The 55334-nt window shown below is 63.3% G+C and carries 55 protein-coding genes and 5 pseudogenes (1 of these 60 only partly in view); 19 read left to right on the top strand and 41 right to left on the bottom strand.

Annotated features, from left to right (window positions below):
* Positions 1–230, top strand: a pseudogene (locus J2X98_RS15920) (L-arabinose isomerase); the annotation flags it as partial.
* A 241-nt stretch (positions 231–471) separates the two neighbouring features.
* Here the strand turns inward: J2X98_RS15920 and J2X98_RS15915 are convergent.
* The gene (locus tag J2X98_RS15915) at positions 472–798 is read right to left on the bottom strand and encodes an ArsR/SmtB family transcription factor (protein WP_307310045.1); all 327 of its coding nucleotides are present in this window, start codon (positions 796–798) and stop codon (positions 472–474) included.
* A gap of 199 nt (positions 799–997) precedes the next feature.
* Between J2X98_RS15915 and J2X98_RS15910 the strand changes: the two genes are divergently transcribed.
* The 4 genes and pseudogenes from J2X98_RS15910 (at position 998) to J2X98_RS15895 (ending at position 3460) form a co-directional block, all read left to right on the top strand.
* Positions 998–1450 (top strand): oxidoreductase, encoded by a 453-nt coding sequence (locus J2X98_RS15910; protein ID WP_307310041.1) that lies wholly within the window; start codon positions 998–1000, stop codon positions 1448–1450.
* Between the two features lie 4 nt (positions 1451–1454).
* Positions 1455–2096 carry an oxidoreductase gene (locus J2X98_RS15905; protein ID WP_307310039.1) on the top strand — a complete coding sequence of 214 codons (642 nt, stop codon included), beginning with the start codon at positions 1455–1457 and terminating at the stop codon, positions 2094–2096.
* Between the two features lie 337 nt (positions 2097–2433).
* Positions 2434–3084 (top strand): annotated as a pseudogene (locus tag J2X98_RS15900) (amidohydrolase family protein); the annotation flags it as partial.
* A gap of 70 nt (positions 3085–3154) precedes the next feature.
* Entirely contained in the window at positions 3155–3460 is a 306-nt protein-coding gene (locus J2X98_RS15895; RefSeq protein ID WP_373460906.1) for an amidohydrolase family protein, read from the top strand.
* Positions 3461–3810: 350 nt separating this feature from the next.
* Here J2X98_RS15895 and J2X98_RS15890 read toward each other — a convergent pair whose 3' ends face one another.
* The 4 genes from J2X98_RS15890 to J2X98_RS15875 form a co-directional block, all read right to left on the bottom strand.
* Positions 3811–4914, bottom strand: a complete 1104-nt coding sequence (locus J2X98_RS15890; RefSeq protein ID WP_307310034.1) for a zinc-binding dehydrogenase — start codon at positions 4912–4914, stop codon at positions 3811–3813.
* 117 nt (positions 4915–5031) lie between these two features.
* Complete coding sequence (locus J2X98_RS15885) at positions 5032–5808, bottom strand: IclR family transcriptional regulator (protein ID WP_307310031.1); 777 nt, start codon at positions 5806–5808, stop codon at positions 5032–5034.
* Between the two features lie 166 nt (positions 5809–5974).
* Positions 5975–7135 carry a fumarylacetoacetate hydrolase family protein gene (locus J2X98_RS15880; RefSeq protein ID WP_307310028.1) on the bottom strand — a complete coding sequence of 387 codons (1161 nt, stop codon included), beginning with the start codon at positions 7133–7135 and terminating at the stop codon, positions 5975–5977.
* On the bottom strand, positions 7132–8604 hold the full coding sequence (locus tag J2X98_RS15875) for an aldehyde dehydrogenase (NADP(+)) (protein WP_307310027.1): 1473 nt from the start codon (positions 8602–8604) through the stop codon (positions 7132–7134). The genes J2X98_RS15880 and J2X98_RS15875 overlap by 4 nt, the downstream gene beginning before the upstream one ends.
* A 132-nt stretch (positions 8605–8736) precedes the next feature.
* Here J2X98_RS15875 and J2X98_RS15870 point away from each other — a divergent pair, with 132 nt between their 5' ends.
* Positions 8737–9492: an IclR family transcriptional regulator gene (locus J2X98_RS15870; RefSeq protein WP_307310024.1), complete on the top strand. Its 756-nt coding sequence runs from the start codon at positions 8737–8739 to the stop codon at positions 9490–9492.
* A 31-nt stretch (positions 9493–9523) separates the two neighbouring features.
* Here J2X98_RS15870 and J2X98_RS15865 read toward each other — a convergent pair whose 3' ends face one another.
* Positions 9524–10756 carry an alpha-hydroxy acid oxidase gene (locus tag J2X98_RS15865; protein WP_307310022.1) on the bottom strand — a complete coding sequence of 411 codons (1233 nt, stop codon included), beginning with the start codon at positions 10754–10756 and terminating at the stop codon, positions 9524–9526.
* A gap of 290 nt (positions 10757–11046) precedes the next feature.
* On the opposite strand from J2X98_RS15865, the gene J2X98_RS15860 reads away from it, so the two are divergent.
* The 3 genes from J2X98_RS15860 to J2X98_RS15850 are packed head-to-tail and all read left to right on the top strand — an operon-like array spanning position 11047 to position 14517.
* Positions 11047–12528 carry an MFS transporter gene (locus J2X98_RS15860; protein ID WP_307310020.1) on the top strand — a complete coding sequence of 494 codons (1482 nt, stop codon included), beginning with the start codon at positions 11047–11049 and terminating at the stop codon, positions 12526–12528.
* A gap of 44 nt (positions 12529–12572) precedes the next feature.
* Complete coding sequence (locus J2X98_RS15855; protein WP_307310018.1) at positions 12573–13484, top strand: dihydrodipicolinate synthase family protein; 912 nt, start codon at positions 12573–12575, stop codon at positions 13482–13484.
* Positions 13485–13536: 52 nt separating this feature from the next.
* Positions 13537–14517 carry a C-terminal binding protein gene (locus tag J2X98_RS15850; RefSeq protein ID WP_307310015.1) on the top strand — a complete coding sequence of 327 codons (981 nt, stop codon included), beginning with the start codon at positions 13537–13539 and terminating at the stop codon, positions 14515–14517.
* 47 nt (positions 14518–14564) lie between these two features.
* On the opposite strand, the pseudogene J2X98_RS22275 reads toward J2X98_RS15850, so the two are convergent.
* From J2X98_RS22275 to J2X98_RS15835, 4 genes and pseudogenes are all read right to left on the bottom strand, one after another.
* Positions 14565–14677: pseudogene (locus J2X98_RS22275) on the bottom strand (sugar phosphate isomerase/epimerase); the annotation flags it as partial.
* 3 nt (positions 14678–14680) lie between these two features.
* Complete coding sequence (locus J2X98_RS15845) at positions 14681–15976, bottom strand: Nramp family divalent metal transporter (RefSeq protein ID WP_307310013.1); 1296 nt, start codon at positions 15974–15976, stop codon at positions 14681–14683.
* A 441-nt stretch (positions 15977–16417) separates the two neighbouring features.
* The gene (locus J2X98_RS15840) at positions 16418–16999 is read right to left on the bottom strand and encodes a hypothetical protein (RefSeq protein WP_307310011.1); all 582 of its coding nucleotides are present in this window, start codon (positions 16997–16999) and stop codon (positions 16418–16420) included.
* Positions 17000–17013: 14 nt separating this feature from the next.
* A pseudogene (locus tag J2X98_RS15835) lies at positions 17014–17577 on the bottom strand (zinc-binding dehydrogenase); the annotation flags it as partial.
* A gap of 382 nt (positions 17578–17959) precedes the next feature.
* Here J2X98_RS15835 and J2X98_RS15830 point away from each other — a divergent pair.
* From J2X98_RS15830 to J2X98_RS22325, 6 genes are all read left to right on the top strand, one after another.
* Positions 17960–18886: an ABC transporter ATP-binding protein gene (locus J2X98_RS15830; RefSeq protein WP_307310008.1), complete on the top strand. Its 927-nt coding sequence runs from the start codon at positions 17960–17962 to the stop codon at positions 18884–18886.
* Positions 18887–18888: 2 nt separating this feature from the next.
* A complete protein-coding gene (locus J2X98_RS15825; protein ID WP_307310006.1) occupies positions 18889–20127 on the top strand; it encodes an ABC transporter permease in 1239 nt (412 codons plus the stop codon).
* A 100-nt stretch (positions 20128–20227) separates the two neighbouring features.
* Complete coding sequence (locus tag J2X98_RS15820; RefSeq protein WP_307310004.1) at positions 20228–20458, top strand: hypothetical protein; 231 nt, start codon at positions 20228–20230, stop codon at positions 20456–20458.
* A 786-nt stretch (positions 20459–21244) separates the two neighbouring features.
* Positions 21245–21451, top strand: a complete 207-nt coding sequence (locus J2X98_RS15815; protein WP_307310000.1) for a hypothetical protein — start codon at positions 21245–21247, stop codon at positions 21449–21451.
* Positions 21452–21565: 114 nt separating this feature from the next.
* Entirely contained in the window at positions 21566–22369 is an 804-nt protein-coding gene (locus J2X98_RS15810) for a hypothetical protein (RefSeq protein WP_307309998.1), read from the top strand.
* Positions 22370–23074: 705 nt separating this feature from the next.
* On the top strand, positions 23075–23536 hold the full coding sequence (locus tag J2X98_RS22325; RefSeq protein WP_307309996.1) for a hypothetical protein: 462 nt from the start codon (positions 23075–23077) through the stop codon (positions 23534–23536).
* 110 nt (positions 23537–23646) lie between these two features.
* On the opposite strand, the gene J2X98_RS15800 is transcribed toward J2X98_RS22325, so the two are convergent.
* The 5 genes from J2X98_RS15800 to J2X98_RS15780 all read right to left on the bottom strand — a co-directional run bounded on the left by J2X98_RS15800 (position 23647) and on the right by J2X98_RS15780 (position 29291).
* Positions 23647–24042, bottom strand: a complete 396-nt coding sequence (locus J2X98_RS15800; protein WP_307309993.1) for a hypothetical protein — start codon at positions 24040–24042, stop codon at positions 23647–23649.
* A 265-nt stretch (positions 24043–24307) separates the two neighbouring features.
* The gene (comJ, locus tag J2X98_RS15795; RefSeq protein ID WP_307309991.1) at positions 24308–24733 is read right to left on the bottom strand and encodes a competence protein ComJ; all 426 of its coding nucleotides are present in this window, start codon (positions 24731–24733) and stop codon (positions 24308–24310) included.
* A gap of 359 nt (positions 24734–25092) precedes the next feature.
* Complete coding sequence (locus tag J2X98_RS15790; RefSeq protein WP_307309988.1) at positions 25093–25383, bottom strand: helicase associated domain-containing protein; 291 nt, start codon at positions 25381–25383, stop codon at positions 25093–25095.
* A gap of 1837 nt (positions 25384–27220) precedes the next feature.
* Entirely contained in the window at positions 27221–27613 is a 393-nt protein-coding gene (locus J2X98_RS15785; protein ID WP_307309985.1) for a hypothetical protein, read from the bottom strand.
* A gap of 271 nt (positions 27614–27884) precedes the next feature.
* Entirely contained in the window at positions 27885–29291 is a 1407-nt protein-coding gene (locus tag J2X98_RS15780) for an MFS transporter (RefSeq protein WP_307309982.1), read from the bottom strand.
* A 118-nt stretch (positions 29292–29409) separates the two neighbouring features.
* On the opposite strand from J2X98_RS15780, the gene J2X98_RS15775 reads away from it, so the two are divergent.
* Entirely contained in the window at positions 29410–29967 is a 558-nt protein-coding gene (locus tag J2X98_RS15775) for a TetR/AcrR family transcriptional regulator (protein ID WP_307309979.1), read from the top strand.
* Positions 29968–30167: 200 nt separating this feature from the next.
* Here the strand turns inward: J2X98_RS15775 and J2X98_RS15770 are convergent.
* From J2X98_RS15770 to J2X98_RS15750, 5 genes and pseudogenes are all read right to left on the bottom strand, one after another.
* Positions 30168–30392: pseudogene (locus J2X98_RS15770) on the bottom strand (transposase); the annotation flags it as partial.
* A gap of 329 nt (positions 30393–30721) precedes the next feature.
* Positions 30722–31435, bottom strand: coding sequence for a YoaK family protein (locus tag J2X98_RS15765; protein WP_307309976.1), 714 nt, complete (start codon positions 31433–31435; stop codon positions 30722–30724).
* Positions 31436–31689: 254 nt separating this feature from the next.
* A complete protein-coding gene (locus tag J2X98_RS15760; protein ID WP_307309973.1) occupies positions 31690–32256 on the bottom strand; it encodes a flavin reductase family protein in 567 nt (188 codons plus the stop codon).
* A 2-nt stretch (positions 32257–32258) separates the two neighbouring features.
* Complete coding sequence (locus J2X98_RS15755; protein WP_307309971.1) at positions 32259–33305, bottom strand: methionine synthase; 1047 nt, start codon at positions 33303–33305, stop codon at positions 32259–32261.
* A 20-nt stretch (positions 33306–33325) separates the two neighbouring features.
* Positions 33326–34318, bottom strand: a complete 993-nt coding sequence (locus J2X98_RS15750; RefSeq protein ID WP_307309968.1) for a DUF1852 domain-containing protein — start codon at positions 34316–34318, stop codon at positions 33326–33328.
* 120 nt (positions 34319–34438) lie between these two features.
* Between J2X98_RS15750 and J2X98_RS15745 the strand changes: the two genes are divergently transcribed.
* Positions 34439–35380, top strand: a complete 942-nt coding sequence (locus J2X98_RS15745; protein WP_307309967.1) for a LysR family transcriptional regulator — start codon at positions 34439–34441, stop codon at positions 35378–35380.
* Positions 35381–35409: 29 nt separating this feature from the next.
* Here J2X98_RS15745 and J2X98_RS15740 read toward each other — a convergent pair whose 3' ends face one another.
* Positions 35410–35694 carry a 4a-hydroxytetrahydrobiopterin dehydratase gene (locus tag J2X98_RS15740; RefSeq protein ID WP_307310052.1) on the bottom strand — a complete coding sequence of 95 codons (285 nt, stop codon included), beginning with the start codon at positions 35692–35694 and terminating at the stop codon, positions 35410–35412.
* Between the two features lie 1285 nt (positions 35695–36979).
* On the opposite strand from J2X98_RS15740, the gene J2X98_RS15735 reads away from it, so the two are divergent.
* Positions 36980–37429, top strand: coding sequence for a universal stress protein (locus J2X98_RS15735; RefSeq protein ID WP_307309964.1), 450 nt, complete (start codon positions 36980–36982; stop codon positions 37427–37429).
* A gap of 193 nt (positions 37430–37622) precedes the next feature.
* Here J2X98_RS15735 and J2X98_RS15730 read toward each other — a convergent pair whose 3' ends face one another.
* From J2X98_RS15730 to J2X98_RS15645, 20 genes are all read right to left on the bottom strand, one after another.
* Positions 37623–38081 carry a universal stress protein gene (locus J2X98_RS15730; RefSeq protein WP_307309963.1) on the bottom strand — a complete coding sequence of 153 codons (459 nt, stop codon included), beginning with the start codon at positions 38079–38081 and terminating at the stop codon, positions 37623–37625.
* Positions 38082–38146: 65 nt separating this feature from the next.
* Entirely contained in the window at positions 38147–38587 is a 441-nt protein-coding gene (locus tag J2X98_RS15725) for a universal stress protein (protein WP_307309960.1), read from the bottom strand.
* Positions 38584–39222: a V-type ATP synthase subunit D gene (locus J2X98_RS15720; protein WP_307309956.1), complete on the bottom strand. Its 639-nt coding sequence runs from the start codon at positions 39220–39222 to the stop codon at positions 38584–38586. The genes J2X98_RS15725 and J2X98_RS15720 overlap by 4 nt, the downstream gene beginning before the upstream one ends.
* Positions 39219–40664, bottom strand: coding sequence for a V-type ATP synthase subunit B (locus J2X98_RS15715; RefSeq protein WP_307309953.1), 1446 nt, complete (start codon positions 40662–40664; stop codon positions 39219–39221). Before J2X98_RS15715 ends, J2X98_RS15720 begins: the two co-directional genes overlap by 4 nt.
* On the bottom strand, positions 40661–42376 hold the full coding sequence (locus tag J2X98_RS15710; RefSeq protein WP_307309950.1) for a V-type ATP synthase subunit A: 1716 nt from the start codon (positions 42374–42376) through the stop codon (positions 40661–40663). Before J2X98_RS15710 ends, J2X98_RS15715 begins: the two co-directional genes overlap by 4 nt.
* 20 nt (positions 42377–42396) lie before the next feature.
* Complete coding sequence (locus tag J2X98_RS15705; RefSeq protein ID WP_307309946.1) at positions 42397–42918, bottom strand: hypothetical protein; 522 nt, start codon at positions 42916–42918, stop codon at positions 42397–42399.
* Positions 42915–43139, bottom strand: coding sequence for a hypothetical protein (locus J2X98_RS15700; protein ID WP_307309943.1), 225 nt, complete (start codon positions 43137–43139; stop codon positions 42915–42917). The genes J2X98_RS15705 and J2X98_RS15700 overlap by 4 nt, the downstream gene beginning before the upstream one ends.
* Before the next feature lie 18 nt (positions 43140–43157).
* Entirely contained in the window at positions 43158–43601 is a 444-nt protein-coding gene (locus tag J2X98_RS15695) for an ATP synthase subunit C (protein WP_307309940.1), read from the bottom strand.
* On the bottom strand, positions 43598–44848 hold the full coding sequence (locus tag J2X98_RS15690; protein WP_307309938.1) for a V-type ATPase 116kDa subunit family protein: 1251 nt from the start codon (positions 44846–44848) through the stop codon (positions 43598–43600). The genes J2X98_RS15695 and J2X98_RS15690 overlap by 4 nt, the downstream gene beginning before the upstream one ends.
* A 64-nt stretch (positions 44849–44912) precedes the next feature.
* On the bottom strand, positions 44913–45839 hold the full coding sequence (locus J2X98_RS15685) for a hypothetical protein (protein WP_307309936.1): 927 nt from the start codon (positions 45837–45839) through the stop codon (positions 44913–44915).
* The gene (locus J2X98_RS15680) at positions 45836–46267 is read right to left on the bottom strand and encodes a hypothetical protein (protein ID WP_307309934.1); all 432 of its coding nucleotides are present in this window, start codon (positions 46265–46267) and stop codon (positions 45836–45838) included. The genes J2X98_RS15685 and J2X98_RS15680 overlap by 4 nt, the downstream gene beginning before the upstream one ends.
* Before the next feature lie 657 nt (positions 46268–46924).
* The gene (locus J2X98_RS22265; protein ID WP_373460903.1) at positions 46925–47050 is read right to left on the bottom strand and encodes a hypothetical protein; all 126 of its coding nucleotides are present in this window, start codon (positions 47048–47050) and stop codon (positions 46925–46927) included.
* A 243-nt stretch (positions 47051–47293) separates the two neighbouring features.
* Positions 47294–48160: a MurR/RpiR family transcriptional regulator gene (locus tag J2X98_RS15675; protein WP_307309932.1), complete on the bottom strand. Its 867-nt coding sequence runs from the start codon at positions 48158–48160 to the stop codon at positions 47294–47296.
* A gap of 88 nt (positions 48161–48248) precedes the next feature.
* Positions 48249–49493, bottom strand: a complete 1245-nt coding sequence (locus tag J2X98_RS15670) for a pyridoxal phosphate-dependent aminotransferase (RefSeq protein ID WP_307309929.1) — start codon at positions 49491–49493, stop codon at positions 48249–48251.
* A gap of 104 nt (positions 49494–49597) precedes the next feature.
* A complete protein-coding gene (locus J2X98_RS15665) occupies positions 49598–51031 on the bottom strand; it encodes an amino acid permease (protein WP_307309926.1) in 1434 nt (477 codons plus the stop codon).
* Between the two features lie 38 nt (positions 51032–51069).
* Positions 51070–51528 (bottom strand): nuclease-related domain-containing protein, encoded by a 459-nt coding sequence (locus tag J2X98_RS22260; RefSeq protein ID WP_373460907.1) that lies wholly within the window; start codon positions 51526–51528, stop codon positions 51070–51072.
* A gap of 176 nt (positions 51529–51704) precedes the next feature.
* The gene (locus J2X98_RS15660; protein WP_307309924.1) at positions 51705–51905 is read right to left on the bottom strand and encodes a hypothetical protein; all 201 of its coding nucleotides are present in this window, start codon (positions 51903–51905) and stop codon (positions 51705–51707) included.
* 685 nt (positions 51906–52590) lie between these two features.
* Positions 52591–53085, bottom strand: coding sequence for a VanZ family protein (locus J2X98_RS15655; RefSeq protein ID WP_307309922.1), 495 nt, complete (start codon positions 53083–53085; stop codon positions 52591–52593).
* Between the two features lie 227 nt (positions 53086–53312).
* Positions 53313–53819 carry a hypothetical protein gene (locus J2X98_RS15650; protein ID WP_307309920.1) on the bottom strand — a complete coding sequence of 169 codons (507 nt, stop codon included), beginning with the start codon at positions 53817–53819 and terminating at the stop codon, positions 53313–53315.
* 27 nt (positions 53820–53846) lie between these two features.
* Positions 53847–54047, bottom strand: coding sequence for a hypothetical protein (locus tag J2X98_RS15645; RefSeq protein WP_307309918.1), 201 nt, complete (start codon positions 54045–54047; stop codon positions 53847–53849).
* A 677-nt stretch (positions 54048–54724) separates the two neighbouring features.
* On the opposite strand from J2X98_RS15645, the gene J2X98_RS15640 reads away from it, so the two are divergent.
* A protein-coding gene (locus J2X98_RS15640) for a PEP/pyruvate-binding domain-containing protein (protein ID WP_307309916.1) crosses the window boundary here: on the top strand, positions 54725–55334 show its start. Its footprint extends 1886 nt past the window's final position; the window shows 610 of its 2496 coding nt (coding positions 1–610); it begins with the start codon at positions 54725–54727; the stop codon falls past the right edge of the window.

Below are 55334 nucleotides of genomic sequence, written 5' to 3'. Positions count from 1 at the left end.
CCCTGTGGGAACCGAAGCCGGACTTCGCCACCTCCGCCGCGGCGTGGCTCACCGCCGGCGCGGCCCACCACACCGTGCTTTCCACCCAGGTGGGCATGGACGTGTTCGAGGACTTCGCCGACATCGCCAAAACGGAACTGCTCACCATCGATGAAGGCACCACCATCCGCCAGTTCAAGAAGGACCTGAACTGGAACGCCGCCTACTACAAACTCGCCGGCGGGATCTGACCCAGAGTAGGGCCGCGACCTAAAAGAAGCTCTGGGCGGGGAATACCGCCACCACGGCTGCGCTGGGGGAATCGCACCTCGAGGAACGGGACCTGATCGTTCCGTTTCCCCGGGGGCGGCCACGTCTGCGCCGGCTCGCCCCGCGTATCGTCAAGAGCCCGTTATGACGATTCCGTCATGCGAGGGTGGTGAGCGGGTCGGTGGGCCTATGCGCCTCTCCAAGTCGACCCGAGCGTCCGGGCTAGCCTATAGGTAAATGCCTCGGATTAGTGGGTTGAAGGACAGCCTGGAGGAGGCCCGGGAACTGTGCTTCGAGGTCTTCTGTCCGCAGTGAGTTGAGGATCGCGGTCCCCTGGTAGTCCTGGCGAATCAGGCCTGCTTCGCGCAGAACCCTGAAGTGATGCGTTGATGTGGACTTGGTGACCGGCAGATTGAAGGCACCGCAAGCATGTGTTCCGGGGGATGCGGCGAGGTAGCCGACTATCTGCCGCCGAATTGGATCCGCCAAGGCAGACAGTACGGCGTCCAACTGCAGCTCACCCTTTTTGGGATGGGCAAGTGATCGCACGGGAAAGGTCTCCTGCCGTTGGCTGGTCGGGTCTTTCTTTATTGTACGATGTATTTCGTACTACGATGCTTGTCGTACTAGGTTGGCCGAGCTTGCCTTGCAGGCCAATTCTTTCCCGCGCCCAGCTCCCATGACCTCAACACCCGCTCAAGACTCAATCGTTTGGGCCGGACGTTCATCAACGATCTAAGGACATCCGATGAACTCCACGCCGCTTTGGAACCCGCTGCAGATCGGTTCTACCCACCTGTCAAACCGTGTGGCACTGGCCCCGATGACGCGTATCAGCGCGACGGAAGAGGGGCTGGTTACCGGGAAAATGATCTCTTACTATGAGGCATTTGCCCGCGGTGGGTTTGCCTTGTTGATCACGGAGGGCATCTATCCTGACGCCTTTTACAGCCAGGGCTATCTCTACCAGCCAGGTCTTGCAACGGAGGAACAGGGCAGGTCCTGGACCGGGGTGGTTGACGCGGTGCACGCAGCCGGCTCCAAAATTTTCGCGCAACTGATGCACGCCGGGGGCCAAGCGCAGGGAAACCGTTTCAAGGACGGAAGCATTGCCCCGTCCGCCGTTGCTCCAAGGGGAGAGCAGTTGGACTTTTACCGCGGCGAGGGCCCGTACCGAGTCCCTGCCGAAATTCAGCCGTGAACAGATGCACGAAGTTCGTGAGGGGTTTGTTGCTGCCGCGCTGCGTGCCAAGGAAGCAGGATTCGACGGCGTAGAGATCCACGCGGCCAACGGATATTTGTTGGACCAGTTCCTCACCGACTACCTGAACCTGCGAACGGATGAATATGGCGGTTCGGCACATAACCGCGTCCGCTTCCCGGTCGAAATCGCAAAGGCCGTCCGCGAAGCCGTAGGCCCGGAAATGACCGTGGGTATTCGCGTCTCCCAATCCAAGGTCAGCGACCACGACCACCGCTGGGCCGGAGGGGCCGATGAGGCCGAAGTTATCTTCTCAACTCTCGCCGCCACCGGTGTCGACTTCATCCACACCACCGAATACCGTGCCTACGCTCCAGCGTTCGGTGACCAGGGACCATCGTTGGCCGCCTTGGCCAAACAGCACACAGGCCTGCCCGTCATAGCCAACGGTCACCTTGATGACCCTGAAACGGCCGTATCAATGCTCACGGGTGGCGCCGACCTCGTGGCCTTGGGTAAGGCCGCACTCGGCAACCGGGACTGGCCCAACCGGGTCAGGAACGGCAGGCCACTCGACGAATTGGACGCGAGCCTGTTCGCCCCCGTGGCCGACGTAAAAGACTGGGAACTCGAACTGCTTTCCTGAGTCGCCGCACATGGACAACGGACCCGTTGCCCCTCCTGACGGTAACGCCCCTCTCCGAACAACGGACACGCCGGGCGGACGTTTCGTCAGCCTCGGCCCCACAGGTGGAGTTCCTGGCGGGACCGAAATTTAGGGCTCTGCAAAGCTGCTGCCGGGGCGCCCCAAGGCGGCAATGGGCCCGCATCTGTGCTGCCAGGGGGCATGGGTCTTCCCACTTATGTCTGCTTTATGACTTCAGGCCCCGGCTAACTCGACCGGAACCACAGGGCGGCGTTCCCGCTGGCCCTTTTCACTGAGATGGGCACCGTGGAACACGCGAACCTTACACAGCGGTGACATGCGTTGGCAGGGCATGCATATTCTTAGCAAGGCAAAGGTCCGCCACCCCTGCGCAGGAGTTTTCTTGCTCTGGCGAGCTCCAGCGGGGGTTGACGACGCGCGGGCGCTTATGGAATTGGAACGCAGGAGGTTCGGCTTGGCTCTAGCATTTGTACCGCGGTCTGACGCCGAGGTCCCTCCGTACCTCGACTCATTGGGCTTGCCTGGAATTATTGATCTGCATGTGCATTTTATGCCTTTCCAGGTGCTGGAAAAGGTGTGGGCGTTCTTTGACCGCGTGGCGGACAACGGCGCTCCCGCATGGCCCATCACTTATCGGGCGCCCGAAGGGCAACGGGTGCGGACACTGAGGGATATGGGAGTGAAGGCATTCACCACCCTGAACTATGCCCACCGTCCCGGCATGGCGCAGTGGCTCAATGACTACTCGGCGGCATTCGCCTCAAGCCACGCCGACGCCATCCACTCCGCGACGTTCTACCCAGAGCCAGGCGTGGAAACCATCGTCGCGCAGAGCTTGAAGCAAGGCGCCCGAATCTTCAAGGTACACATCCAGGTGGGAGGATTTTCTCCCTTGGACCCTCAGCTTGCACCGGCCTGGGAGCTTATCCAGGACGCCGCTACGCCGGTCGTCATCCACTGCGGTAACGGCCCGCGTGCCGGCGAACACACCGGACCGGAACCTATCCGCGAACTCATTAAAAAGTTATCCCGCACTGGTGCTAATCATTGCCCACGCAGGCCTGCCGGAGTACTGGGAGTTCGCGGAGCTTGCCGCCAACAATCCTCACGTCTACCTCGACACCACCATGGTCGGCACCTCCTACATGGAACAGGTCGCCCCGATCCCGCCCGGCTATGTGGACACCGTTGCTGGGCTGTCCCACAAAGTCGTCTTCGGGACGGATTTTCCCTCGATTCCCTACTCCTACAGACCAGATACAGGCACTCGAAAGCTGGGGACTCGGAAACCAATGGGTGAAGAATGTCCTCTGGCATACGCCCAAGGCACTCCTGCGGCTTGACCGGCTGACCTAGCTCCCTTTCTGTATTTGCTTCCAACCCTGGGGCACGCCGTGAACAAGTTCGCCTCCGCAAAAGTGCCGCAGGGGATCGGCTTACGGGCGTACCGGTACCTTGTTCGCAGTAGCAGGGTTCTTCTTTCAGTTATGTCCACCGCTGCGGGAAGAACAAGGGACCGAATACCAGCCCGGACATGATGCCATACAGGAAGTAGTCGGACTACTCGATAGTGCTGCCGACTGCACGGCCCCGGAAGGCGCCTTTCCGGTCTCTGTCCGGGGCCACGACCTGTGGAGCGGCGACAGTTGCGGGTTTTCTCCTGGGTGAAGACCTTCGGCGGTGAAGGTATGGATTAGTTGCTGCCCATCAGAACCACCGAACGACCGATGTTTCCGTGGGTCAGGGATTCGAAGGCTTCGTTGATTCGGTCCAGGCTGAACTTCTCCCCGATGAGGGCATCGAGCGGCAAGCGGCCTGCCAGGTACATGTCGAGGATTTGGGGGATCTGCACTGAGAGGTTGGAAGAGCCGTACAGGCTTCCGCGTACCGATTTTTCCTGCTGGACCACCTGGTTCAGGGGCACGTTGATCTCCGCTTCGGCGTTGGAGAGTCCCACCACGAACGCCGTGCCGCGGGGCCGAAGTGCGATCACTGCTTGGCGAATGGTCTCGGGCCGGCCGATGGCCTCGACAGCCCAATGGGCGCCTCCGCCGGTGAGCTCGTGCACGCGCGCCGCGAGGTCGTGTTCGCTCGTGTTGATCGTGTGGGTCGCTCCGAGCTCGCGCGCCTTCGCGAGCTTTTCGTGGTCAATGTCTGCAACGATTACCGGGTAGGCCCCGACTGCTGCGGCGCCGATGACCGCCGATAGCCCCACTCCGCCGGCTCCGACGATGAGGACAGACTCCCCGGCAGGGGCCCCCATTCCGTTCAGCACCACGCCCATCCCAGTGATCACTGCACAACCCATGATGGCTGCGACATCGACGGGAACCTCTTGCGGGATCTTGATGACGGACTCGCCGGATACGACGCATTCCTCCGCGTAGCAGGACACCCCCATCAAGTGGTGGACGGGCTGCCCGTCGTGTGACAGCCGCGTTCCGCCGCGCAGCAGTTCGTTATGGGTGGCGTGCACCGCGCCAAGGCGGCAGAGCGCGGGCGAGCCGCTGGTGCAGTACTCGCACCTGCCGCAACTTGGCCGCCAGGTCAGAATGACCTTGTCGCCGGGCTGGACATGGGTGACCCCGGCTCCGATTTCCTGGACGATGCCCGCACCCTCATGGCCCAGCACGATGGGTGTCCGGCACGCCAGGTCCTGGACCATGTAGTGGTAATCGCTGTGGCAGATGCCCGCCGCGTCGACGCGCACGCGGACTTCGCCGGGGCCAGGTGCCTGAAGATCAAGATCGACGACTGCAAGCGGTGCGCCTGCTTGGTTCATGATTGCGGCCTTCACCGATCACTCCTTGTTGCTTAGCTCTCATAGTCCCGTGCTTCGGATCACGGGGGACCGGCATAAGCATGCGACCCGGGGCGCCGTCGTCAAAATCTTCCTCTCACTGAGTGAGACGTCCTATAATTTGGCCCAATGTGGCGCTGCCGCCATTTGGCGGTTCAATCCCAGTGTGGCTGCATGGACAGCTGGACCGACCAGCCTCATTTCCACCACCCCTACCGGAGCGGTGATGGAGATGGCGGCCACGGCCGTGCCGTCACCACGCAGGATGGGACTCGCCGCGCAGGCCAGGCCGGTATGGGATTCTTCCCGCTCGTAGGCGATACCCTCACGCCGGGCCAGGTCCAGTTCGGCGCGTAGCTCATGGGGGTCGGTGATGGTGCTTGGCCCGATCTTTTCCAGCTGGCCTTTCAGGAGGTCCTCGACCAAATGGCCAGGAGAGTGGGCAAGCAGGGCCTTGCCACCAGCGGTGGCGTAGGACGGTACGCGTCCACCAACGCGGGACGGGATGGTGAGGTCCCGATACTGGCCCCGCAAAATCTCGATATAGACGACGTCGTTACCCTCGAGGACGCCCAGTTGGACCGTCAGGCCAGTGGCCCGCCGGAGGTCGAACATTGTTGCCAGGGCCAGGTGCCGGAGATCCTTGGGTTGCTGTGCCATCTGCCCCAGTTCAAAACAACGGATGCCAATCTGGTATCCGGACGGAACCCGGTTGATGAAGTCGTGCCTGGCGAGTTCTGTAAGTATCCGGGCCGTGGTGGCCCGGGAAAGGCCCACCCTGCGTGCGATTTCCCCTCCCGTCAGCACCGGTTCTTCGGGTGTGAACACCTCGAGGATCAGGGAAACGCGTTCGATCATGCTGGCGGCGGGTGCCGGTTGGGTTGAAGTCACACCGAGAATTGTTGTCTCGGTGAGTGGGACGTGTAAAGCCGGGCTCCCACCGCACGAATGGTTGCGTGCCTTGGGCGAGAAGGCATAGCACCCGCCTGGTGAAGACGACGACACCTTCACCAGACGGGTGCCCGGGGGACTTTTAACGACTCCTGCCGGCCATTTCCTAGCTCAACCGGGAAAGGTAATTCGTGAAATCCCGGATTCCATAGGTCCACGGGGCCAGGTCCTCGGTTTTGCCCGTCGTGTTGACGAGAGCTCCCAGGTGCCCGCTGCGGATGGTCACCGTGTCACCTTCTTTATGGGTAAAGCCCAGGCCGGGGGCTTCGCGGTCCTGCGTGGGTGCGAAGAGGGTCCCGGTGAACAGGGCAAAGCCATCGGGATACTGGTGGTGGCCCCCGAAAGCCGCGCCGATGAGCTCTTCGAAGGACCGGCTGATGCGGGAGAGGCTGTTGTTCCCTTCAAGCCGGTAGCCGTCCGCTCCTTCCACCGTGAGGGTGATGTCCTCACCCCGCAGTGTTTCGAGTGAGAAGTCCTTGTGGAAGAGGCGTATGAACGGGCCAATGGAGCAGGAGGCATTGTTGTCCTTCGCCATGCCCAGGAGCAAGGCGCTGCGGCCTTCCACATCCCGCAGGTTGACATCATTGCCCAGGGTTGCACCGCGAGCCCGGCCACGTGCGTCGACAACGAGCACCAGTTCCGGCTCCGGGTTGTTCCAGTTCGAGAACGAGGGGATGCCGATGTGCGATCCGAACCCGACGCTGGAGAGGACGGGGGACTTGGTGAAGACCTCGGGGTCCGGACCCAGGCCGACCTCGAGGTACTGGGACCACATTCCCTGTGCCGTGAGGACGTCCTTTACCTGCTGGGCCTCCGGGGATCCGGGTCGGACGGAGGCGATGTCAGCGCCAAGAACCGAGAGGACGGATTCCCGCACGGTTGCGGCCTGCTGGATGTCGCCCCCGCAGCGTTCCTCGATCACGCGCTCGATCATGCTGTCAACGAAGGTCACACCGCAGGCTTTGATGACCTGGAGGTCAACTGGGGCCAGGAAATGGGCCTTGGCCTGCTCTCGGGCGAGCGACGCCTCAACGAGGGTCGCGAGGTCCCACTGGGGGGAGTTCTGCGCCGCTGTGATGAGTGCGGCAGGGTCCTCGAGGTCCATGAGTTCCGAGACGGTACGTACCTGAGGGGTGTGGTCAAAGACCCCCTGGCCCCGGATGGACACGATCCGGGGGCCGCCGGACTCTGGGTCCCAAATACGGCCTATGAGGAGTGCTTCATCGGCGTCCGCGGGCAGGATCTGATCTGCGGTAACAGGGGTCATCGTGCTTCTGCTTTCTGTCCGGCAGGTTCATGGATTCCGTCCACGCGCCGTGCAATGTTCCAGGGGTTGTCCTCACGCAGCGCAGGCGGAAGCTGTTCGGGCGCGAAGGAGTCATAGGCCACCGGGCGCATGAACCGTCCGATGGCTGCCGTGCCGACCGAGGTGGTGGAGGCGGCCGTGGTGGCGGGGTAGGGGCCGCCGTGCTGCTGCGCGTAAGTCACGCTTACTCCTGTTGGCCAGGCGTTCCACACCAGGCGTCCGCTCCGTTCGCGCAGCACGGTCAGCAGGTCATCGAGCTGTTCCTCCGGCTGGCCCTGGACGGTGGCCGTGAGCTGGCCCTCCAGCAGCCGGGCCAGTTCGGTGAGGTTGGTTCCGGGACGGTAGCGGATCAGGAGGGTGGCGGGGCCGAACATCTCCTGCTCCAGCAGCTCCGGTTGTGCCAGGACCGCCTCCGCTGTGGTGGCCAGGACCGTGGGTCGGGGTGCTTCGGCGCTGTCGCCCCGCACCAGCACGTCCACGCTGTGGGCGGACCGCACCTTTTCCAGCGCGGCGTCGAAGCCCTCGCGCAGCTTCGGGCTCAGGAGCGGTGCCACGCTCTTGCCATCGAGTTCCCGCTGAAGAAAGCCGGCCACACCGTCGGAATCCTGCGCGGGTGCGAACAACAACCCCGGTTTGGTGCAGAACTGGCCCATGCCTGCGGTGAAAGAGGCAGCGTAGCCGGAAAGAATGGCGTCCCTGCGCGTAGCCCAGGCCTGCTCCGTGACGAACACCGGGTTGATGCTGCCCAGTTCTCCATAGAAGGGAATGGGGGTGGGGCGGCGGCAGGCCCGGTCGAAAAGGGCGCGGCCGCCGGCCGTGGAACCCGTGAAGCCGATCGCCTTGGTCAGCGGGTGGTCCACGAGTGCTTCCGCTGCCTGCCGTCCCACCACGGCGGAAAAGATTCCCTGCGGCGCTCCGGCTGCGGCAAGGGCTTCCTCGACGATAGCCGCGGTCCGCAGGGCCAGCTGCAAATGTCCTTCATGGACCTTGTGCACCACGGCGCAGCCGGCGGCCAAAGCGGAGGCGGTGTCGCCTCCCATCACGCTGAAGGCAAAGGGGAAGTTGGAGGCACCGAAGACGCCCACGACGCCGAGGGGCACGTTGACCTTGCGCAGGTCCGGCCGGGGACCCATGCCCCAGTCCGGGTCGGCGTGGTCAATGACGGCGTCCAGGTGCTCGCCTGCAAGAATTTCGCTGCGAAAGAGGCGCAGTTGAAAGACCGAGCGCTTCAGTTCGAAGCGCAGCCGGCCCTCATCCAAATGCGTTTCCTGTGCTCCGAGGCCCACAAGCTCCTCAGCGTTTGCTTCCAACGCCGAGGCGATGGACTCGAGCCAGGAGCCGCGGACATCCGGGTCCACGTCGCGGGCTTTTTCGTAGGCCGCATGCGCGGCCAGAATCTGGTGTTCGACCTGCTCGGGAGTTGATTTCATCTGGTTTTCTCCTGAATCTGTTTCTTGTGCACCCACGTCATTCCTCCTTCTCGAACGACGTGCGATATTTCGAACGGTATGCGTAGACTGGAAGCTGCATGAAGCCGTGGCTCCCTACCGAAAGGACACAAAGTGCCCCGTTTGACCCCCGCCGTCGTCAGGAGCCTTGACGTGTTGGAGCTGTTCATGGATGCCCGTCACGGGCTCTCTGCGCCCGAAGTCGTGCAACGAACCGGGCTTCCACGGACCACTGTCCATGAACTGCTCACCACCCTGACGGAGCGCAAATACCTCCGCCGGGACGATTCCACTGCCACCTACCATCTTGGACTGAGCGTTTTCCGGTTGGGCAACGCGTTCGCCGAGCGGCTGGACCTGCACGCCGTCGGGCTGCGCATTGCCGAGTCCGTGGGCAGGGAGTGTGACGAGACCGTCCATGTGGGAATCCTCGACGGTGCCGACGTGGTGTACATCTGCAAGGTGGACAGCACGCAGTCCGTCCGCATGGTGTCGCGCATGGGCGGCCGCGTTCCGGCGAGCTGCACCGCCGTGGGCAAGGCCCTCCTGGCGTACCTGCCCGATGCCGAACGCAAACGTGTCTTCAAAAAGGGCCTTGCCAAACTGACCCCTAAAAGCATCACCGAACCCCACGCGCTGGCCAACGTACTGGACGAAATCCGCGCCTCCGGGCTCGCCTTCGAGTCCGGGGAATCCAACCCGGACGTTTCCTGCGTGGCTGCGCCGGTGCGGGACCACACCGGCGCGGTCGTGGCGGCACTGAGCATCTCCGTTCCGGACATGCGCTGGGAGCAGCGCCCGGTGGAGGAGTGGTCGGCGCTCGCGGCCGACGGCGCTGCCCGCTTGAGCGCAGAGCTCGGCTACCGCTGAGGGCCGGGACAGCCGGGTGCACCCCCGGCTGTCAGCCTGCCAGTGCCACATGATCGCCAGAGATGCCTGCAGTGGTCTTGACGCCCAGCAGCTGCATGGAGCGCACGTACTGGGAGCGGAGGATCTTCACGGCATGGGCGGCGCCGCGCTCGCCACCGGCCATCAGGCCGTAAAGGTAGGCCCGGCCCACCATTGCCGCGTCCGCACCGAGGCCCACGGCGGCCAGCACGTCACTGCCGGACATGATTCCGCTGTCGATCAGCACCGTGGGGTCGGATCCTAGGGCCTCCCGGACCTGCGGGAGGATGCGCAGGATGGTAGGCGAGCGGTCCAGCTGCCGCCCTCCGTGGTTGGACAGGACGACGCCGTCGCACCCCAACTCCACAACACGTTCGGCATCCCTGACGGTCTGGATGCCCTTGACCAGCAGCTTGTGCGGCCACACCCTCCGCAGCCAGGCGATGTCGTCGAACGTCAGGGCGGGATCGAAGACCTGGTCCGCAACCTCTGCGGAATTACCGCCGAAGCCCCGGAGTGAAGCGAACTCGATGGGCGGGGTGGTGAGCTTGTCGAACCACCAGGAAGGGTGCAGTGCCATGTCAGCGAAGGTCTTCGGCGACAACGTGGGCGGAATGGTCAGCCCGTCACGCAACTCCCTCACGCGGGCGCCACCCACTTGGGTGTCCACGGTGACCATCAGCACGTCGTAGCCGCTGGTGAGAACACGCTCCAGCAGGCCCTCGGTCTTGCTTCGGTCCTTGGCGATGTAGAGCTGAAACCAGTTGTTCCCCTCGGGCACCGCTTTGGCGAGGTCCTCCACGGTGGTGGTGCCCACCGTCGAGAGGGTGTACGGGATGTTGTTCCGGGCCGCTACCCGAGCCACTGCCTTTTCGCCGTCGTTGTGCATCATCCGTGTGTAGCCGGTAGGCGCCAGGACCAAGGGGAAGTCGATGGTCCGGCCAAAAAGCTTCGTGGATGGATCGGGATCCGAGACATCGCGAAGGACCGCCGGGGAGAACTCCACGTCCCGGTAAGCCTGCCGGCACCTGGCGAGGGTGATCTCTTCTTCGGCCGCGCCGTCCGTGTAATTGAAGACAGCCTTCGGAGTGGTCTTCTGGGCCATGGCGCGCAGGTCGGCGATGGTGAACGCCCGGGCAAGCCTTCGCTGCACGGGATCCATCTCAAAGCTGCGGAACTGGAGAAGTTCGCGGATCTCGGACCACTTGGGCAGTTGACGGTCCTCCATGTGGAGCACCCCTTTCATGTTCGAAATTTAGCACAAAGGTCGGCAAGTGGAAGCCGCTGAACTGGCCCGGCAATGCAATCAGTTAGGCCTTGGATAGCTCCTGCATCGCCTCTGTTACGGGTGTATACATCCATTTTCCGGTCCAGCGCTTGACGGTCCGGGGCGGTGTCCCTAGACTCCTTTGTGTTCCCGATCACCCTACCGCAGCAACTGCTTGATCGCCACTTCGACCAACGTTCGAAATATCGAACACTCTAGAATCGCAAAGACGAGACCCACAAAGCAGTGGGCTTTCGAAAGGACCCCCAATGTCAGCAGTCCCCAACGCCGCTGCCCCCAGCGGCGGACGGATCGTCCTGCGCTCCGCCCAGGACGTCACAGACCTCATCAACAGCGGTGCCCTCCAGAAGGGCAAATCCTTCGCCATTACCCTGATCGCCCTGGGCGGCATCTTCCTGGACGCCTACGATTTCACCTCGGTGGCGTTCGGCCTGCCCTACATCTCCAAAGACTTCCATCTGACACCTGAGATGCTGGCCGTGGTGTCCGCCTCGATCATGGTGGGCGCCCTCGTCGGATCAGTCTTCGGCGGGTACTTTGTGGACAAGCTGGGCCGGTTCAAGGTGTTCATGGCGGACATGGTGTTCTTCGTTGTCGCAGCCATCGCCTGCGCCCTGGCCCCGGACGTCTGGACCCTTATTGTTGCCCGCTTCATTATGGGCGTGGGCATCGGCGTCGACTTCCCGGTCGCCTTCAGCTTCCTGGCCGAATATGCCTCACGGAAGACGAAGGGGGGCACCGTTTCCCTCTGGCAGCCCATGTGGTACGCCGCTGTCGCATCCACTTTCGCGCTGTTGATTCCCGTGTACTTCCTCTTCCAGGGGCTGCAATGGTCCGAAAACCAGATGTGGCGCATCGTTGTGGGTTTCGGTGCCGTACCTGCCGTCCTGATCATGATCTTCCGCCAGAAGTACATGGCTGAGTCTCCCTCCTGGGCGGCACAAAACCTTGGTCTGCATGAAGCGGCCAAAATTCTAAAGCGGACCTACAACGTGGACGCGGAGGTGGCGGAGGACGCCGTCGACCCCCGTGCCGAGCGCAAGCAGTTCCAGATGACCCTGACCCAGGCCTGGGGCAAGCTCGTCGGCAAGAAGTACCGCGGCCGCACTGTCCTGTCCCTCGTCATCAATGCCGGCCAGTCGATGGAGTACTACGCTGTCGGCTTCTTCGTCGGGCAGATCGTGCTCGCCATGCTGCATACCCAGAACGTCATGACCAACATCGTTTCCTCGCTCATCCTCAACCTTTGCTTCGGTGTTACCGGCGGCTTCATCGGGGCCCGCCTTTCGGGCAAGATCGGCCCCCGCAAGCTGTCACTGATCGGGTTCTGCGGCACCTTTACCTGCATGATCATCGCGGGCACCCTCAGCAATGTCGAAGGCGCCTGGTCCTTCGTGGGTGCCGTGGTCATCGGCCTCCTGATCTTCTGCCACGCAGCAGGTCCCGGAGCTCAGGGCATGACCATGGCCACCATGTCCTACCCCACCTCCCTGCGCGGAGCCGGCACCGGCTTTACCCAGATCGGCATCCGCCTCGGAGCGATTGCCGGGCTTGTGTTCTGGCCCCTGGCCACGGCAGCCTGGGGAACCCGGGCGCTGCTGGTACTCGCCGTTGTTCCCGCCATAGCCATCGTGGTGATCCTGATCAACAAGTGGGACCCACACGGCCGCGACATCGACGCCGAAGACTACGTGGACCAAACCGCCCCGGTTCTGGCCGGTGACCGCTGAACCCAGCGGCTGCCCCTTCTCTCCAACCTATTAAGGACAAAACTATGAGTGCCATCACTGGCGTAATGCCGGTAGCGCCCACCATTTTCGCCGATGACGAGGAGCTGGACCTGGACGGCCAGCGCCGCGTGCTGGACTACCTGGTGGACGGCAAGTCGGACGCCGTCTGCATCCTGGCCAACTACTCCGAGCAGTTCTCTTTGACTGACGAGGAACGCGAGCAGGTGCTCCGGACCACCATGGAGCACCTGGACGGACGGCTGCCGGTTTGCGTCACCACCAGCCACTTCAGCCCGCGGATCGCCCGGGAACGCAGCCTCCGTGCCCAGGAGCTGGGGGCGGAGATGGTCATGCTCATGCCGCCGTTCTTCGGGGCCACCATGAAAGTGGACGACGAGGCCGTGTTGGAGTACTTCAAGCGGGTGGCCGACGGCTTGGACGTGGACATCATGATCCAGGATGCACCGATGAGCACCACGCCCCTGTCCGTAGGCCTGCTGACCCGCATTGCCAAGGAGGTGCCGAACGTGAACTACGCCAAGATCGAAATGCCCCAGGCGGCCGAGAAACTCCGTGCCCTAGGCACCTCCGCTGGATCGTCCCTGCCCGGACTATTCGACGGCGAAGAGGCCATCACCCTCATTCCCGATCTCGAAGCCGGTGCGCGGGGCACCATGAGCAGCTGCATGGTGCCCGACCAATTGGGCCAGATCGTTCGCGACTTCCTCGCCGGGGAGCGGGACAAAGCCATCACCGCCTGGGAAAACCTTCTTCCATTCATCCACTTCGAGAACCGGCAGTGCGGGCTGCGGGCAACCAAGGTACTGATGAAGGAAGGGAACATCATTGCCAGCGACAGGACACGGCAGCCGGTGGGGGAGCTGCAGCCCGACACGCGTGCACAGCTCGTGGAGATGGCCAAGCGCAAGGACCCGTTGATCCTCCGCTGGGCCTGAAAATCACATGATCCTGGGATGAAAGAAAGAAAGAAAGAAAGAAAGGACGGACATGCCACGCATACTGATCACTGACTACGAATTCGAATCGATCAGCCAAGAGCAGGCGGTCGCTGACGCCAATGGCGTGGAGCTGGTGCGGGCCGACTGCAGGACCGAGGATGACGTCCTGAAGGCTGCGGCCGATGCGGACGGGCTCATCGTTCAGTACGCACCCATCACAGAACGCGTCATCACGGGCCTGCCCAGGCTGAAAGCCGTCAGCCGGTACGGGGTGGGTGTGGACGGGGTTGACGTTCAGGCCGCAACGGAACGCGGTGTCGTTGTCTCCAACGTGCCCGATTACGGCGTGGAAGACGTCAGCGATCACGCCATTGCCCTTGCGCTGACATTGGCTCGCGGCATTCCGGACCTGGACAGGGGAGTCCGGTCCGGACAGAACCTGCTCGAGTCGGTCAAACCGCTGCGCCGTTTCTCCTCACAGACATTCGGCGTGATCGGACTCGGCCTGATCGGCGCGGCCACGGCGGCCAAGGCCAAGGCGCTCGGCTTCCGCGCCCTGGGCTACGATCCCCTCCACACCCCGGGGACCACCACTAAAGAAGGCATCCAGGTGGTTGGCTTCGACGAGCTGCTGGCCGAGTCCGACGTCGTATCCCTGCACGTGCCGTTGAACAGGCACACCCATCACTTGATCAACCCCCGCACGCTGGAGCAGTTCAAGGCGGGGGCCACCATCGTGAACACCTGCCGCGGCGGGGTGATCGACACCGAGGCTCTGGTTGATGCCCTGAAGAACGGCAGGGTTCGGGCAGCAGGGCTGGACGTCTTCGAAGAAGAACCCCTTCCCCTCAACAGTGGTTTGCTCGACCTTGACCGCGTGGTGCTTACACCGCATACCGCGTGGTACACGGAGGAATCTAGCGACGAACTGAAACGGCGGACCGCGGAGAACGTAGTGGACGCCTGCCTGGGCCGGCGGCCCCGCAATATCGTCAACCCCGAGGTCCTCGACCTGGGCCAGGACAAGTAGGAAAGCCTAGCCCTTGCTATCGAAGGCGGCGTCGAAGGAGGCTTTCATGGGACGTCGCCCCGCGCGGCAGAGACGACGTCCCGGCCGCGGCGCGGGTCGCCCCAGGGCAGCTGGAGCCCATGACGGTGTTCCCGCACCGTCCGTCAATTCGGGACGGCGTGGGTTATCCGCCCTTGTTTGTGAGTGTGGTGTAAATGCCGACGGCGCCGGCGGCGGTCATGATCGCCGCGCTGCTCCAGCCTATTGTGGAGGCGAGTTTGCCGTTGGTGTAGCGGCCCATGATTTTTCGGTCTCCGGAGATGAGCATGGTGACGATCAGGAAGGGTGCGGCAGCGATTCCATTGACTACGGCGCTGAGGACCAGCAGGCCGATCGGGTTGCCGACGAATGTAGCGATCATGACTCCGCCAACTACGCCGACGCCTAGGAGGATGTAGAAGAACCGCGCCGTGCGGGGGTTCCGGTCAAAGCCCCACCTGGTTCCCATCAGCCCGGCCAACCCCACCGAAGGGGACCCCGCCAAAACAGGGATACCAAGAAAACCAGAGCCGATGAACCCGATCGAGAAGAGCATTTTTGCGGCCGGTCCTGCAATCGGTTCAAGAGCCTTGGCAGCATCTGCCGCAGTCTTGATCTCGGTCCCGTTCTTGCCGAGGGTAGCGGCGGTCGCTGCGATGATCGCGAACATAACCAGCACGGAGAAGAACATGCCGATAAACACGTCGGCCCGGGCATGCCGAAGTTTCCGGCCTGCGGCGTCGCCGTCCCGGTCCGGTAATGCCACCGCATGCTTGCCGCCCAGGTCCTCGGCGCGCATTTCCTCAACCCGGTGGGCCGACTGCCAAAAGAACAGGTACGGCGAAATCGTCGTGCCGAGAACCGCGACGATCAGGCCCAAGTAGTCCCAGTCCCACCGGAACTGCAGCCCGAGCAGACCAGCAGATACGTCCTTCCAGTCGACACTTGCGACGAAGAGTACCCCGACGTAGGCCAGCAGGACCAGGCACAGCCATTTGAACACTTTCGCAATCACGCTGAAAGAACCCGTCATCAGGGTCGCGACGATGGCTATGCCGGAGACAGCGCTCCACACATGGTTCGGACCGGCGCCCAGCAATTCCATGCCCTGACCGACCGCCATCAGGTCTGCAGCGATGTTAAGCGTGTTGGCCACGAGTAAAGCCACCATCAGGACGCCGATGATGATTTTGGGTTTACGGGAGAATTTCCGACGGATCAAGGCGCCGAGGCTTTCACCTGTCGCCAGAGCGGTACGGTCGCTGATTTCCTGCACTGCGATCATCATCGGCAGTGTCAACGGTGCGGCCCACAACATCCCGTTGCCGAAACTCGCACCGGCCTGGGCATAGGTCGCGATCCCTGACGGATCATCATCGGCTGCCCCGGTAATCAGGCCGGGCCCCAGTAAACCCATGAGACGGCGGAGCCGTCCGTCCACCGCGGTCCCGCGCCCCCGGCCGCTCTTGGCGGCAGTACCTTCTTGGCCCGTGCCGACTGTCTCCGAATCGGTCATCTGCTTTCCTCCGATTCCCACCCGCCGCCATTCGTGGGTTCCACGATCAGTTCCGTTCATGGGCCAGAGGCACGAGCATGTTATCGAGGGGCAGAAACTCGTTGAGGCCCGTTGCTTGTGGCTCGGGCTCGGCTCGACTTTCCCAGTAAAAGCGCCGCTGCTTGAAGTGTCCCGCCATTCCTGAGACCTGAACCGATGCCCCGAGTCGCAGCCCCTTTTTATGCGGGCAGGTCTGCACGGCAACACCCGGCACAGGAACTCCAGCCGCGGCGCCCATTTTGCCTGGGCCACCGCGGCAGGAATCGCGGCGCACCTTGGTTGCTGTTACAGCCGGCATTCCTCCTACGTGGCGGAACGGTAGTCAGGTTATGTGCGCTCCTTTCGCAAGGTCTTGTAGGCCGCTGTGAGCCCGATGGCGGCCATCACCCAAGGGCCGGCCACGATGATGGGGTCGATCCACTGGTGGTTTACGTCTGCGCGGTTTTGCCCGAAGCGTGAGCGGAAGCCGCCCCGGCGGAACTCGCTGACTACCCCGGTTTCGGTGATGGGGTTGTCGGGGTGCGAGGTGGCGAGGGATTTCAGGTGGTGTTCCCAGGCATCCACGCGGTCAGCGCCGATGAGTAACAGCCAGTGCGCGGCCCGGCCCTCGCTGTACTTGTAGGCGTACCTCCGGATGGCTCCGGAGAGCCCGGCCGGAGGGGTGGAGGTTCCGAAGACAGGGGGGAGGAAGGCGTGCTCGACGGAGCGTTCCCGGGGCCATTTCTCCGGTTGGCGCTCGGGAAAGTCCCAGCGCGCGCCTGTCTCGATCCCGGGTTGCTCCCGTGGGTAGGAGGGCCGGTCGGCCGGGTCGAGGTCGGCGCCCCATCCCGGGATCTGCGCCCGCAGGTCTTCCGCGGACTTCCGGGGTGTGCGTTTGTCGGCAATATAAGGTGTGGCTATCTCGGTCATGATGCGCGCTCCCTTCAGGACTGGCCGGCAACAACGAGCGGCTTGATGATGTTGTCCAGCTTGGCGGAGAACATGTGGTAGCCCTCTGCGATGTGCTCCAGCGGGATACGGTGCGTGACCAGTTCGCTGGGTTTCAGGTACCCGTTTTGGATGTGCTCGAACAGGCGCGGCCACTGCCGTTTGACCGGGCATTGGTTCATCCGCAGCGTGAGGCCCTTGTTCATGGCGTCACCGAACTTCACGGCGCTGAAGATGGGCCCGTACGCGCCCACGACGGACACCGTGCCGCCCTTGCGTACCGAGTCGATGGCCCAGTTCAGCGCGACGGGGGAGCCGCCCTGCAATTTGAGTTTCGACGCGGTGACGTGCTGGAGGAAGTTGCCGTCCGCTTCGGCTCCCACGGCGTCAATGACGACGTCGGCACCCAGGTAGTCGGTTTCTTTTTTCAGATGCACCACGATGTCGTCGTACTCGGCAAAGTTGAACGTCTCGGCCTAGGCGAAGCTGCGGGCCTTCTCCAGCCGGTACTCCAGGTGGTCGACCACGATCACCCGCCCAGCCCCCATCAGCCAGGAGGCGGTTGTCCACTGCGCGCAGGTTGCGATTCTGTTCGCCGGCACGTGTCCGGTGGATGCGGTCGTCTTCCACCACGGCTTGCTGGGCGCCGACGATCCGAAAGGCTTTTTCACGCTCCCTAGGTGTAGCCGGACCGAAGACCTCGGTCACGAACGGCCCGAGCCGAAGTGTGACCGCGTATTAGCTATCAGGATGATGACCTCGTCGCCATGCTCAGCTTTTCTTCTCGGTCTCGCCTCCGGCGGCATAGGCGACGGCGGGTTCTGCTTCAGGGCATTCTCGGGGGTCTTCTGCCTCTGGTGGGGAGCGCGGACGAACTGAAACGATGGTGTGCGGGCCTGCCGGTCCCGGCTGCGCTGTCCCGCTGAACGAAAGGATGAATCTATGTCGTCGGGGGCGGCCGAGCCGCTTGTGCACATTCAGGACTTCCGGATGGACTTCGGGGACACCACGGTCATCCGGGACCTGTCGTTCGATGTCCACGTGGGGGAGACGTTCGGGTTCCTGGGCAGCAACGGGTCGGGGAAGACCACGACGCTGCGGGCACTGCTGGGTATTTACAGACCTACGGCGGGGATCCTGCACGTTGGCGGGAAGGTCTTCGAGCCCAGCGATGGGTCACGGCTCGGGTACCTTCCGGAGGAACGCGGCCTGTACAAGAAAGAACACGTCCTGGACGTGATGGTCTACTTCGGCAGGCTCAAGGGCCTGTCCAAGACCGCCGCCCGGTCCTGGTCAGAAACCTATCTTGAGCGCGTCGGGCTCGCCGACAAAGCCAAAGCCAGACTCGACAAGCTCTCCAGCGGACAGCAGCAAAAGATCCAGCTCGGCGTGACCATCATGAACAATCCCGAGCTGCTGATCCTGGATGAGCCGACGAAGGGCTTTGACCCGGTGAACCGGCGGCTGCTGATGGACATCATCGAAGAGCACAAGCGGGCCGGCGCCACGGTCATCATGGTCACCCATCAGATGGAGGAAGTCGAGCGGCTCTGCGACCGGGTGATCCTGCTCAAAGACGGGGTCTCCCGCGCCTACGGCACGGTCGAGGACGTGCAGGAAGAGTTCGGCGGCACCGTCTACCGGGTCACTTACGACGGCGTCCTGCCTCTGTCCAGCTTGTTCGACGTCGTCTCCGACGATGACGGCCGGGCGGAACTCGCCCCACTGCAGGGAGCCAGCGAAGAGAAGGTCCTGCGCGAGCTCGTGGAAGCCGGCGCGGGAATCAGGTCCTTCACCCCGGCAAGGATTTCCCTGGATGAGATCTTCATCAAGGTCTACGGCGAACAGCATGAACTGGCGGAAGGCTAGAGATGGCACTGGCACAGCACAACCTCGGCACCGTGATCGCGTTCGAGTTCACCAGGACGATCAAGAAGCGCGGCTTCGCCATCGCGACCCTGGCGATCCCGGTCCTGCTCATCGTGGTCTTCGCGCTTCTGTACGCATCCAACACGACCACGAAAAACAGCGCCGACGCGCAAAGGAACGCCCAGTTCTCCTTCACCTACAGCGACGCCTCCGGCATCGTCGCACCGGCAGGGGCACAGGCTGCGGGCGGGACGCCCACCACCGACCCGGAATCGGCCATCGAGGCGGTCAAGAACGGCAGCTCGGAGGCGTACTTCGAATACCCGGCTGACCCGACCAAGGAACCCGTGAAGGTCTACGGCGCGGACAAGGGCATGTTCGAGAACGGCAAGTACGAAGCCGTCGCCAGGCAGCTGCTCGAAGCCTCCGCCCAGCAGCACATCGGTTCACCCCAGCTCACGGCCGCCCTGACCGGGGCCGTTAAGTTCAACTCGGAAACCTTCAAGGACGGCAAGGCAGCCGCCGGCGTCGGCGGGGTGATCCCGCCCCTGCTGTTCCTGGTCATCTTCTACATTTCGATGATCCTGCTCTCGAACCTGATGCTGAACTCCACCCTGGAGGAGAAGGAAAACAGGGTCACCGAGATGATCCTGACCACCCTGAACCCGACCACGCTGATCACCGGAAAGATCATCTCCCTGTTCATGGTCGGGCTGCTCCAAGTCCTGGTGTTCCTCGCACCAGTCGGGCTCGCCTACCTGTTCTTCCGCGACCGGCTCGCACTGCCGGAGATGGATTTGTCTACCCTGGTCTTCGAACCGGGACCCATGATCACCGGCGCCCTGCTGCTGCTGGACGGGTTCACGGTGTTCACCGGGGTGCTGGTCGCCATCGGGGCGATCATGCCGACCGCCAAAGAGGCAGGGACGATCTTCGGGCCTCTCATGGCGATGATGTTCATCCCCTTCTACACATTCAGCCTGGTCATCTCCAACCCTAAAGCCTTGATCGTGCAGATCTTCACCTACTTCCCGCTGACAGCGCCTGTCACCGCGCTGCTCCGCAACGGCTTCGGCACCCTGAACCCTGTCGAGGCCGCCATCGTCATCGTTGAACTGCTTGTGGTCGGGATCCTGATCCTGCGGCTGGCAGTGCATTTGTTCCGGTACGGCTCCATCGAATACGGCCGCAAACTCTCCATCGCCGGGACTTTCCGCCGCAGCGAACTCGCTGCCAAATAGAACAAACACTTCGCAACGGGGATGACAGGTGCCGGGCCCCATGAAAAGAACAGAGAGCCCACGGGATGGCTTCGGATTTGCCCGGGTGGGAAACTGAGGCGTGAACATCCAACAGTGGTGGCCGAAGCTTCACCCCTCCACACAGCAGTGGCTGGTGGACAACAACGGCGATGTCGTTCCCCATGGCATCATCCTGGAAATTATCGGCGCCGGCGGCCCACCAATGGGGGATCCCTGGTGGGATGAAAGCGATGAAGCAGGTGGAGTGGTCCTCCCCGACGAAGCCATCGACTGGATCGAAGCGACCGCCAACGACGAAGACCCAACGTAGCAGTCCCTCACATCCCCGGGGGAAGCCTTGATGTGTGATTTCCGGCCGGGTGGATATTGGTCGCATGCAGCGATTCCGGGCTGGGTCGCAGCTTCTCTCATCGTCACAATGGTCTTCGGAAGTGTGTACCTGACTTTGCAGCATACTGGCCGCCAGGCCGTCAACGCTGCGCCAGCAGCTGCCGCCGCGGCGCAGGCCCAGAACATTGGCTCCGAGCCTGCCACCGGGCCGCGCCTGGAACTGACAAAGGACAGCGGCATCTTTGTAAATCGCGGCTCGACGAGCAGGGGCAGTCACTTATGTTCCTGAGCGACCCGGAATCCCGGCCTGGTTCTTTGAGCGGCGTCTGGCAGATGGGTGTTGCCACCCCGGCGCAGGGCCGGCTCGACTTCCAGCCGGCCGTCTACGACGAGCTGATTCCCAGCAGACGAAGCCGTGCACTCACCGGACTAAGGGCCACTGACTTGCCGCCCCGGTTAGCTGGCCGCCACGACCAGAAGCAGTCCGTACCGTTCGAATTCCGGATCATCACGATGGACTCAGACGGCGGGAGGATCGAAATCGCAGCCAGCCCGACACCATCCAGAAAATCCAGGATGCCGTCGGGCAGGCCTCTCCATAGCCGCCAAGAGGAGATCCGCTCAAACACCTTGCCGGGCCGGGAGGGAAGTGGTTCAGTTTGCCCATGCCAGCATGGGCGAAGGGACCCCAGGGCGGCCACCCTCCGGCCTCCAAAGAGGAGTCCAGGCAAGGATCACCCGTCTCACGTACTGGTCGCTGCCACTCTTGATCGTGTTCGCGGTGCTGAACCTCAGCCCGAACATCCCGTTGCCGTGGCGGATCGTGATGCTGGCCGCTGAGGTGGCCTTCGCGATCGTCTACGGGACCGCGGCGGTCCGGTTATCGCTCTGGCAGCGCGACGAATACTGGCGGGAACAGGGCAGAGAGCCGAAGCACCCGGAACGGTTTCCGAACGACCGGTCGCAAGAATAGGAACATCAGTCGCTCAGATATTTCCAGTGTGGCGAACGGGTCCAAGCTCGCGCCGGGAAGTCACGGTCTATACTCGCGATAGCCGCGCCGTGCGGTGCACTGTACAGGGGGGATGTGAGCACCGTTCTTGTCGCGCCCGGCCTCGAGTTGCCCGTCAGCGGCACGCCCTTTGGGGAGACCCCGGCACAGGATGTCGACAACCTTCGCCGCCGTGTGGCGCGGAAGGCCCGGATCGCTGTCATCGTGCTGGTCATTCTTGCCGGTGCTGCCATCGGCATCGTCTGGCACGTCGGCCAGCCGCTGTGGGGCAACTGGCCCCGTGTGGAGGCCGTCGTGGTCAGCCAGCGTGAGTTCGTAGCGAAATACACCAACTGCGATCTTGGGCTGAGCTCGATCATCGACGGGCAACCTCATCGCAGCCATGTCACTTTCGGGGATCCGTGCAGCCAGGCACCGCCTATCGGCGCAGTGGTTGCTATGGCTTATTCCCCTGACGACCCCGGCTGGGTGCGTCTTCCGCAATATAGGAATTCTGAATCGTTCACGGTGTTCATCGTCGGCTTCTGGCTGGCTATCCCGCTTGCTGGCTGGACATTGCTGACCGTGCTCGCGATCCGTCGGTTCAGGTGGGTGTCCCGACTCGGGGTAGTTCCCTGGCAGGAGGTCACCGGTACCGTCAGGTCAGCCTCCCTGATCGGCGTTATGGGCCTGGAGATGTCGGTGGAAGGCGCGCCGGACGTTGGCATACGGTTCGGGGTCCGCGGGATCAGTTTCTTCCCGGTGCCGACGGAGGGCAGCACGTTCACGCTTCGCCTGGCAGGGGACGGCAGCGGGAAGGTCCTGGTGAGCCTTCCCGGGCACTGGGGTGAGAGCCTTGGCAGGATCTGGCCCGTTGTCGCCCGGCTTCCAACGAGCTAAATCCACGGTGTGGCCATCCTAGGACCACGTTCCAGGCGACCCCTCCGCTGTCCAGCGATTCCTGTCGGCTATCCTTCAGCGACGGTGAGGGAGCCTTCCGGAGCATTTAGCTCTCGAGTGTCGAACGGGATGAATCATTAGGTTAAATCCACGGTGAATCCTGCAGCTGTGAGTCCCTCCTTGATAAATCGTCGAATGTCATCTGTGTCTCCGGCGCGAGCAGCCGGGCCGCCCTGCCAGTAGACCCCAATGCCCATCGGCGGGGCGGCCAAGTTGGCCTTCGTCGCGTGGCGGGAACCACACTTCGGACGTTTGCCGAAGTCGAGGGCTAGGCTCGGGGAGGTGTACGGTGATTCGGTCCTGTTGCCTGGTGGGGCACGTCTTTGCGCTCAAGAAGTGGCCTCCGGCGCCTCTTTCGCTTCCTGGGGGCATAGCCCTTTGCGGAGACGGCTCCGGTTGTTTCGGATGTTCGCGTGGGTCTTGTGCTTCGCAGTCCTTGCGCTATCGGGGTGGGGACTGGCGGAATCGATCCAGCGCTCGTTAATTTCCTTTGTTCAGGTCCCCGCTCTTGTCACTGAGGAGACGACAAGTGGCCGTGGTGATGTTTGCCGGGTACAACTCTCTTTCATCTTCGACGGTCAAGGACGCACCGGCACCTACGATGTGAACACCTCGTGCCATGTTCTGCCCGGCACGGGGTGCCCTGTGAACGTTAAAGTCAACCCCGAAAATCCGCAAGACGTAGTCATCGTGGGCCACGAGGCCTCGGACCGAAACCTTCCCCTACCTATTGGCCTCGCCGGAGGCGCCGCCTTCCTCGCCGCGGGCCTCTTGGTCATCCGGTCCGAGAAGTCCTGGCGGCGCGCTGGCGCCCTTGGCAGGAAAGGTCTCCCGTGGCTGCAGATCACCGCCACTGTCAAAGGACACAAGTCAGGGATGTTCCACGAAGTGTTCACCCTAGAAGGCAAAGGCACCAAAGGACAACCAGTCGCCTTCCGGATCAAGGTAGCTGCGTGGGCCAAAATGCCGAAGCCGGACCAGGAGCTAACCTTCCATCTGCTCTCCGACAGCGGCCCAGCTGTCATCCTCGCCGTGGGAGAGCGCCCCTGGTACCGCCTCGCAACCCTCTCCACCCCACTCGTTGCATCACCGTCTCTTTCGCGTTGACCGAACCCCGTCTCACAGAACGATCCCTTACCGGACACGTCCGTGAACCCGTTTGAGCCGCAGAGGAGTCTGGGTACGCGAAAAACCCAAGAAGAGCATACGCTCTGCTTTTATCTGAACGTGGAGGCCCACGAGCCACCGACGGTCCGTGCGAGTCGTTGCAGTTCCTCCCACGAAGATGGCCCGGTCTCACAGACTTCGAGGGCTCGGTCAAGAAATTTCACGGCGGACTGCATTGCTGGCGATGAATCAATGTCCGCGGCGCTGGGGAAATCGCTGGCGTTGCGGACAAGCATTTCGCCGGGGACCAGGTCGGGCTGGGTGATCGAGTATTCCGCTGCTTCCTGAACCTGTCTGGCGCCCCACGTGGCGTCCTGTGCGTCGTCGGTCAGCCACGTCCTGATCGCGTAGGCAACCGCCGCTGCCCCGTTCTGCGCGTACCCCATATCGAAGAACCACTCCTCATCATCTGAGGGTGCGAAGGCAGCGGCTTCCGTATCGAGCAACCTGACGTCGGCGTTGCGGTTCGAGGCAACATCCCAGGCGGAGTCGAGAATGTCCCGTAATCGAGCTTCTCTGCTCAGGTCCGTCCTGCTCCAGTAACGCCGCTGAAGCGGATCCAGGCTCTCTGCGCAAGCCGCGGCGAAACCGTCTTGGCTCTCTTGTCCAGCCGGGAAAGCCGCCCCTTCAGAGCGGCCTCGTCGTAAACCTCTGTTGGCACCTCGTCGCCCCTTTGCTGTCGTTGGGCCGATGATTGGCGGCACCGGCCGTCTACCTGTCCGCTGGTTCCAGGGTGATCATGTAGCAGTCATCGCCATCCAGGCCATTGTCGGCGACCGATCCGAGATTGAAGTACTGCACCTCGACTCGGTACGTGCCTGGTGGCACCTCCACCTTCCCGCCGCTCATGCCGTTGTCCGTGGGGCCGGAGACTTCCACAACTCCGCTGGGGACCTCCAGGGTTCCCGTCATGACCCTGTCGACGCTGCCGGTGAATGAATGCTCCGAGCCGAGCCGGATCAGAACGGGTGCGTGCATGTTGCGCATGGTGCCCACTGCGATGTACCGGTCGCCCTGGACGAACATGGCGTCGATCGTCTCGTCGGTCCATTTCGCCCAAAGATCCGAGAAGTCTGCCGTCGGGTCCGAGACGGTGAACTGGTGGTAGTCGGTGAAGAGATTGAATTCGGCTTCCACGTGATCTCCTTATCCGGCACATCGTGTCCGGCGGCGGATTTCCTTCTCGACCAGCGCTGACTGGACAAGACCGGCCAAGCCGACAAAGGCCCACAGGTACGTTTGCCACGCACCATGCCACAGCAGGGATAGTGCCAACCACGAAACCCCCACGACATGGCTGCTGACTCTCATCGAGCGAAGTAGTTCCGTCGACCGTTTCGGGAAGCGTGCAGGCTTCCGAAAATAGCTCTGAAATCTCTGGAGCATGATGCCTCGTCCCGACGGTGGAATGCCTCCATGGTACTGACATCCGCGGAGTAGGCGATGACTGGTCTTGAGACGAGCGGCAGGGGTATGAGGGCCCAGGTGCGGCGCCGCTATGGCCGGCTGTTGCCGCCGCGACGGCGCCGGCCCTGCCGCCAGCCCGGGATAACCTCGTTCAGCAGGGCTTCGTTGGCTGCCGTGAGCTTCCCGGCCCGATAATCGATGCGCTGCGTATGCAGCCACACGCCCAGGGTGCGCTCTTCCCGGTCGTCGGTCTTCTGGTGTCGGGGCCAGTCGTTGCCAGCGGCCCGCCAGACGGCGACCTCGGCCACGCGCATCTTCCAACGGGTCGCGTCCGCGTCCCGTTGCGTTGGGTAATCCCGCCAGCCAGGAATGGCGTCCAAGGCCGTGGCGTAGGCAGGGGAGAGGGTGCCGGTGGCCGCCTACTCCCGGCGCCGGGTCAGCCACCCAGCCAGGGTGGATTCCCGCCGTGGTCGGCCGGTGACCGGGCAGGCGCCCTTCGGCCCGGTAGAAGGCCAGGATCTCGTCCAGGTTCCGCCGGCAGGCCTCGGTGACCCGAGGCGGTGGCGCGGGCAGGGCGGCCTGGTGCTCGGCCCGCAGCCCCGGGTCCTGCTTCGCCGCAATGGCAAGGTGATACCGAACCGTGGTCTCGGCGGGCCCGGCCGCCGCGGCGATCATCGGCGCGGCGATGCCCTGCCGGTACATACGGACCCACTCCGCGTTCGGCGCCCCGCGCCTGATCGGGGTCATCGGCGAACTCCGTCAGGGGTGAGAGAAGGCAGGCTTCAGAAGGGCCTTCGGGACCTGAGGGGCGCCAACCGCCTGTATCTTCATGCAGTTAGGATCCGAGAAGATGACGTGACGAACCTTCGATACCTCTTCAATATCGGTGATGGGCGTGTTCTGTACTTCGGTCGCGGCATTCACAGGCATCAGGTCTACGTCAAAACTCTTTGCCCCGCCACCGACCCTCCGTGTGGGTAACAAAACTTCCGGGGTACGTGGGAAGCGGACGACCTACCTTGAGCGGGATATTGGCTGTGGCGGCGGAGTAATTCAGACGCCTTTCAGATATCGACGAGCTACTGAACCCCATCCTGTGTCCCGGCGGCGGCGTGCAGTTACGGCTCAAGTCAAAGGGGCTTTCCTTCTCTTGTGTTGTAACGGAAACCTGATTCTTTCATTCTTGAGCAGCGCCCGTTAGCCGGTGGTCAGGCGCGCAGCCGCAAATCCGCCCGCTGACTGTCCGTGGACTGCTGCCGCGTCGAAACCCGTGCATGGCCAATAAGTTTCGCCATGCAGGCCTCCAATGTGTCTCATAACTAGTGATTAGTACTTCGATTCAGGCAGAAGGTTTCGAGACATAGTTATGAGAACCGCCGGACGCAAGGAAAGTCGCGAGGTTTCACAGGATACGCGGGGACTTCGTATCTGCTGGGGCAGCCCTTTTCGGCGCTCTTATGGGCGCCTTGATACTTACGGTGATTCGCAGGGCCGATAGCAAACGGCTCTGATTTTCGATGCCCTCCTGAGAGGTTTCCGGTTGAGGATCCTCTTCCGGACATACAAAACGCTGTTTTCTGTCGGGGTGCGATTCGTGGCGACCATGGCAGCGTGTTCGTGGAGACAGTTGGTGCGTGCGGCCACCCGCAAGCAATTCTTCACCATCGCCGGGACCCCTCCCGGGTGAAGATGCGCCGTTACAGTATTGAGTCGTCAGGTTGAACCGGATAGCCGAGTTCTTTCAGGGCGCCAAGTACGCCCTCCGGCCATTCGGCCAGAAACGACCACGGCATATTCTCTTCGGCTAGGAAGTTTGTGCGCGTCCAGTTGAAGATGACATGAGGACGGCCCGGATATATGGCGCGGACAGCGGAACGCTTGAGCCGCCACGGGCCGAAGTGGCGCGCCCACCAACGGGATCTGGGTCGAAACTCCAGCTGCGAGGGGCTCATGGTGAGTATGACCCACGGTCCTTGGATGCTGAACCGACCGGGGATTTCAAACCCAACCTGAACTCATATGTCATTCGTCCCTCTTCCGATTGCGGCGGGTTCGTCCCAGTATCCTGCGGCCCGCTCATCCACGCAGGACATTTCACCTACATATTCACTCTTGTCGCCTACGTCACGGATCGACTTCGCGCCCGTAAGTGGATCCCTCAGCGGGCGTTCGTTCGCCAGGAAAGTGAGACGAGGTTGTGGCGAAAGCTTCGCCCGGTCACTCAATGGGCATGCCTGCCCAGTTGTGCGGAGTCCAGTCCACGGGATAGCCGCACTCCTCCATCGAGAGGAGGACCGGGCCGGAATCGTGGGGCGACCAGAAGGTAAACCACACGCTGGGGTCGGTGGTGACGATCTCGACCTCCCAGATGATGGGCGGGATCAGGCGTCGCCGGCGCTTGGAGAAGACCTCTTTGACCTCGCTCCGCGGCACTATCCAAGGGCCGATGCGGAACAGGTTCAGGCCGCGGCCGTGGAACTCCAGCTGCTCCGGGGCGACGACGAAGCGGAGCGAGGGAGTGCCGGCTTGAAACCGGTAGTTGCTGTAGCCCCCGCCGATGAACTCGTATCGCAGTCCCCGAGCGAAGATGCCGTTATCGGTGTCCTCCACGGAGGTCAGCCTAGGCTCTATTCTTGCCTGCCATAAGGGGCTGCGCCTGGCAGACGGCGGCCCCGGGTAGCGCGCGTGCCGCCTCACACATAGGGTCCTGGACGGTGTTCGGGCTCTAAGGAACTGGGACACCCCGCATAGCTCTTCTGATCGCCTTGACGGTAGCGGGCCTCAAAATTGGCGTGGCCTGGACTGGAGCCGTTCGCGGGGACCCCCTGGCGTGCTACGCCTCCATGCTCGTTGCCTCCGCGGGGCGCCCGCCCGTGGAGGGTTATGCCTTGCGTGGTTTGATGATCAGGCCGATGACGGCTGCCAGGGCGAGGGCGGAGAGGATGGTCGCGGACCAGAACCCCGCGCGGCCTCCGGGCAGGAAGTCGCCCGGGACGGCGAAGGCGGCGTAGGTTGAAGCCACGATCGCCAGTCCGACGGCGCCGCCAAGCTGCTGCATCGTCTGGAAGAGCCCGGAGGCGGATCCGGCGTGCTCGGGTTCGACGTTGCGAAGCGCGAGCGTCGTGAGCGGCATGAAGGTCAGGCCGGCGGAGATTCCGGTCAGCAGCAGGGCCGCCATGACGACCATGAAGGGGGTGTCCGGACCCAGCTGGGTGAGCGGCAGGAAGCCGACGACGCGAAGGGCGGCGCCGAGGATGACGAGGCGTACGGCTCCGAAGCGCTCGACCAGTCGGGGGACGATCCGGGACATCGTGAAGATGCTCAGGGGCATCGGCAGGAAGGCCAGTCCGGTCACCAGCGGGCTGAGGCGCAGATCGCCTTGGAGGTATTGGACCATGAGAAAGAACATCGCCAGCATTCCGGCATAGGTGGCGGCCATCGCTGCCAGCGCCGCGACCCGGCTCGGACTGCGGAGCAGTTGCGGGCGGAGCAGGGGGTGGGCGACTCTCCGCTCGGTGAAGGTCAGGATAGCGATCAGTATCGCCCCGACCGCAAGGCCGCAGATCGTGCGCGGACTGGACCAGCCGGCGTCGCCCGCCTGAATGAGGGCCCACACGAGGGCGACGGCGCCGCCTGTCGCGGTTAACGCCCCGACGAGGTCGAAGCGGCCGGGGCGCCGCGGTGTCTCGGTGACAAGGCGGGGCACCGCAAGAAGGACCACGACGCCGATGGGCACGTTGATGAATAGGGTCCACCGCCAGCTTGTCAGGTCGGTGAGCAGGCCGCCGAGAATGAGTCCGAGCGCGCCTCCCATCGACGCGATGGCGGAGAACAGAGCGAGGGCCCTGTTGCGCGCACCTTCGTCCCGCGCGCTGGTTGTGATCAGGGCGAGTACGCTCGGGGCGGCGAATGCGGCGCCGAGTCCTTGGAGTGCGCGGGCAACGACGAGCAGAAGGGGCGAGGTGGCCAGCCCCCCGAGCAGGGAGAAGACAGTGAAGGCGCCGACTCCTATGAGGAAGGTCCGACGCCGGCCGAAGACGTCCCCGATCCGTCCGCCGAGCAGCAGGAGGCCGCCGAAAGCGAGGGAGTAGCCATTCAGCACCCAGCTCAGTTCGGCACGGGAGAAGTGGAGGTCGGTGGCGATGTGGGGGAGAGCGACGTTAACTACCGTCGCATCGAGGACAAGCATGAGTTGGGCAAGCATGACCAGCCAGAGGCCGATGCTGCCAACCCGGGATTCAGCCGGCGCGATGCCGGCAGGCGCGCCAGTGAAGGTGGTGGAAGTCATTAGAATGGTGTCCTGTTCTAGCCGAAGGGCTGACGTACACTAAGAGGAGAGATGCTCCGCTTAGAACTATACGGAGACACTCTCCGTTTGGCAATAGTGGCTTGAGAGGTGTGTTTCTGTGCGTGCTGACGCTCAACGTAACCGCGACCGGATCGTGGAGGTTGCGCGCGAGCTTTTTCGCGCGAGAGGCTTCGACGCCGTATCCATGGACGAGGTCGCCAAAGGTGCCGGAGTAGGCCCTGGCACGCTCTACCGGCACTTCCCGACCAAAGAGTCCTTGTACGATGCAATCATCGAGGCTTGGTCAGAGAAGGTTAACGGCGCAGTCGACCGGGCCCTTGCCCTCGAAGCCCCGGCGCGGGTTCGGCTATTGGCATGGCTGTCCGACTACGCGGCGATGCTGACCGAACATAAGGGGGCCGCAGCTCGGATCACTGGAGCGCTCGGCGACCCTGGATCCCCGTTCGCAGCGAAGTGCCAGACGTACCTCGGCGCCAACCAGCGCCTGATTGAAGGGATGGACTCGGCCCTGCGTCCAGGCGCGAACGCCATGCAGATCAGCCGGCTGGTGGGCGGCGTCGCTGCCGTCGCAGACAACAGCGAGCTTCCCGCGGACTCGGTGACAGCAATGCTCGCAGTTATCGCCGACGGACTGCTCGCCTCCGTAAACGCCTAACTGCCGAAAGGAATGGCCCACTTCTCAGGCGGCGGCGACGGCACCGAGGTCCTTGGCAGCGCTCATTTTGGTGAGTATGTAGAAGACGCCACGACGAACGACAGAAAACAACCCCCTTTGCACCCCTCCCGCGCATATCTTGAAGAGCCGATAACGGAGGTTCTTTGGCTACCTTTATGGTCCGGTCGGTGGTGAGGCCGTCAAACGGGGTGCTCCATGGAGGCCTGCCATCCGAGGATTTCGCGTGGTCGCTGGTTGAGTTCGGTGGCGACAACACTGAGAGGTGTCCGCCCCATGAACGCCGAGGTCTGTTCCTTTAGGAAAGTACTGGCGGCATTGGAGTGGTCCCACTGCATGCCGTCGGTGTTCTCGTTTGATCCGCGTTGCCAAGGTCTTCCGGGGTCGTAGAAGTACACGAAGGTCCCACGCGTGATTTCGCGGTACATCAGCCAATGCCAAATTCCAGGCAAGGCTCACGTTTCCGGCGGCAGCGGGGACTGACGCATGAGTTCGCGGGTATTGATGTAGATTCGCCAACACCCAGGACCGCCCGGCTTCGGTGTTGAGGCCCGTTTAACCAGTCCAAAAGGCCGCTTTCCATACGTCGGATCAGAACGGGACCTGACCGAAGAACAGCGCTTTTTGACAACGAGCGTTCGGCGCCAGGCCGCCTGGACACATGTTGGTGGAGCTGTGATCGATTCCCCGATCGTCCGCGCTCCGCGGAACGGTATGGCCGGTGGGATGTGCCGCATCAATGCCAGCGGCGACTCCCCAGGACCGTCACAGCGGCCGTGATGGCGATGCCGAGGCCGATCGGGACGCTGAAATGGATCTGGAGCAGGAGCACTCCGATGGCGGCCCCGGCGAACATAGCGAGGACAGCGCCCAGCCGTCGGTTGAGTAACCGGGGCCGTTGCTTGCCCACAAGTGACTCTCCGGCGAGGGAAGTCATGGTGGAAGTAATGACCACTGTGGTCATGTCTCGTACGCCCAAATGCCGCGCAATCAGGGCCTGGGAGCCCATGTGCATGGCGATAACGGCGGCAATAATGACACCAATGGACTGCCAGTCGACGTCTTCCACGATGAGAGAGATGGCGGCGGTTCCCGACAACGCGATACAACCCGCTGTCAGAAGGAGGGTGACCCTCCGGTTCCAGCCTTTCGGGCTTGACTGGAGCGTAAATCCGGCGACCGCCGCGCCGAGGAGAAAGGCGCCAAGTGCTACCAGTGGGCCCAAAGTTGGCAGGTTCGCCGCCCCGGCCAACGCCAACGCAAGAATCACCACGTTGCCGGTCATGTTTCCGGTGAAGACGTGATCAAGTCCAAGGTAACCGACCGCGTCAACCACGCCTGTAACGAGCGTGAGGGCCATCATGAGCATCAGTCGGAACTTTTCCGGAGACGCATTTTCTTGCGGGGTAGAGGCGGTTTTGGTAACTGAGCTGGCTACGGCTGATGTCATGGTTTAAGGGATCCTTCATCGTGAGGGGGTGGTCTTTATGACCACCCCCTCGGACATGCTTGTTGGTGGTTTTAGATGTGCTGGGTGGCAGCTCGAGGGTGTCATCGTCAATCAGGCCCTCGGCAAGGATGTGGTCGTTGACTGTCTGTGCGTCCATGTCGCCTACCACGACGCGCGCGAATGGCGGGAGTTATCCTCCCGCCGTCGTGAGCCGTTCGGCTTGCTGCCTCGCATTGTTGGCGCGGCGCTCAGCCTTAAAGCTTGGAATGCTCGCCCAGGCGGTGCCATGAACGGTTGTGGTAGACCAGAGCGTCGCTGGGTTCGCCCGCCTTGACGTCACGCATCACGCGGGACTCCAGGGCGTGAACGGCGATGATGGTGGAAGTCCCCACCTCCATGCGATCGATGACGGCGCAGCGCACCCAGGCGCGGACATCGTCATACACCGCTTCGCCGGTCGCAAGGGCCGACCAGCGGTGCGTCTGGTCAAAGCGGTCGGCGCCAGGGGTCGCTCCAAACTTCGCCAAGCCGACGTCGTGCGCGTCCAGCAGGTGCACGACGACGGTTTCGGCGCGGGAAAGCACCTCGGACGCAGAGGACAGTGCCGAGACCGAGAAGATCAGCAATGGAGGATCCGCACTCACTGACACGACTGACGATACCGTCAGCGCTACCGGTCCTTCGCCGGCATCCGCCGTGACGACGGCGACACCTCCCGGGTGCCCACGGAACAGTGCTTTGAAGTCGTCGGCCGAGAGGGAGGACGGGAAGCTTTGCTTCGGAGCCTCGAGCCAGGTGTCTGCGGGGTAGGCGTGAAACATCGTTATGACGCTTTGGGGGCGGAGGGGGCGAGTTCCTGGCGAATGATGTTTGTCCCTGCGCTGAGAGCACTCAGCTTGGCCAGTGCGACGTCCCGGGGAAACGGTGCCATGCCGCAGTTGGAGCTGGGGATGAGCTTGTCCGCATCGACGAACTGCAGGGCCTGGCGGAGGGTGTTGGCGACGTCCTCCGGGGTCTCGATGGTCTCGCTTGCGACGTCGATAGCCCCCAGCATGACTTTCTTGCCGCGGAGGAGCTCGATGAGGTCCATGGGCACGTGGGAGTTCTGGGATTCCAGCGAGATGATGTCGATGCTGGAGCTCTGCAGCAGCGGGAACGTTTCCTCGTACTGCCGCCACTGTGAGCCGAGCGTCGCCTTCCAGTCATTATTCGCCTTGATCCCGTAGCCGTAGCAGATATGCACGGCGGTCTCCGCACGCAGCCCTTCGGCCGCTCTCTCAAGCGCAGCCACGCCCCAGTCCTTGACCTCATCGAGGAAGACATTGAACGCGGGCTCGTCGAACTGGATGATGTCAACGCCGGCCGCCTCGAGTTCTTTCGCTTCCTGGTTAAGGATTGTGGCGAACTCCCAGGCCAGCTTCTCGCGGCTCTTGTAGTGGTCGTCGTAGAGCGTGTCCACCATCGTCATTGGGCCGGGAAGGGTCCATTTGATCGGCTTGTCGGTGGTTGCGCGGAGGAATTTTGCGTCGTCGACGAAGACCGGCCGTTCGCGGCGCACCGGTCCGACGACGGTCGGTACGCTGGCGTCGTAGCGGTCGCGGATGCGCACGGTCTTGCGTTGTTCAAAGTCGACCCCGCTCAGATGCTCGATGAAGGTCGTGACGAAGTGCTGGCGGGTTTGCTCGCCGTCGCTGACGATGTCGATGCCGCGTCGGCTCTGCTCGTGGATGGCGATGCGCAGCGCATCCTGCTTGCCCTCGAGCAGCGCATCTCCCTCCAGCTTCCACGGGGACCAGAGAGTCTCCGGCTGTGCGAGCCACGATGGTTTCGGCAGGCTTCCGACGACGGTGGTGGGCAAAAGTGTGTTCATGATGGGCGATTCTCCGTGGGTCAGTTGACGAGAGCGGGGTAGTTGGCGGTCCACTGGTCCAACAGATCCTTGTGGGGCGTGATGAAGTGTTCCTCCGTGTACTTCGCCTGCGTGATCGCGAGCTGACCGCGCTCGACGCGGTCGTAGGCGATCTGGGTCCGCGAGTAATCCTGCTCTCCCAGGCTCGGCTGGTAGACGACGGCGGCGGCGGAGTTCGCGTTGTAGACCTCCGGGCGGTAGATCTTCTGGAACGTCTCCATGGTGCTGATGGTGCCGATGAGCTGCAGGTTGGAGTAGTCATTGAGCAGGTCGCCGCGGAAATAGAAGGCGAGCGGCGCAACGCTGCCGCGTGGCATGAAGTAGCGCACCTTCAGCCCCATCTTTGCGAAGTACGCGTCCGTCAGCGAGAACTCGTCCTGCTGGTACTCGACGCCCAGGACCGGGTGATGGTTTCCGGTTCGCCGGTACGTCTTGCTCGTGGACACGCTGATGCACACAACTGGCGGCTGCGGGAAGCGTTTCCGGCATACCGGGGAATCGAGGAAGTGCTGGAACAGCTTGCCGTGAAGATCGCCGAAGTCCTCGGGCACCGCGGGCTTGCCTGAGTCCCCGGCTGCCGATGGCAGTACGACGCTGAAGTCGAAGTCACGGACGTAGGAGGAGAAGTTGTTGCCGACGATCCCTTGGTGGCGGACCCCGTTCAGCAGGTCGACGATCTGGATGTCGAGAACCTCGAACAGCGGGAACTGCTGATCCGTGCCGTCTGAGGTGAGCTGTATCTGCACGGAAACGATCTCAAGCTCGAGCGTGTAGCGGTCCCGGTCCGGGTTGTCCCAGTCTGCGAGATCGTTGAAGCGGCGCCGAATCATGGTCAAGGCGTTGCGGAGGTTCTCCTGGCGGTGCTCGCCCCGTGCCAGGTTGGCGAAGTTCGTCGTGATCCGGGAGCCTTCCGACGGGGAGTAGTCCTCGTCGAAGCGGGTGGTGGTAATGCTGAACGTGAAGTCGTCGGCCATGCGCTGCCAATCTTGGAGATGGGCCGGAGACGGCCTTTCAAAGGGGACGTGTCCATGGTGCAGCCTTTCAAGGGGTATCAAGTAACTAGGCGCTACTATGCATTCATATAGACTTTGCCTATGGCCCAGATTTCCAGCGGACTGACCCTGCAGCAGCTCCGCTACTTCATAGAGGTTGCCGCCGAGGGATCAATCTCCGCGGCGGCCGATCTTCTCTATGTCGCGCAGCCGACAATGTCCGCAGCGATGAAGGACCTTGAGGCACGGGTGGGCCGTGCACTCCTGGTTCGCTCCGCCCGCGGGGTCACCCTCACCGCCGACGGGGTGGAGTTCCTCGGCTACGCGAGGCAGGTGGTCGAGCAGTTCGCCCTCCTCGAGCAGCGCTATCTTGGCAGGCCACCGACGCGACGTCTGCTCGGGGTGTCAACGCAGCACTACTCGTTCGCGGTGGACGCCTTCGTCCGGATGGTCAAGGCCACCGAGGTGGCCGAATACGAATTCTCGCTCCGGGAGTCCCGCACCTGGGACATCATCGAGGATGTCCGGACACTCCGCAGCGAGATAGGCATCCTCTACCGGAACGATTTCAACCGGAAGGTCATCGACAAGCTGCTCCGCGAATCCGGGCTCGCGTTCACTCCGCTATTCCTAGCCGACCCGCACATTTTCATTTCACGGAACAACCCGCTCGCCTCAAAAGAGCGAGCGACTCTGGACGATCTCGCCGGATTGCCGCGGCTAACCTTCGATCAAGGCGCGAACAACTCCTTTTACTTCGCCGAGGAGATTCTCTCCACCTTGTCCAGTAAGCAGGAGATCCGGGTCTCTGACCGTGCGACAATCTTCAACCTCATGATCGGGCTTCACGGCTACACGATCTCGACGGGCATCATCAGCGGGCAGCTCGACCCGGAAATCGTCGCCATCCCGCTCGACGTTGACGAACGCATCGAGATCGGCTGGATCGACCACGCTGCGATTCCGCTCACCGACCAGGCGCAGCGCTACCTCAGGGAATTGCGGGCCGTCGTCGCTGGGTTCGGCGTAGCGTTGCTCGACTGACTGCAGTCGAGTGAGCGGGTCTTTGCCCCTCAGTGATTGAGCCCGAGGTCCGCGGCGTGTCCGCTGATGATGCGGGCCAGGTCGATGTCGCGACTGGTGATCCCGCCAACGTCGTGGCTTGAGAGCGTGACGCCGACCGTTGAATAGGTGAGCGTGAGGTCGGGGTGGTGGTTTACCTCCTCGGCGGAGGCGCCGATGCGGTTCACGAGCTCCAGCCCGGTGGCGAACTTCCGGGTCCTGAAGGTGGCAGTGAGGGCTTCGCTGGTCAGGCGCCAGCCCGTGAGCCCGGCCTCGGCGAGTTCGGCGGAGGACAGCTTCCGCTGGGGATCAGTCGTAGCGCCATCATGACTCCGGAGGGTCGCCGTGGGCTACCCCTGAAGGCGCCACGCCCCCCAGGGTGATGGCCTGTCGGCACCTGCGGGTATGGAATGCGAGGAATGGCGCTGTCACTGCGTGATCGGTGGTGAGAGGCCCCGGTCATGATGCCAGGCAAAACTAAGAGCTAGTCTGATGGCGATGTAATCGTGTGGGGTCGTGTTTGGCGTGGCGGCCTTGGCGTCCTGACTTCGCCCTGGTCCTTGAGTTGGTTCGTCGCACTGGTAGGGGAGCAGTTGCGGGTGAAGTGGCCGGACTACAACTGGGAGGTGGGCCGGGTTCGGAAATTTCGTCCGGCTGAAGGAGCAGTCATTTGCGGGGAAGTTACGTTCCCGAGGCCGGCGCGGATGCGCGCTGTTGCACAGACGACCCGCCCAGCTATCATCGGGCCGTTCAGAAGGGCTACCCCGCGGTCCGAGTAGATGGGTGTCCGGCTGCCGCTTTCAGAACGGCGGGTGGCGGTGATCGGGGCCCAAGAATTCGCCCAGAAGACGACGGGCAAGTCCGAGAATTGGCTCCAACGGAGGTGTGGACAATGTCCACACTTTCCGTCTCGGACTGCCTCATAATGCCATTGGACTGCTCCGTTTACCGCATGTTTTCGCGGGATCCCTCTGTCTTCAGGGTAGGGAATGTAGTTCGAGTCCCACCTCGGGCACAGTGTTTTCGCAGGTCAAGGGCCTGTTTCTTCTTCGGGTGTTGACAAATCGGCCGAAAGTGAAAGTGTGCCTCGCAGTCCACAGTGGAGTTCATCAGACGCAATAAGATGAACCCCCGGTCCATGGTGTACTCGCACTGCGGCTGCACCTGCCGCACCCGCTTGCTGGTCATTCAGGCGAACGGGCTGACTCGTGGCCGAATTGGTCAATCCTGCTGGATACATACACTCGTAGCCGGCCAGAGAGTGAAGGTGTGCCTGGACATAAGGGCTGCCCGACCCATGACTCACAGGGATCCCGAGAACCGCTACATGGCTTTGGGACGGCCGGCCCGCTAGGCTCATCACCCCTGGGGAGGGGCTTGATATGCTCCGCCCGGTCCGGAAATGACCATCAGACACTCCTGCAAGGGTGCGGCTCTTGGGCTTGCTGCCCGCTCCTGGCGAGGACAGTTGCGGGACGTTTGACCGCCACGATCAAGGGCACCCGACCCTTGACGACTTGCCTTGCCGGGAACACACTGGCACTGCGCTAAGTGCTGTGATCGCCGGGACATGAGGACAAAATGGACGATAATGCGGAGCCATATCTCGTCGTTGTGGGTCTCGACGGTTCTGACCTCTCGCTCGGTGCCCTCGAATGGGCGGTTAACGAAGCCAAGCTACGACAAGGGGCAGTCAGGGTGGTCACCGCCTGGCACTATCCACCGGTGCCCTCCAGCGTGGAAGACACCGCGCCAAACGACGCCTTTCACTATTCCCAGCGCATGCAGGCTGGCACCTTGGCGACCGTGGACAGCCGAGGCGTTGATGTCTCAGCCGTCCTGGTTCGGGACCCTCCCGCGAAGGCTTTGCTGCGTGCAGCCAAAGATGCCCAGCTGCTCGTTGTTGGGTCCCGGGGGCACGGAGGTTTCGCTGGGCTGCTGCTCGGATCGGTTTCCGCCCAAGTAGCCCAGCATGCCAATTGCCCCGTCCTGATCTTCCGACCTCCTGCCAAGGACTCCGCGACCCGGTAATTGAGGGGACCGGAGCAATTACCAACCCTCGGCCCCGACGCAACCGTCAACAACCTGGACGCAACGATTGGATCCAGGGGGTTTGGAACACACCCGTACGCTGAACAGGCCACCTAGCGCGCATTGGTCCGTGACACCGCCACTTGCCCGAGGACCGTCTGCCACCAACGGCCGGGCAGGTCTCGGCGTTACGTCATGTCGCCTTGGGCCTGACCACAAGGACTGGGCATGGGGCGTGGTCGATGACCTGGGTCGTGACCGAGCCCAAGTGCAGACCTGGGAATCCCCCGTGCCCGCGGGAACCTACGACGACCAGGTCAGCATTGCGGGCGGCATCGAGTATCGCGGATGAGGGTGAGTTGTTGTGAACGACTTGTCCAGTGGCGTCCACGCCCTTGTCAGCAGCTTTCTTCAACGCTTCGGCCTGGAGTGTCTCAGCCGCCTTTTCCGGTGAATCTTCGGCGGCGATCTCTCCCGCGGCCGTTTCCAGCACCGCCGGGTACCAGGCCAGCGCGGGTTTATTCCAGGCAGTTATGAGAAGGAGTTTTCCCCGGCGTTGGCTGCCCTCGTCGATAGCCCAGGCCAATGCTTCCCGGGACGGTTCGGAACCGTCGAAGCCAACAACAATAAGGAACGATGCGGTGGTGGTCATTTTTCTTCCTTTCCCAGCCCCCGAAAGGGGGTCCTCACGTTCGTGTGTACCCAGGCCGATTTCAATTACGACGCCCCCTGAAGTGGCACCACCATTACGGGGACAGCCGAGAACTCCAGGACCCTCAGGGTGTGACTTCCTATATAGGGTGTTGCGTTGCCCGGACGATCCACCAGCGCGACCACTATCAGCGACGCCCCGACCTCGCGGGCTTCGGCAAGTATTTCCGCTGCCACCCGGCCAGCGCGTTGGCTGAACGAGACGTCCACACCTGCCGCCACGGCGAGCGCCTTTACGTGGTTGAGCGCTGCCTGGGCTGCAAGGTCGGCATGTCTTGCGAGTGCCGCGGCGTCAATGGCGCCGGGATGCTTGTCAAGCGCCCCTTGCTCCCTGACCGTGACTACCCTGAGGCTTGCGCTGAGTCGTCGGGCGTAATCAATCGCCACTTCCGCTGCCCGGAAGGCCGGGCGTGAGTCGCTGACCGCCACAAGGATGCTGTCCTTCATGATCCCCCGTTCCTGCGTGAGTGCGGCACTGGCGCGCTTGCCTTCGCCAGGCTCCGGTCAGCGGCCCAGCGGAGGCGCAGGCCTTCTTCCAGTTCCAGTTCGTCGAGTTTCTTGCGGATGCCCAGCAGTTCTTTTTCCAGGCGCGGAATCCAGCGGTTTTCAACCGCCCGTTGACGGGTTTGGGTTGCAGCGACTTCGGCAGCCAACAGCAGTTCCGCCCGTGTGACTGCGGCGTAGCGGACACCGGCTTCGAGGGCCCTACGGTGAAGTGCGACGGTGTAGGACAAGGCTGAGCTTCCCCCAGGCTGCGGCACCGCCGGGAGCCGGCACTCGGGGTTCTCCGGATAGGACACGCCCATTACGTTGTCCCATCGAATCTGGACCATGGCGATTTCCGGTGTGGCGACCGACTCGATCCGTGCGCTTCCTTCCAGCCCCGCGGCCCGGTGCAACCATAGCAGGGCTTCGTGAGCCACTTCTTCCCACTCCGCCCGGGCCCGTTCCGCCCGGAGTTCAAACCTCTCGAGCTCTTCCGCCAGGATGTGCTGCTTCCGGTCGAGCATTCTGGAGCCGTGGCGGGCTGCCATCAGCCGCCGCTCGACACGGACCTTGGCGGCCCTGCCCGTGGCGCTCATGACCTGTCATCTCTTGCTGGGAGGTAGCGCTTCAGGAAGGCGGTGGAGACCATTGTCAGTTCATTTTCCGGCAATGCCGACAGTGCTTCCCACGCCCGGTCCAAGGTATCGTCCAGGGTCCGGTTTTCATCGCGCCCTTGATTGAAGAGCCCTTTTTCCACGGATGTGCGGTACTGGATGTAGCTGCGGTCTGTTTCGCTCAGCGCCCCCGCGCCTATAAGTTCGGCAAGTTCGGTGGCCTGGCGTGCGCGCGCCATGGCGGCGAGGACCTGGGCGGCCACGTCCAGGTGGTCTTCGCGGGTCCGGTTCTCGCCGGCGCCGCTTCGCATGAGTCGGGACAGAGAGGAAAGGACGTCTACCGGCGGGTAGATTCCCCGTGCGGCTATCCCGGGCGCCAGGACAATTTGTCCCTCCGTTATGTAGCCGGTCAGGTCCGGCACCGGGTGGGTGATGTCCCCCGCGGGCATGGTGACCACCGGAACAATAGTGACTGACCCATGGTGGCCTTTCGCCCGTCCGCAGCGTTCATAAAGGGTGGCAAGATCGCTGTAGAGGTAGCCTGGGTAGCCCCGCCTGGCGGGTATTTCCCGACGGGCGGCGGAGACTTCGCGGACCGCCTCGGCGTAGCTTGTCATATCCGACATGATCACCAGAACGTCGTGGTCCTCAGCGTATGCGAGGTGCTCGGCTATGGTCAGGGCGATCCTCGGCGTGAGAATGCGCTCAATGACCGGATCGTCGGCGGCATTCAGCAGGAGGACCAGCTCTCCTCCGGCGGAGCGTTCTTCAAGGCGGTCCCGGACGTACGCGATATCCGCGTGTGTCAGCCCCATTGCAGCGAACACCACGCGGAACGACCGGCCACCCGAGGTCGCTTGGGCGGCAATCTGGGTGGCCAGTGTCAGGTGGGGGAGGCCCGGGACGGAGAAGATGGGAAGTTTTTGTCCCCTGACCAGGGTGGTCAATCCATCGACAACTGAAATGCCTGTGAGGACTGGTTCCTGCGGGGGTTCCCGATAGACGGGATTCAAGGGCCAGCCGCTGACGGGAAGGGTTGCCGTACCGGCTATGGGTGGTCCGCCGTCGAGTGGTTCCCCGCGTCCGTTGCAGACCCGTCCCAGCCAGCCGGCTCCCACCGGGATGTGCAGGGGACGTCCCTCGAAGCGGATGCGGATTCCTCCCAGGGACATCCCGTCTGTGCTTTCAAGAACCTGCACAGTGGCGAGGTCGTGGTCGATTTCGAGAACGAGGCCATGGCGCCGCTCGCCCCCGTCCATGTCGATGGTGGCAAACTCGTCCCATCCCACGCCCTCTATCCCGCCCGCAACAAGTAGCGGTCCTCGAAGTTCACGCACATCACCGTGCGATACCAAGGCCGCGAAGCCGGTGGAGGGTGGCACCGGCAAGGCGCTGCCGTCGGCGTCGGCGTCCGGCCGGGTCACTGCAGTGCCACCAGTCTTTGGAGAACCTCGCTGCTGCGCGCCCGGACAGCGGCGGCGTCCGATGGCGGCGTTTCTTCGCGTGCACGAAGCACCGGACCAAAGTCACTTTGCTCAATGGTGGTGGCGGCCACCCCGCGTTCTACGAGTCCTTGGCACGCGTCGACGACATCGAATACGAGGTCCAGCAGGGCCGCGCCTTTTTCCGCCGAACAGAAGCCGTCGTTGACGCTCAGAGCGTTTTGCATGAGCACGCCCTCCCGCAGTAGCCGCCCACCCATCAGCGTTATCCTTTCGCGGCCCGGCAGGGACGTGAGCCCAATGATTTCCGTCAGCTCGGCCAGGCGGTCCGACTCCGCGAGCAGGGCGAGCGCCCGGGAACGGCGAAGGATCCAGCCCGGATCGCCGTTCCCGGCGTGCCACGCACCGATCGTTTCGCCATCGCGGGCAAAGGATCCTGTCCAGCTCACTGCCGGATAATGCCGGGAGTAGGCCAGGTCCCTGTCCAGCGTCCACAGGCTTCGGACGAACCGCTGGGTGTCCGTGGTCACAGGCTCGGTCATATCACCTCCCGGCGGGGAAACAGCACCGATCACGGTCACGGAAGCAGTCTTGCCGCCCAGGGTGGTCACCCGTCCGGCCCGTTCGTAGAAGGAGGCCAGTTGGGAGGCGAGATTGGCGGGGTAGCCCTCCTCGGCAGGAAGATCTCCGTTGCGGTTGGCGAATTCACGCAAGGCCTCCGCCCAGCGGGAGGTTGAGTCCGCGATCACCACCACGTCGTAGCCCATATCGCGGTAGTACTCCGCCACGGTAATCCCGGTAAAGATACTCGCCTCCCGCGCCATCATGGGCATGTTGGAGGTGTTTGCAATGATGACCGTCCGATCGATCAATTTCCCCCCGGTACGCCCGTCATCGAGTTCTGAGAGCCCGTGGAGAACATCGGCCATTTCGTTGCCGCGTTCGCCGCAGCCCACATAGACAATGACGTCCGCATCACTCCACTTGGCGATTTGCTGCAGCATCATCGTCTTGCCGGTCCCAAAGCCGCCGGGAACGGCGGCAGCCGCGCCCCGGGCCACGGGGAACAGGAGATCAAGCACCCGCTGGCCGGTATGCAGCGGCACCGAACCCGTGTGCCTGGACAGGAACGGGCGCGGCCGGCGTACAGGGCATTGTTCGGAAAGCGCCACCGCGCGGCCGCCGACCACCGCTACCGGGTCCAAGGCATGGACCCGGCCCTCAGGCGCCAGCCAGTCGATCCGCCCGGAGAAGCCGGGTGGCACGAGGACCCGGTGGACCACCGATCCCGAATCCGGCACAGTGCCCAAAATCCCGCCGGCGTAAACTGTGTTGCCGGTTGCCGCTTCAGGCCTGAACGTCCACTCCCTTGCCACTACCGTCTGCTCTTCCGCCGAGCCTGCCCGCCCGGGTGCGAGCCACATCGGGGCCGTCGACAGCGGGCGCATGAGGCCATCGAAGACCCCGCCGAGCAGGCCCGGACCCATAAGCCCGGAAAGCTCTCCGCCGGTAGGAGCGGCGACGTCGCCGGCCTTCAGTCCGCCCGTGTACTCATACGCCTGCAGCGTTGCCCGGGTTCCGGCCACCGCCACCGTCTCGGCACTGATACGACGGGGTCCTACGGCCAACAACTCAAGCATGGACAGCGAGCCGCCACCCTCGATCTCCACCAGGGGCCCGCTGACACGTACCACGCTGGCATCCTCCCGGCCCCCTAGCGGCTCCACAGCTCACTCACCCCCGGCACAGTATCCAGGGCCATCTCGGCCAGTACAGGCAAGGAGATGTCCAGACGGCGCGAGCCGGCCTCAGCGATGACACCGCCCTCACGGCCTTCGGTGACCATGGCATCCGGACCCAGCAGTTCCCGGCATTGTTCAGTCAGCCGGCCCAACAAGAGCGGATAGCGGGGATCTGACGTGAGTCCGGCTGCAGCCTGCCGGACACGGCGGTGGAGTTCCAGCCGCAGGTTGTTGCGCTGCACCAGGACAAGTTCGTGCGCTTGGCGCCGGGCCCGTGCCGAGCGCAGCGCGGCCTCGGAGCGGGCGGCTGCTTCCCCTTCGCCTACGGCTGCAGCAAGGATCGCAGCAGCTTCCGCCTTTGCCCCGTCCAACAACGCGCGGGCCTGGATGCGGGCGTCGTCCCGGAATAAGCCGGCCTGCTTTTCGGCCGCCGCCCTTAGCGCCTGCCGAACCGGCGTCAGGGCGGCAAATCCCTCCTGTGACAGCCCGATCATTGGGGAACCACCACGGTCATGGGTGAACGGGGATCAGAGAGTGCCCTCTCCAACGCCTGGGCAGAACGGGGTGTGAGGATGACGAATGCCGTGTCGGCCGGCAGTGCCGTCCAGGCGTTGAGAATTTCCGCGTCCGTGGATCCGGCGAGGATCCTGACGCCGGCGAGTCCGTACCCGGCCAGGAGGGCGGGTTCGCCGATCGCGGCAACGGTTGCGAACATCGTTCCCGGCTCCTCTGCTCACGCCTTGCCGATGAGTATGATGGCGACGATGAGACCGTAGATGGCAATTCCCTCCGCCAGCCCGACCACAACCATCGCCCGGCCGAAAATCTCCGGCCGCTCACTCATCGCTGCCAGTGCAGCGGAGCCGGTATAAGCCACGGCAAAGGCCGCACCGATCGAGGCTCCGGCAACGGCGATAGCCGCGGCAATCAAGGCTGAGCCACCGGCACCTGCGGGTACATCGTTCGCCGCGGCGGCGAGGGCCGGAGCGCCTCCCGGCGAAGCGGCGGCAGGCACCGCCGCCAGGGCGATGGCCAGTAGAGCCAAAGACCCGCCCACCAGCACGACGTTGAGGGCGGCCAGGATGCGGAAAGCTGATCTGCCCCGTCCTCCGAGAAGTTTGAGAGTACCTGCCGCAACAATGAAGACAACAGGAGCGATGCCGAGCCAAAGATTCACGGTAGTTGCCTTTCAGCCGCTGCGCCGGAGGGAACAAGGGGAGCGCCAGTAGCAGGAGCTAAGACGGCGGTGGGCGGGGGTGACCAGGGGCGGAAGGGCCGGCCCTCGGACTGGAAGATACGGGAGAAGAGTTCGTAGTATTCAAGGCGCAAAGCCTGGATTCCTGCCACGAGCGCCTCGAGCGCGAAGGTCGCAGTGTTGCCAACGATGAACACGAGAATTGCTGCCCCTGAGCGCCAGTCCGGCTCCCAGAGCGCCTGGGTTGCCTCCCATACGACTGCCAGGAGAGCAGCGTGGGTCAGTCCGAAGGCGGCGAGCCGGGCAAATGAGACGAGGTTCGAGCCAAGGCGGATCACGGTATCGACGAGTTCGATGACGGCCTGGAACGCCGCCGTCGGCCCGCCCCCGGCTTCAGTGAAGAGCCCGATGAAGATAAAAACCAGCGCACCGAATGCTATGAGTGCTGCCGCCGCCGTCAGGAGTGCCGCGCCGGCGGCCAGACCCCAGACCAGGAGGCCGACGGCGAGGAACAGCAGGGAGCCTGCTACGCCGGAGCGGGCATACAAAGCACGTCCCCAGCCGCCTTCCCTGAGCCGGTTTAGGGTGCCAAGGGCATAGGCGCCGGCCAGCAGGAACGCACCCACGCCCAGCCCGGCCACCAGAAGCGGAACCGGATTGGCCAGGGGTTCGAGCCACAGGACAGGCACCAGGCCTGTGGGTCCGAAAGCTTCGCCGTACAGCGCTCCGAAGAACATGGCGGCCAACCCGGCTCCGCTCACGAACAACCAGGCTTTCTGCAGTTTCGCCAGCTTCCTGATGCGGCCGCTGCGGAGCAGGAGCCCGGCAGCGAACAGGACTGCTCCGTGTCCAACATCTCCGAACATCATCCCGAACATCATGACGTAGGCGATGCCGGCCAGCCGGGAGGGATCTAGATCCTCGTAGGGGACCGTGCCGTAGGTCTCCACCAAGGTCCGTGAAACGCGCGGCGTGCCGCTCCCTCCGCCGAGCAAAGTGGGCGGCTGGATCCATCGGGGCGGGGGCAACGGAACAACGGCCGCCCCAAGCGGTGCCAGGGCTGCTGTGAGTTCCGGGACTGCGTGCAGGGGCATCCATCCCACCAGGGCTGCTGACGGTCCGGAGATAATGGCGGCCGCCGCAGCCTTGTCCAGTTCAGCAGGACCGTTGCCTGGCGTATAAGGCAGGTCCAGCTCGACAACAGCGGCGCGGGCCACTTCTGCAAGCATGCGCCGGCGTTCCTGCCCGGGGGCTACGAGAGCGATGCGTTGCATCCGGACGGGCGCCAAAGACTTACGCCGCGGCATCAAGCACCTCGCTTGAGCCGGCGCCTGCAGCGGCCGCTGTCAGCGCTGCCCGCAGGCGCCAGGCGTCCAGGGACAGAACCGCAACGGCGCCCAGGACAACGTCCGGTCCCGGCACCGAAGATCCAAGCAGCCTGAACCCGTCCTTCTCCACGGAAGAATACGCCCTGGCCTCGGCGCGCCACAGATCCTTTGCTGATGCAACGCCGTCGAGCACTCCTCGAAGGGAGGAGGGAATCGCCGCGGTGAACGCATCGATGCTTGTGGTCGATTCCCAGGCAGACCCCAGGACCGGCCGCAGCAGGTGGAGCATCCGCGGGGAGGGGGCATCGCCGTCGAGCAGCAGGATCCGCGCCGCGGTGAGCACGCTTGCAGCGCCGCACCATGCTCGGGCCGCCGGGGCGAGATCAGCCAACCGCCGCAGCCAGGAGATGTTCAGCGCATCCCGCAGCAGCCCCGGACCGCCCGCACCGACATCGCCCCAGGCTGTGGCGGCCAGGACGCTGGCGAGTTCGTCTCTCGTGCGGGCGGTGCGCAATCGCGGCCAGGCGGTGGCGAGTGTACCCAGATGATAGGGCGCCGGAGCCTTTGCTCCGCCGGAAAGTTCGCGTGCCAAGGCCACGATGTTCTCGATTTCGAAAATCCCCGCCGCTGCCCGGGCAAGGCCGGTGCCAGAGGCCGGAAGCCACCCGGCCAGCACGCGGAGCCGCCACAGTACGGTCTCCTGAACAGCGCGTTCCGCCGCCGCCAGTCCAGCCACGCCATGGAGGCGCTCGGCATAGCTTGACGCCTGCAATGCGGACAGCGCGGCAGTCAGAGCCTGTTGGGCGGCCACCTCCCGGCTGGCGCCGGCACCAATCCGATGCAATGCCATGGAGCGGGCACGCGCGGATGCTGCAACCCAGTCAGCTCTCATTGCTGCTCGGGCGACGAAGCCAGGAGGCTGTTGGTGACATGATCGACGGCGGCCGGGAGACGGGCCAGTCCAGCTTGGCCGAGTGCCGTCGCTTCAAGGCGCGCTTGCTCCAAAAGCTGAGCGTCCCGCTCCGACGCTTCCCACTCGATCCGCGCAGAGGCCTTCGCCCGCTCGGTTACGGTTTCCCGCCGGGCCTTGGACACTATCGCTTCCGCTTGCTCACGGGCCCGCGCCACCTCCCGCTCTGAGCTCAGGCGTGCTTCCGCGACGAGCGATTCACACGCCGCTACGTCGCATGCGAGTGCGGAGAACACCGGCACCAGTTCCGCAGCCGGCCCCTGGTCGTCGGCAGCCGGCACACCAGCAGGGCCACCTGGCCCCGGGGCACCCACTGGCCTGAAGCGGTCCAGAATTGTCCATCGCACCATTCCACCCTCCTTGGAGTTTCGAGGCCTCGGAAACGGTCTTCGTCTTAAGGAGGCCATGCCTTCCCCTGGGAGTTCCAGCTAACGCCCTGTTCGGACTAGAGCCCAGAGACCAAAGTCCCCTCCGCGCAGTGTTCGTGGCAGGGCACTCGGCTGTGGTCATCGGCCCGATGCGAAAAGCTGCGCCGGTCAGTCTGTTCCACCTGCCGTTTTTGGAACAAATGTCCTTCGCTCGTGGAGCATCTGCGATGGGTTGGGGTGCTGGCGGCGCAAACCGGCCGCGCCGGAGCAGCCAAGTTTAAGCGGAGGCATGGAGCGCGCCCGAAGTTGATGCACGTAGATCCGCTGTCCGCTGCGGGAGTCTGCAGGGGCCCACGGGTGCGTCGCCGCTCGCTTCCGGGCAGCGCGGTCTCTTGTCAAGTGCTTCGCGGAGACTGCTGGTGAGAGCTTATTCTCAACCGGCTCACCGTCCTTTGAGATGGCAAAAAGAGTGTGGACATCGTTCACACTCTTGATTTCGAGCTCAGGTTACTGCCTTCGAACTGTTTCGGATTCCGCATGTTTTCACGCACTTACGGTGTTTGCAAGGGGCACGCGGTTGCCATTGCATCCCAGTTTGCCGGAAATCGACTTGCTGCAGCCCGGCCCGCGGAAGCCAGATCACCGGGACTGAGTCCGACGACGAACGCCGGGCGGCCGGCGGCCCGCCACGAGCCACGCCAGCCCTCCCACTATGCTTCCGAAGACGAGGAGCACCAGCCAGATTGGTCTGCTGAAGGTCCGCATGTCCCGTTCGTTCGTTCAGCTGAAATCGACCAGGCTGTAGCCCCAAATGGCCACGCAAGGGATGAGGACCAGCCAAGGCAGCAAGTAGGTGGCTCCAGCCATATTCATGGAATAAGTATGCGCCGCTTCCTCTGGGCCCGCGGGCGGAGTTTTCGCTGAGTCTTGGACTACAGCAGCACCGTTTCTGCGGAGCGTCTTTTCTGTCCATCAGGTCCGTGCAACATGCAGCCGCGCCGCACGGTGTCAGTCTTTGTAGTAGACGTTGAAGTCCTCGAGGAGCTGCTCGTCGAGCATGAGTTCGTTCCGGCTTCGGGCGCCGCTTTGGATGGTGACGGCTGTTGCGAGCGTCTGGACAACTGATGTGAAGACTGACATTGAGCGGAGAATGGTGACGCCTTCGGTGTCGATGTAGAACGTCGTTTCTGCGAGGCGTGCGAGTGGGGAGGACGGGTCGTCGGTCAGGGCGATGGTTTTGAGCCCGTTGTCTTTGGCGTGCTTGAGTGCCCTCACTGTGTCGGCTGTGTAGCGGCGTATGGACATCGCGACGAAGACGCCGTCTGGATCGAGGTCGCGCAGCTGGTCGATGATGACGCCGGTGGCAGGGGCGATTTGCTCAACTCCGGGGCGCACGAGGTGGAGCAGGTAGGTGAAGAGTTGGGCGATGGGCGCGCATTTTCGCAGTCCCATGACGTAGATCCGTGGCGCCCGGCTGAGGTGCTCGACAGCCCGGGACCAGTCGGCGTCCTCGATCCGCGCGTAGGTCCGGAGGAGGTTGCTTTTCTCGTGCTCCAGGACGGCGTCGAACAGCGACTGGCTTTCGGCGTGTTTCTCGGACTGTTCCAGCCGGTTGATGAGGTTCGCTTCTTTGGCCAGGTTCTGCTGGCAGAGCTTGACGAGCGCCGGGTAGCCTTTCAGCCCCAGGAGGGCGGAAAATCTGACCAGTGAGGACTGGTTCACTCCAGCGATGTCCGCTGTTTCTGCGATGGTCCGGAACGCTGTTCCGTCCGGATCGTCGAGCAGGACCCTGGCGATCCGCTGTTGACCTGGTGCCAGGGTGGGGAGTCGTTCCTGGAGCACCCGTGTCAGTTCCCGGTAGGTGTCCACGGTCATGGGTTCTCCCGCCTAGTGAGGAATGATCTGCACGCAACTCTAGTTGCAGGCAGATCATTCCTCACTCTTTTCTCAGCGTGGCGGCTTCTTAGCTGGTCAGCTCCTGCAGGGCAGTTCGCAGGTGGTCGAGTGCTGAAGCGATCCAGGGCAGGGACAGCGGGTCGTCGGACTTCAGTGCCTCCCACCGCTCTTGGGTGGTTGTGCCGTACAGGAGGCTCGTCGCCACCCGGGCCCGAAGCCCCGACGGGTTATCGCCGAACGCTTCCCCGGCCAGGACACCGACGCCGTGCTGGTCCAGCAACGCGCCCGCGAGGTCGCTGCCGGAGCAAATGCCCTTGGCTTCGAGGCGGTCACGGAGTGGTTCGAAGTCCGGGTACAGGTAGAAGCCGGCGACGGGCTTGCGGCAGGCAGCTCCCGCGGCCATGAACTCCTCATACACGGCGTTGGCCACGATGGCGTGAAGCCGAACTGAGCGCTGGATGTGCTCCTTGACTTCCTCGGGTTCGTTCAGGACGTATGCGGCCACCGCCTGCATGGGGGCGGCGAGGCTGGACCACACTTCGCTGGCGACCCCGATCATGTCGTCGAGGATCTTGTGGCCCCACTCGTTCTGGGGGACCCGGGCGAACCCGATCCGCCATCCGCCCAGGGCGAGGGATTTGGACAGGCCGGTCGTCACGATGGTCCGCGATTCCAGATAGGAGGCGGCGGAGGGCGCAGCTCCGGAGTGGACCACTTCCGCGTAAATTTCGTCAGAGATGATCGCCAGTTCGTACTTTTGGGCGATGCCGCAGATCCTCTCGATCGCTTCCGGACGGGCCATCGTTCCCGTGGGGTTGTCCGGAACAGTCAGGAGGAGGACGCCCGGGTTACCACCGGACGACATTGACCGGATGATGGCGGCCTCCAGGAGGTCCGGGTCCGGGATGCCGCCGGCGTCGTCCGGAATCGGGACGTCAATAATGGCTTTGTTCAGCAGCGCGGCCTGGGCGGCGTAGCTCACCCATGAAGGGCGCGGAAGAATGAGGTCCCCGGGGACGGTGGCGAGTGCTGCGAAAAGCAGCGCCTTGCTGCCCGGAGCGAGCAGAATCTGCTCTGCCCCCGTGGGAAGTCCCCGCCGGCTGAACCAGCCTGCGGCGGCGCTTCTGGCTTGTTCCGATCCGACGACGGCTCCGTAGCTGTTCTGGTCAGCGGAGATCCGGAGGACCTGGGTGATGAACTCGGGGACCGGCAGGCCGGACTCCCCAAAGCCGAGGTGGAGAAGCTTTTCACCGTTGGCTTTACGTTTTTGAATCGCTTCGTTGATGGCCAGGGTGGCCGAGTGCATGGTCATGATGCCTCCTGTTGGAAGTCAAAGGTGAGGATTGCTGGGAGCGGCTTGTCTCTCCGGTCCTGGCGGGGCAGGGGAGAGGTGCGATGTGCTGGGATGCCCGGCCGCTAGTGGTCGTTGGTGAGAACATCGTCCAGTACGGGACGCTCAGTACTGACCCGGGCGGTGACGGTCCGCGCCGTCTTCTTCTGATGCACCATACCGGCGACCACCGCGATGGCGGTGATGAGGCTGGTGAGCTCCAGCGGCGTTTGGGAGGCCGGGGTTAGGGCCATTCCTCCGATGATGACGAGCAGGATGGCGGCCACGAGGTAGGACAGGTACGGGAAGCCCCACATCTTCACGGGAAGCTCATCCCGCTCGGCCGGCGTCTTTTTGAGCCGCCCGACGATCTGGGTTGCACATATCGTGAGGTAGACAACGATGGCCACCGATCCCGAGCAGCTGAGCAGGAAGGTGAATACGGTTCCGGTCGGAAGGAAGTAGTTGGCGATGACGGCCAAGAACCCGGCGCTGGACGCGGCCAGGACTGCCTTGATCGGGACACCATTCGTCCCGGTGGTTCCCAGTGCGCGCGGGCCTTCGCCGCGGCGGGCGAGGGAGAACAGCATGCGGGAGGAGGAGTAGATGCCGGAGTTGAGGCACGACAGGACGGCGGTCAGGACGACCAGGTTCATCACGAGTTGGGCGCCGGGTACGTGCAGTTCGTTCAGGACCGCTGTGTAGGGGCTCTTGGTTACTTCGGTGGCGTCCCAGGGCAGCAGGGTTACGACAATGAGGATAGAGCCAACGTAGAAGATGAGGATCCGCCAGGAAACGCTCCGCATGCTCCTTCGGACAGCCAGCACGGGATCCTTGGCTTCGCCGGCGGCTATCGTGACGAGTTCCGTGCCGAAGTACGAAAAGAAGACCGTCAGCGTAGCGAGCAGTACCGGGGTCATGCCCTTCGGGAAGAGGCCGCCGTGTCCCAGCAAGTTGTCCACCCCCGGGGACTGGAAACCAGGGAACACCCCGAGGAATGCTGCGATGCCAACCACAATGAAGAGGACGATGGCAGCAACCTTGATCATGGCGAACCAGAATTCGAAGCGGGCAAACGACGTCACGGCTGCCAGGTTCACGGCCGTGAGGATCACCATAAAGATCAGCGCATAAGCCCATGTCGGAACGCCGGGCACCAGTTGGGCGGCCACGGCAGCCCCGGCAATCGCTTCAAAGGCCACCGTCACACACCAGTGGAATGCGTACAGCCAGCCGACCGCGAGACCAGCCCACGACCCTAGCTCGCGGGAGGCGTACGTTGAGAAGGACCCGGTTTCCGGGCTGGCGGTAGCGAGTTCCGCCAGCATCCGCATGACCAGGATGATTACCAGGCCAACGAAGAGATAGACGAGAACGATACCCGGTCCAGACCCGGAGATGGTGCTTCCGCTGCCGACGAAAAGGCCGGCGCCGATCACACCCCCAATTCCGATCATGGTCAATTGGCGGGTGTTGATCGAGTGCTTCAGCGCATTCGAGGAAAGAGCCGAGGTTGGCACAATGTCCTACTTTCATCCGAGAGATGTGATCCAGGTAACTAGCCCTCGCCAATACAACCCCGAATCGGGACAGTCCGCAAGTTAAATTGCGTATCACTTTTATGGCGCAACTTCGATTTACTCACACCTCCAAAAACGGCCCCCTTGATGGGGCGGCCGCCGACGGCCTTCGCGGCCGGCTTAGTGGTGGGCCGTCCAGGTGTGGACCGTCTTGCCGTCGCGTATACGACGTAGACCCAGGCATCCGGGAACCGGCTGGGCCGGGAGCGAAGGCGGTCAGCAATCTCCAACCCATCAACGACGCGACGGCGTTCGGATTCAAAACTGAGGGACGACCAGACGGCCACGACCGGCGTGCAGGCGATGTTTATGCGGGCAGCTGCGCTCAGGTAGGTGGCGGCCAACACCGTGCCGTCAGCCTTGGCGGCAACCCCGTAGGTGGATGACTTGGTGTTGATGCAGTAGACCCCTGACGGGCCGATGATCAGGTGGTCGATGTCCTTGCAGGGGCTGAGCGGCAGCGAATGGAGTACGGGCTAGCCCGCCCGCTCCAGGGGCGCGAGGAGGCCGGCAGTCCGCTGCTCGGCGGCAGCGCCAGACCTGTACGAGCCATCCTCAAGACCCGCGAGACGGGCTGTTGGACTGACTTCGGCGAGGTCCTCCCACGGCAGGTTCATAGCCGGCGCCGGTGGCGCTTGACGAATGACCGGGCCGTCCGGACGACGTCCGATGGCGAGCCAAGGACCGAAAGTGCTGACCGAAGTTCGGCGTCGCTTGCCTCCGACTCCGTGACGACCTCCATTGTCGCCAGGTCGATATAGCCGAGCTTGTCGCCTTCCGAAGTGTTCACGTAGAGGCGGCGGATGTCCTTCATCTTCCAAGGGCTGCACACAAGGGGATATCACATCATGCCTTTCCATCGGTTGCCGCTGAGCATGCGTAGACGGTACGGAAGCCCCGGCCAGCTCTGGCCAGGGCTTCACGACGCATGAGGGTCTTCACACCCTGCCGGACTCCTGTGTCAGGACAGGGCCTGGCAAACATCCACGGCTTGCCCGGACGTCGTCCACGGACAGGCGGTGGACGAGGAGCTCACTGTAACGACAATGCGTCCCGTGAATGGGTGGTCCGGGGCCCCGTCACGTCGCTCGGACCGAAGATCAGTCCGTTCTTCCCCGGGTGAATGCGGCGAAGGCGGCGTCCGCATCGGTGGCCAAGGCAGCAGCCGCGCGGTCGAAGGCCTTGTGGTCCACGACCGGCCGGGGTCGGGTCGGGCTCCGGATAGGAAGGAAAGGATGCGGGGGAGCAGGCTCCGGGAAAGGCTGGAGGAGGGCGTGCGCCAGTGCAGCTTGACGAAGGTGTCGGAGTCAGTGAGGTAGAACCGGTGCTGGTCGGAGGGCGGCATGACACTCATCCTGCGTTGATCTCGACGTAACAGGCAACGGTGGGTTCGATGACAGGATGTGATGATGATTTCACTGGGCGGCCGTACCACAATCCCGCTGCCGATGGTTTAGCTCCGGTCGCTCTGATGGGAGGTAGAAGAGGCGCGTTTGGGCTCACATGCGCAGTCGGACGATGAAGAGGAAGTAGCACCAAACAGGCAGCGAGAGCAGTGACAACACGGCCATCACCGTCCGCACCCGGGACGCATCGCGGACGACCGAGGAAAGCAGTCTGAACGTGAAGATTCCGATGACTCCTCCCGCGCAGTTCAGGATCACGTCGTCGATGTCCGATGCTCCAACAGCGAACAGGCCCTGGATGATCTCAACAGTGACGCTGACCGAGACGATCGCCAGTATGGTCAGCCATGGGGTCGCCCGGCGTCGGAGCCACGCCACGTAGACTCCAAACGGGATGAAGATCAGGATGTTCCCGACGAGATTGGCGAACGCCACTCTCCCCGTCCCCGAAGATTGGCTGGATAGGTACTTGACGATGCTCGCGAACGGGATGAGGTTAATCGATCTCTCCGAACCCGGTGCGCGGGAGAGGAGAAGCAGCCTCAGGAGGAAGGCCACGTAGAGAGCGAAGACGGCAAAGATTGCCATTGTCTCGGCTTTCGCCCGTTTCGTGGCCGACCGCCGGCCGGGCACTCCATCCGTAGCAGCAGTGGGTTGCGGTTGTACATCCATCCCGTCGAACGCTACACCGGGATCCTGATCCACTCCTGTGAGAGGCGGTCTCGCCAGCCACGGTGGTGACGTGGGGACAGCCCGAATCCAGTTCGAGATCCACCGATGGTGGTCCTGATGGGAGTCTGGTCCAACCTTGAATTTCATTTCGGAAAAGGGGCTAAAGGGGCTCCTTTCGGTAGCCATTGAAGATCTTGGTGGACATCAGCCTTTCCTCGCCAGTTCGTTCTTGTCCTGTTCGTGCAGGGCGGCGCAGGCGGCGGTGACGGCGTCCTGGTAGCCGTGGTCGATGACGCGCCGCAAGCCCGGTCGGTGGCTTCGGGGATGTGGGGGAGCATGACGTGGACGTCGCGGAGCTCCTCGCGGATCTCGACGGTGTCGCGGAGTACCCACGTGTCCATCGTGTCCGAAACGCGGATGCCGGGGATGGTCCCGTCCAACACGTCTTCACGGATCTTCCTGTCGGTGCCGGTGACGCCCTCGGGGTAGGAGTCGGTGTGGTCCCAGTAGCCGTACTCCTCGACCTCGGGCAGTTCCTTGAAGGCGCTCAGGAGTGCCGGGTTTTCGGTATGGACAATGATTACGATCCGGTCGGTGCCGATGCTGAGTCTGAAGCGGTTGACGTCGTGGTCGTAGTCGTTGACGCTCATCCTGGACTGCGCGTCGGCCCACTGGGCTTAGGCAGTAGCCGCGGCACCGGCAGGAATGGGTTCGCCGGCGAGCCAGTGGGAATCGACGAACTTGGCCGTCTCGACGGCAAGCAGCATCAGGTCTTCCTGGTCGCGGAGCGGGTCGACGGCGTCTCGGACGGTCTGCTTGAACGCGTCGAGGTCGGTGCCTTCGGCGAGGCGGAAACCGTTAGGGATTTTGGTGCTCAAGAGGTCCTCTGGGAAGGGGCCGGGGTCTTGTGAACCTCATGTGTGCGGACGGGGCGGCAGCTATCTTCGCGCCTCAGGGTACGGCGTGGACTGATATGAAGTAGCTGACCTGGACCCCTGTGCGCTTCATGGCTTCGGCCAGATCAGGGTCACTCTCGGAGAGTTCGGACCCGGTGCAGGCACAGCTATCGTTCGTCCTGGTCAGTAGGGCAATGCCTCGGACATCCGTCGTGGGCATCTTCCAGCCGCGCCCTGGCCGCAGCCGCATCTTGCTGCACCATTTCCAGGGCTACTTGCCGCGGATCGTCCATAGCGGCATGCTCGCTACTGCCGCCCGTAATCGTCACCCGACGGCATCTCAAATGGTCCGACGTCCCCACTGTTGGAGTTATCGTCCGGATGTAAGGAGCTTCGGGCGAGAATTCATCTCCCCTAACCCTCCCGGTCTCCATGTGGGCGAGCCGGGCTGGCAACACGTTCGGCCAGCTAAGGGGCCGGAGTCGTGACCCAATCAAGGGGTCGTAGGGCCGGGTAAACGGCGAGGCGTTTCTCTTTTCTGTATACGTCGGGTAGCCAGAGCAGTGTGGCGAGGGGAGGCTGGCGTGGAGTACGTTTTACTCGCCGGCGCGGAGCCGGCGTATTGGCGTGTGAAGCGGTCCTGATTTGAGGAGTCCTGGATGGCAGGTAGGACTGTTCGTCCCTTGGCTGATTTTGGAGTCGGGGATATCGAGGCTGCGGGCGGTAAGGGTGCAGCGCTGGGGGAGATGTTGCGGCACGGGTTTCCGGTCCCTCCCGGGTTCGTTATCACCACGGAGGCGTACCGATCGCTGCTCGCCGAAACGGAGCTGGGTGAAGCCCTTTCGAATATGGACCCCAACGTGGACGACGGCGGGGCCGTCCGTTCGCTGATTGCCCGCCTTGGCATGGCCCCGGCTTTAGGGGCGGAAGTTGCCGAAGCTTACAGGGTGCTGGGCGGAGGTGCGGTGGCGGTTCGTTCCAGCGCAACCGCCGAGGACCTGCCGGGAGCAGCCTTCGCCGGCCAGCAGGACACCTTTCTCAACGTCGTCGGCGAGGAAGCTGTGACCAGGGCGGTCGTGGATTGCTGGGCGTCGCTGTGGACTGACCGGGCTATTGCGTATCGGCGGCGGCAGGGGATTGACCCGCGGGAGATCGGGATCGCGGTCATCGTTCACAGCATGGTGCCAGCGGCCGTGGCCGGTGTCTTATTCACGGCGAACCCGGTCACGGGAGAGCGTGGGGAGATTGTTGTCGATGCGGGTGCCGGGT

The sequence above is a fragment of the Pseudarthrobacter enclensis genome (assembly GCF_030811655.1).
Lineage (GTDB): Bacteria > Actinomycetota > Actinomycetes > Actinomycetales > Micrococcaceae > Arthrobacter > Arthrobacter enclensis_A.
The sequence above is the reverse complement of the archived record's forward strand: the minus strand, read 5'-3'. Positions and strand labels throughout refer to the sequence as shown.

Bases quoted from the DNA above. Each gene is read 5' to 3' on its own strand.
- J2X98_RS15910 (WP_307310041.1), top strand. From the start codon at position 998: ATGAACTCCACGCCGCTTTGGAACCCGCTGCAGATCGGTTCTACCCAC.
- J2X98_RS15905 (WP_307310039.1), top strand. From the start codon at position 1,455: ATGCACGAAGTTCGTGAGGGGTTTGTTGCTGCCGCGCTGCGTGCCAAG.
- J2X98_RS15880 (WP_307310028.1), bottom strand. From the start codon at position 7,135: ATGACCCCTGTTACCGCAGATCAGATCCTGCCCGCGGACGCCGATGAA.
- J2X98_RS15875 (WP_307310027.1), bottom strand. From the start codon at position 8,604: ATGAAATCAACTCCCGAGCAGGTCGAACACCAGATTCTGGCCGCGCAT.
- J2X98_RS15865 (WP_307310022.1), bottom strand. From the start codon at position 10,756: ATGAAAGGGGTGCTCCACATGGAGGACCGTCAACTGCCCAAGTGGTCC.
- J2X98_RS15860 (WP_307310020.1), top strand. From the start codon at position 11,047: ATGTCAGCAGTCCCCAACGCCGCTGCCCCCAGCGGCGGACGGATCGTC.
- J2X98_RS15855 (WP_307310018.1), top strand. From the start codon at position 12,573: ATGAGTGCCATCACTGGCGTAATGCCGGTAGCGCCCACCATTTTCGCC.
- J2X98_RS15850 (WP_307310015.1), top strand. From the start codon at position 13,537: ATGCCACGCATACTGATCACTGACTACGAATTCGAATCGATCAGCCAA.
- J2X98_RS15840 (WP_307310011.1), bottom strand. From the start codon at position 16,999: ATGACCGAGATAGCCACACCTTATATTGCCGACAAACGCACACCCCGG.
- J2X98_RS15830 (WP_307310008.1), top strand. From the start codon at position 17,960: ATGTCGTCGGGGGCGGCCGAGCCGCTTGTGCACATTCAGGACTTCCGG.
- J2X98_RS15825 (WP_307310006.1), top strand. From the start codon at position 18,889: ATGGCACTGGCACAGCACAACCTCGGCACCGTGATCGCGTTCGAGTTC.
- J2X98_RS15780 (WP_307309982.1), bottom strand. From the start codon at position 29,291: ATGACTTCCACCACCTTCACTGGCGCGCCTGCCGGCATCGCGCCGGCT.
- J2X98_RS15765 (WP_307309976.1), bottom strand. From the start codon at position 31,435: ATGACATCAGCCGTAGCCAGCTCAGTTACCAAAACCGCCTCTACCCCG.
- J2X98_RS15760 (WP_307309973.1), bottom strand. From the start codon at position 32,256: ATGTTTCACGCCTACCCCGCAGACACCTGGCTCGAGGCTCCGAAGCAA.
- J2X98_RS15755 (WP_307309971.1), bottom strand. From the start codon at position 33,305: ATGAACACACTTTTGCCCACCACCGTCGTCGGAAGCCTGCCGAAACCA.
- J2X98_RS15750 (WP_307309968.1), bottom strand. From the start codon at position 34,318: ATGGCCGACGACTTCACGTTCAGCATTACCACCACCCGCTTCGACGAG.
- J2X98_RS15745 (WP_307309967.1), top strand. From the start codon at position 34,439: ATGGCCCAGATTTCCAGCGGACTGACCCTGCAGCAGCTCCGCTACTTC.
- J2X98_RS15735 (WP_307309964.1), top strand. From the start codon at position 36,980: ATGGACGATAATGCGGAGCCATATCTCGTCGTTGTGGGTCTCGACGGT.
- J2X98_RS15730 (WP_307309963.1), bottom strand. From the start codon at position 38,081: ATGACCACCACCGCATCGTTCCTTATTGTTGTTGGCTTCGACGGTTCC.
- J2X98_RS15725 (WP_307309960.1), bottom strand. From the start codon at position 38,587: ATGAAGGACAGCATCCTTGTGGCGGTCAGCGACTCACGCCCGGCCTTC.
- J2X98_RS15720 (WP_307309956.1), bottom strand. From the start codon at position 39,222: ATGAGCGCCACGGGCAGGGCCGCCAAGGTCCGTGTCGAGCGGCGGCTG.
- J2X98_RS15705 (WP_307309946.1), bottom strand. From the start codon at position 42,918: ATGATCGGGCTGTCACAGGAGGGATTTGCCGCCCTGACGCCGGTTCGG.
- J2X98_RS15700 (WP_307309943.1), bottom strand. From the start codon at position 43,139: ATGTTCGCAACCGTTGCCGCGATCGGCGAACCCGCCCTCCTGGCCGGG.
- J2X98_RS15690 (WP_307309938.1), bottom strand. From the start codon at position 44,848: ATGCTTGCAGAAGTGGCCCGCGCCGCTGTTGTCGAGCTGGACCTGCCT.
- J2X98_RS15685 (WP_307309936.1), bottom strand. From the start codon at position 45,839: ATGAGAGCTGACTGGGTTGCAGCATCCGCGCGTGCCCGCTCCATGGCA.
- J2X98_RS15680 (WP_307309934.1), bottom strand. From the start codon at position 46,267: ATGGTGCGATGGACAATTCTGGACCGCTTCAGGCCAGTGGGTGCCCCG.
- J2X98_RS22265 (WP_373460903.1), bottom strand. From the start codon at position 47,050: ATGCGGACCTTCAGCAGACCAATCTGGCTGGTGCTCCTCGTCTTCGGA.
- J2X98_RS15675 (WP_307309932.1), bottom strand. From the start codon at position 48,160: ATGACCGTGGACACCTACCGGGAACTGACACGGGTGCTCCAGGAACGA.
- J2X98_RS15670 (WP_307309929.1), bottom strand. From the start codon at position 49,493: ATGACCATGCACTCGGCCACCCTGGCCATCAACGAAGCGATTCAAAAA.
- J2X98_RS15660 (WP_307309924.1), bottom strand. From the start codon at position 51,905: ATGAAGGACATCCGCCGCCTCTACGTGAACACTTCGGAAGGCGACAAG.
- J2X98_RS15655 (WP_307309922.1), bottom strand. From the start codon at position 53,085: ATGGCAATCTTTGCCGTCTTCGCTCTCTACGTGGCCTTCCTCCTGAGG.
- J2X98_RS15650 (WP_307309920.1), bottom strand. From the start codon at position 53,819: ATGAGCGTCAACGACTACGACCACGACGTCAACCGCTTCAGACTCAGC.